The 57,671-nt window shown below is 74.7% G+C and carries 28 protein-coding genes and 3 pseudogenes (1 of these 31 cut by a window edge); 10 read left to right on the forward strand and 21 right to left on the reverse strand.

Annotation, left to right across the window (positions count from 1 at the left end):
• Nucleotides 1-247 precede the first annotated feature (247 nt).
• Entirely contained in the window at nt 248-2,494 is a 2,247-nt protein-coding gene (locus AC230_RS07210; RefSeq protein WP_049715209.1) for a terpene synthase family protein, read from the forward strand.
• A gap of 87 nt (nt 2,495-2,581) precedes the next feature.
• Here the strand turns inward: AC230_RS07210 and AC230_RS07215 are convergent, their stop codons facing one another.
• Nucleotides 2,582-5,845 carry an ATP-binding protein gene (locus AC230_RS07215; protein ID WP_049715210.1) on the reverse strand — a complete coding sequence of 1,088 codons (3,264 nt, stop codon included), beginning with the start codon at nt 5,843-5,845 and terminating at the stop codon, nt 2,582-2,584.
• Between the two features lie 153 nt (nt 5,846-5,998).
• On the opposite strand from AC230_RS07215, the gene AC230_RS07220 reads away from it, so the two are divergent.
• Complete coding sequence (locus AC230_RS07220) at nt 5,999-7,228, forward strand: MFS transporter (protein WP_049715211.1); 1,230 nt, start codon at nt 5,999-6,001, stop codon at nt 7,226-7,228.
• Between the two features lie 65 nt (nt 7,229-7,293).
• On the opposite strand, the gene AC230_RS07225 is transcribed toward AC230_RS07220, so the two are convergent.
• From AC230_RS07225 to AC230_RS07265, 10 genes and pseudogenes are all read right to left on the reverse strand, one after another.
• Complete coding sequence (locus AC230_RS07225) at nt 7,294-8,931, reverse strand: ABC-F family ATP-binding cassette domain-containing protein (protein WP_049715212.1); 1,638 nt, start codon at nt 8,929-8,931, stop codon at nt 7,294-7,296.
• A gap of 271 nt (nt 8,932-9,202) precedes the next feature.
• Nucleotides 9,203-9,403 carry a hypothetical protein gene (locus AC230_RS07230; RefSeq protein ID WP_241833122.1) on the reverse strand — a complete coding sequence of 67 codons (201 nt, stop codon included), beginning with the start codon at nt 9,401-9,403 and terminating at the stop codon, nt 9,203-9,205.
• A 151-nt stretch (nt 9,404-9,554) separates the two neighbouring features.
• Nucleotides 9,555-10,256, reverse strand: a complete 702-nt coding sequence (locus AC230_RS07235; protein ID WP_049715214.1) for a class I SAM-dependent methyltransferase — start codon at nt 10,254-10,256, stop codon at nt 9,555-9,557.
• Nucleotides 10,257-10,313: 57 nt separating this feature from the next.
• A complete protein-coding gene (locus AC230_RS07240) occupies nt 10,314-16,973 on the reverse strand; it encodes a type I polyketide synthase (protein WP_053161065.1) in 6,660 nt (2,219 codons plus the stop codon).
• A 59-nt stretch (nt 16,974-17,032) separates the two neighbouring features.
• Nucleotides 17,033-23,494, reverse strand: a pseudogene (locus AC230_RS07245) (type I polyketide synthase); the annotation flags it as partial.
• A 133-nt stretch (nt 23,495-23,627) separates the two neighbouring features.
• Nucleotides 23,628-24,851: a cytochrome P450 gene (locus AC230_RS07250; protein ID WP_049715216.1), complete on the reverse strand. Its 1,224-nt coding sequence runs from the start codon at nt 24,849-24,851 to the stop codon at nt 23,628-23,630.
• A gap of 104 nt (nt 24,852-24,955) precedes the next feature.
• Entirely contained in the window at nt 24,956-27,043 is a 2,088-nt protein-coding gene (gene pabB, locus AC230_RS07255; protein ID WP_049715217.1) for an aminodeoxychorismate synthase component I, read from the reverse strand.
• A gap of 35 nt (nt 27,044-27,078) precedes the next feature.
• Nucleotides 27,079-28,293 carry a type I polyketide synthase gene (locus tag AC230_RS34790; RefSeq protein ID WP_479683261.1) on the reverse strand — a complete coding sequence of 405 codons (1,215 nt, stop codon included), beginning with the start codon at nt 28,291-28,293 and terminating at the stop codon, nt 27,079-27,081.
• A 75-nt stretch (nt 28,294-28,368) separates the two neighbouring features.
• A pseudogene (locus AC230_RS07260) lies at nt 28,369-32,835 on the reverse strand (type I polyketide synthase); the annotation flags it as partial.
• 36 nt (nt 32,836-32,871) lie between these two features.
• Nucleotides 32,872-33,876, reverse strand: coding sequence for a 4-aminobenzoate N-oxygenase (locus tag AC230_RS07265; RefSeq protein WP_049715218.1), 1,005 nt, complete (start codon nt 33,874-33,876; stop codon nt 32,872-32,874).
• 314 nt (nt 33,877-34,190) lie between these two features.
• Between AC230_RS07265 and AC230_RS07270 the strand changes: the two genes are divergently transcribed.
• Nucleotides 34,191-35,708, forward strand: coding sequence for an AMP-binding protein (locus tag AC230_RS07270; RefSeq protein ID WP_049715219.1), 1,518 nt, complete (start codon nt 34,191-34,193; stop codon nt 35,706-35,708).
• A gap of 60 nt (nt 35,709-35,768) precedes the next feature.
• On the opposite strand, the gene AC230_RS07275 is transcribed toward AC230_RS07270, so the two are convergent.
• Nucleotides 35,769-36,584, reverse strand: coding sequence for an AfsR/SARP family transcriptional regulator (locus AC230_RS07275; RefSeq protein WP_198535467.1), 816 nt, complete (start codon nt 36,582-36,584; stop codon nt 35,769-35,771).
• An 809-nt stretch (nt 36,585-37,393) separates the two neighbouring features.
• Between AC230_RS07275 and AC230_RS07280 the strand changes: the two genes are divergently transcribed.
• Nucleotides 37,394-39,262, forward strand: coding sequence for a CASTOR/POLLUX-related putative ion channel (locus AC230_RS07280; protein WP_241833123.1), 1,869 nt, complete (start codon nt 37,394-37,396; stop codon nt 39,260-39,262).
• A 558-nt stretch (nt 39,263-39,820) separates the two neighbouring features.
• Here the strand turns inward: AC230_RS07280 and AC230_RS33500 are convergent.
• Nucleotides 39,821-40,366, reverse strand: a pseudogene (locus tag AC230_RS33500) (TerD family protein); the annotation flags it as partial.
• A gap of 276 nt (nt 40,367-40,642) precedes the next feature.
• Between AC230_RS33500 and AC230_RS34470 the strand changes: the two are divergent.
• Genes AC230_RS34470 through AC230_RS32925 form a run of 4 tightly spaced genes read left to right on the forward strand, consistent with a single transcriptional unit; the run spans nt 40,643 to nt 45,548 of the window.
• Nucleotides 40,643-40,816 (forward strand): hypothetical protein, encoded by a 174-nt coding sequence (locus AC230_RS34470; RefSeq protein WP_338399783.1) that lies wholly within the window; start codon nt 40,643-40,645, stop codon nt 40,814-40,816.
• Nucleotides 40,817-40,828: 12 nt separating this feature from the next.
• Entirely contained in the window at nt 40,829-42,013 is a 1,185-nt protein-coding gene (locus AC230_RS07290; protein WP_338399784.1) for a pyridoxal phosphate-dependent decarboxylase family protein, read from the forward strand.
• Nucleotides 42,010-42,738, forward strand: coding sequence for a hypothetical protein (locus AC230_RS32920; protein WP_049715223.1), 729 nt, complete (start codon nt 42,010-42,012; stop codon nt 42,736-42,738). Before AC230_RS07290 ends, AC230_RS32920 begins: the two co-directional genes overlap by 4 nt.
• A complete protein-coding gene (locus AC230_RS32925; protein WP_053161069.1) occupies nt 42,723-45,548 on the forward strand; it encodes a pyridoxal-dependent decarboxylase in 2,826 nt (941 codons plus the stop codon). The genes AC230_RS32920 and AC230_RS32925 overlap by 16 nt, the downstream gene beginning before the upstream one ends.
• Here AC230_RS32925 and AC230_RS07305 read toward each other — a convergent pair.
• Nucleotides 45,517-46,050: a hypothetical protein gene (locus AC230_RS07305; protein WP_049715224.1), complete on the reverse strand. Its 534-nt coding sequence runs from the start codon at nt 46,048-46,050 to the stop codon at nt 45,517-45,519. The genes AC230_RS32925 and AC230_RS07305 overlap by 32 nt on opposite strands.
• Nucleotides 46,051-46,256: 206 nt before the next feature.
• Here AC230_RS07305 and AC230_RS07310 point away from each other — a divergent pair, with 206 nt between their 5' ends.
• Nucleotides 46,257-47,372, forward strand: coding sequence for a serine/threonine protein kinase (locus AC230_RS07310; protein WP_049715225.1), 1,116 nt, complete (start codon nt 46,257-46,259; stop codon nt 47,370-47,372).
• Nucleotides 47,373-47,379: 7 nt separating this feature from the next.
• On the opposite strand, the gene AC230_RS07315 is transcribed toward AC230_RS07310, so the two are convergent.
• The 4 genes from AC230_RS07315 to ppk2 form a co-directional block, all read right to left on the reverse strand.
• Nucleotides 47,380-47,757, reverse strand: a complete 378-nt coding sequence (locus tag AC230_RS07315; RefSeq protein WP_049715226.1) for a hypothetical protein — start codon at nt 47,755-47,757, stop codon at nt 47,380-47,382.
• A 111-nt stretch (nt 47,758-47,868) separates the two neighbouring features.
• A complete protein-coding gene (locus AC230_RS07320) occupies nt 47,869-49,590 on the reverse strand; it encodes an acyl-CoA dehydrogenase family protein (RefSeq protein ID WP_049715227.1) in 1,722 nt (573 codons plus the stop codon).
• Nucleotides 49,591-49,635: 45 nt separating this feature from the next.
• A complete protein-coding gene (locus AC230_RS07325; RefSeq protein ID WP_049715228.1) occupies nt 49,636-50,184 on the reverse strand; it encodes a PadR family transcriptional regulator in 549 nt (182 codons plus the stop codon).
• A 62-nt stretch (nt 50,185-50,246) separates the two neighbouring features.
• On the reverse strand, nt 50,247-51,059 hold the full coding sequence (gene ppk2, locus AC230_RS07330; protein ID WP_049715229.1) for a polyphosphate kinase 2: 813 nt from the start codon (nt 51,057-51,059) through the stop codon (nt 50,247-50,249).
• A 163-nt stretch (nt 51,060-51,222) separates the two neighbouring features.
• On the opposite strand from ppk2, the gene AC230_RS07335 reads away from it, so the two are divergent.
• Nucleotides 51,223-54,828 carry a hydantoinase B/oxoprolinase family protein gene (locus AC230_RS07335; protein WP_049715230.1) on the forward strand — a complete coding sequence of 1,202 codons (3,606 nt, stop codon included), beginning with the start codon at nt 51,223-51,225 and terminating at the stop codon, nt 54,826-54,828.
• A gap of 583 nt (nt 54,829-55,411) precedes the next feature.
• Here the strand turns inward: AC230_RS07335 and AC230_RS07340 are convergent.
• The 3 genes in view from AC230_RS07340 to AC230_RS07350 are tightly spaced (each overlapping or abutting the next) and all read right to left on the reverse strand, a layout consistent with a single transcriptional unit that may run on beyond the window.
• Complete coding sequence (locus AC230_RS07340) at nt 55,412-56,113, reverse strand: hypothetical protein (protein WP_049715231.1); 702 nt, start codon at nt 56,111-56,113, stop codon at nt 55,412-55,414.
• The gene (locus AC230_RS07345) at nt 56,110-56,811 is read right to left on the reverse strand and encodes a hypothetical protein (RefSeq protein WP_049715232.1); all 702 of its coding nucleotides are present in this window, start codon (nt 56,809-56,811) and stop codon (nt 56,110-56,112) included. Before AC230_RS07345 ends, AC230_RS07340 begins: the two co-directional genes overlap by 4 nt.
• On the reverse strand, nt 56,808-57,671 hold the 3' portion of the coding sequence (locus AC230_RS07350) for an FAD-dependent oxidoreductase (protein ID WP_157868533.1). The gene runs 621 nt beyond the window's last position; 864 of the gene's 1,485 nt are visible here — the last part of the coding sequence; its start codon lies off the right edge, out of view — the gene reads right to left on this strand; it ends in the stop codon at nt 56,808-56,810. Before AC230_RS07350 ends, AC230_RS07345 begins: the two co-directional genes overlap by 4 nt.

Below are 57,671 nucleotides of genomic sequence, written 5' to 3' on the forward strand. Positions count from 1 at the left end.
GCAAAACTTACGCCCCGGGCAGGGCTGGGAACACCGCATATCAGGCCAGTTGAGCTCCCCGCACGGCCCGCCGGCCGGCACCCCTGGAGGCCACGGGAGATCCTTAATCGAACCACCCGCCACTTTCATCATATTGAGCGGACAATCGACACCCCGGCCTCCGTACGGACGCCCGGCCGTCCTAGCGTGGGACCGGCCGCGGCAGCCGCGGCCGGTCAGCGACCCCGGCACCGGCGAAGGGCCCGCGATGGCGAACCCTTTCGAACTCCCCCGCTTCTACACGCCGTACCCGGCACGCCTCAACCCCCATCTGGAGCGGGCCCGGGCGCACTCCAAGGCGTGGGCCCGGGAGATGGGGATGCTCGAGGGCTCGGGCGTCTGGGAGGAGAGCGACCTCGACTCCCACGACTACGCGCTGCTGTGCGCGTACACCCATCCCGAGGCTTCGGCCGAGGAGTTGGAGCTCGTCACCGACTGGTACGTCTGGGTGTTCTTCTTCGACGACCACTTCCTGGAGGTCTTCAAGCGCACCGGGGACACCGCCGGCGCCAGGGCCTACCTCGACCGGCTCCCGGCCTTCATGCCCGTCGGTCCGGCCGGCCCGCCGCCCGAGCCGGCCAACCAGGTCGAGGCGGGCCTGGCGGACCTGTGGGCGCGCACGGTCCCGGGCACGTCGGTGCAGTGGCGGCGGCGGTTCGAGGAGAGCACCCGGCACCTGCTGGAGGAGTCCCTGTGGGAGCTGGCCAACATCAACGAGGGCCGTGTCGCCAACCCCGTCGAGTACATCGAGATGCGGCGCAAGGTCGGCGGCGCGCCCTGGTCCGCGAATCTGGTGGAGCACGCCGTCCGGGCCGAGGTCCCCGCCGCGGTCGCGGCGACCCGCCCGATGCGGGTCCTGAGGGACACCTTCGCCGACGGGGTGCACCTGCGCAACGACCTGTTCTCGTACCAGCGGGAGACCCGGGACGAGGGCGAACTCGCCAACGCCGTCCTGGTGCTGGAACGCTTCCTCCGCTGCACCACCCAGGAGGCGGCCGACCGCGTCAACGACCTGCTCACCTCACGCCTGCAGCAGTTCGAGCACACGGCGCTCACCGAGCTCGGCCCGCTCTTCGAGGAGCACGCCCTGGACCCGAAGGCCCGCGCGGGCGTCCTCGCCTACGTCCGGGGGCTACAGGACTGGCAGGCCGGCGGCCACGAGTGGCACATGCGCTCCAGCCGCTACATGAACGGCGCCGGGGAGCCCGGCTCCCCCGCGGCGACCGTATCCAGCGGCCCCCTGGGGCTGGGCACTTCGGCCGCGCGGATCGTGCCGTCGCTGGCGGCCACGCTCCCCGCGCGGATGCGGAGCTTCCGTCATGTGCCGTTCCAGGTGACGGGCCCCCTGCCGCTGCCCGGATTCCGCATGCCGTACACGGCGCGGCTCAACCCGCATCTGGAGCGGTCCCGCGAGACCGTCCTCGCCTGGTGCCGGCGCATGGGGATGCTGGAGCCGGTCCCCGGCGTCCCCGACTCGGGCCACTGGACCGCCGGGAAGCTGCGGGACTACGACTTCCCCCTGTGCGCCGCCGGCCTCCACCCCGAGGGCTCCCCCGAAGCCCTCGATCTGGCCTCGGACTGGCTCGCCTGGGGGACGTACGGCGACGACCACTACCCGGCCGCCTTCGGCCGGACCCCCGGCGGCACGGCCGCGGCCAGGCTCCGCAACGAACGCCTCGCTTCCTTCATTCCCCTGGACCTCGCCGCCATGCCGCGGCCGCTGTACGTCATGGAACGCGGCCTTGCCGACCTCTGGGCCCGTACCGTGGCCCCGATGCCCGTCCCCGCCCGGCGCGAACTCCGCGCCGCCGTCCTGACGATGCTGACGGCCTGGCTGTGGGAGCTGGACAACGAGCGGCAGCACCGCGTCCCGGAACCGGTCGACTACATCGAGATGCGGCGCAAGACCTTCGGCTCGGACCTGACGATGACCCTCAGCCGCTTCGGCCACAGCCTGCCCGCCGCCCTCGCCCGCAGCCGCCCCGTCCAGGCCATGGAGAACGCGGCGGCCGACTACGCCTGCCTGACCAACGACCTCCACTCCTACCAGAAGGAGATCCAGTTCCAGGGCGAGCTCCACAACGCCGTCCTCGTCGTGGAGAACTTCTTCGACTGCGACCGCATGACGGCGCGCGACATCGTCGCCGACCTCATGAACTCCCGCATGCGCGAGTTCGAACACGCCCTCTCCACCCAACTCCCCGTTCTCTTCATGGAGTTCGGGCTTGACCCCACCGCGCGCGCAGCGGTGGAGCGCTACGCCGAGGATCTCAAGAACTGGATGTCGGGCATCCTGGTGTGGCACCGCGACTGCCGGAGATACCGTGAGGCCGACCTGCTGCGGCACCACGGCGCACCGCCCACGCCCCGGCCGGTGGGCACACCCGGCGGGCTGGGTACCTCGGCCGCACGCCTGGTGCCGGCGCTGCGCGGCCCCGGGGCGGCGGCCGTCTGACCAGGCGGTCGCCGCCGGTCGCCAGGCGAAGGGGTGGCGCCGCGGTGCACCGGACGTGCGGTGAACCGCCCGGGCCAGGGGGGCGCTTCACGACGGACTGCCCGGGCCGGCTAGCGCGTCCTCGACGGTCAGCCGCGCGCCGCCGGCGAACGCCTCCCCGAACGCGGCATCGCCCAGGACCGTTCGGGCCGCCGAGGCGATACGGTCCACGTCGCCGCGCTCGGCGGGAGGCAACGGGGCGCCGACGCCGCGGCGGGCCGCGTCCGCGGCGCCGAGGAGGAGGGCCGCGGACGTGGCGCCGGGCTTGTCGTCGCACAGGGCGGCGACACCGGCCAGGCCCTCCAGGGACAGGGCGAGAGCGCGCGGTTCGGCCAGGGAGCGGGCGACGTCGAGGCCGCGCAGGTGGTGGCGGGCGGCCTCGACGGCGTCGCCGCGGAGCTCCGCGAGGAAGCCGAGTTCGGCGAGGAGCAGGTGATCGCCGGCTGGGGAGGAGACGTCGGCGTAGCGCTCGCGGATCGTCGTCAGGTGGGCTTCCGCGGCGTCGAGGTCGCCGGAGCGGCGGGCGCCGAGGGCGAGGCCCATCTCGGCGTGGATCTCGCCGTATCTGTAGCCCTGTTCGGCCGCGCGGCGGCGGGCCTGCCGGTGCAGGTCACGGGCCCGGTCCGGGTCGCCGGCGAGGAGCGCGAGGCGGCCGAGGCCGGAGAGGCGTGCCGCGATCTCCGTTTCCAGGCCGAGTTCGCGCGCCATGCGCAACCCGTCGTGCTGACGGCGCTCGGCTTCGTCGTAGGCGCCCTTGATCTCGGCGAGCGCCGCGAGCGGTTCCACCGTCCGGAGTTCGCCCCAGTGGTCGCCCAGTTCGTGGAAGAGCGCGGCGCTGCGCCGTCCGTCGCGGCCGGTGGCGGCGAGGTCGCCGCGGACCAGGGCGAGCATCGCCCGCAGACCGAGCGCGGCTGCCGTGCCCCAGCGGTCGTCCTCCGCGGCGAACAGGGCCAGGGCACGGGAGTTCAGCTCCGCGCTCTCGGCCGTCACGCCGGCGCTGAACAGGCCGTACGCGCACAGCCACAGGGCGCGGGCGCTGCCGGACGCGCCGGTGGCCGGGGCGGATCCGGCTGTGCGGTCGCCGGTGAGCAGTGCGAAGGCCCTGTGCAGAAGGCGCAGTTCGGGCACATCCTCGGCGGGGCGGGACGCCAGGACGGCTTCGAGGCCGCGGCGCGCCTCGGTCAGGCGGCCGCGCAGGAGCCACCACCAGGACAGGGCGGTGGCGAGCCGTACGGCTTCGCCGGTCCGGCCCTCGGCGCAGCGGCGTATCGCCGTGTCGAGGGCGGCGCGCAGGTTGGCGGCGTCGGTGTCGAGGCGGGCGAGCCAGGTCCGTTGGTCCGCGCCGCGCAGTCCTGGGGCGGCGCGTTCGGCCAGGGCCAGGTAGTGGCGCAGGTGGCGGCCGGTGACGGCGTCGAGGTCGGGCGTCTCGCGCAGCCGCTCCGCCGCGTAGGCGGCGATGGATTCCAGCAGCCGGTAGCGGGGGCCGCCGGGCGTGGTCACGACCGTGACGAGGGAGCGGTCGACGAGCCGTGTCACGAGGTCGAGCACGGCGTCCCGGCCGACGTCGTCGCCCGCGCACACCGCTTCGGCGGCGTCCAGGTCGCAGCCGTCGCCGAAGACGGCGAGGCGGCGGAGGACGGTTCGTTCGGGCGCGCCGAGCAGTTCCCAGCTCCAGTCGATGACCGCGCGCAGGGTCTGCTGGCGGGCGGGGGCGTCGCGCCGGCCCGCCGTCAGGACCGCGAAGCGGTCGCCGAGGCGGGCGGCCAACTCCCGTAGGCCCAGGGCGCGGACGCGGGTCGCGGCGAGTTCGAGGGCGAGCGGGAGTCCGTCGAGCCGGCGGCAGATCTCTCTGACGGCGTCGCGGTCGGCGGGGGCGCAGGTCCGGAGATCGGGCGCGAAGCCGGGGGCGGAGGCGGCGGCGCGTTCCGCGAACAGCCGGACGGCGTCGTCGGTTTCCAGGGGGCCGACGGGGACGACCGCCTCGCCGGTCAGGGCGAGGGGTTCCTGGCTGGTGGCCAGGATACGCAGGCCGGGCGCGGCGCCCAGCAGCAGCCCGGCGAGTTCGGCGGCGGCGTCGACGACGTGTTCGCAGTTGTCGAGGACGAGCAGGGCGCGGCGGTCGCGCAGGGCGGCGACCAGGCGGTGGACGGGGGAAGGGGCGGTGCCGGTGCCGGTGCCCGTGCCCGTGCCCGTGCCCGCGCCGGGGAGCATCGAGGGGGCGGCGTCCCGCAGGCCGAGGGCGTCGGCGACCACCTGGGCCAGGTCGGCGGCGCGGCCCGGGCGGACGCAGGTGAACTCCACGAGCCGGACGCCGTCGGGCACGTCGCGCGCGTACGGGCCGCTCCGCGCGGCGGCGGCCGCGGCCAGGGCCAGCCGGGTCTTGCCGACTCCGCCGGGTCCGGTGAGCGTGACCAGCCGCGCGGTGGCGAGCAGGCGGGAGAGCCGGTCCAGGTCGGCGTCGCGCCCGATGAGGGGGGTGAGGGGTGCGGGGAGGTACGAGCCTGGTCCCGGGCCGGCGTCCCGGCCCCACGGCACCGAGGTGTGCGGGGAGCCGGCGGCGGCCTGCGGTGCCGCCGGGGTCAACGAGGGGTCCTGCCGGAGCATCGCGCGGTGCAACGCGGCCGCCTCCGGCCCGGGTTCGACCCCGAGTTCCTCGACGAGCCGCGTACGGAGGTCGTTGTACGCGGCGAGGGCCTCGCTCTGCCGCCCCTCCGCGTACAACGCCCGCATGTGGAGGACCCGCAGGCGTTCGCGCAGCGGATGACGGGTGGTCAGACCGGCGAGTTCGGCGGCGAGCATCGTGTGGTCCCCCGCCTCCAGGCGGGCCTCCGCCTGGTCCTCCGTCACGGACAGGCGCTGCTCGGCGAGGCACTGGGCCGTGCTCCGCGCGAACTCCGCGTCCGCGAAGTCGGCGTAGGCCGGGCCCCGCCACAGGCCGAGGGCCTCGGTCAGGAGTGCGGCGCGCGCCCGTGGGTCGTCCGCCCGGCGCGCCCGGGCCGCGAGCGCAGCGAACCGGACGGCGTCCACCTCGTCGCCGTCGAGGAGTTCCAGCCGGTAGCCGGGTGGCCGGCGCACCACCCGGTCGCGGCCGAGGACGCGGCGCAGTTGGGAGACCTTGGCCTGGAGGGCGCCCGCCGGACTGCTCGGCGGCCGGCCGGCCCACAGGTCGTCGATGAGGCGGTCGGCGGGGACCGGTGCTCCCCCGTGGACGAGCAGATCGGCGAGCAGCGCCCGCACCTTGGCCTCGGGGACGGTGAGGGCCTTCCCTTCGTCGTCCCACACCGTCAACGGCCCGAGCACCCCAAAACGCATGCGGATCACTGTAGGCGAGCCCCGGACCCGGACCCGAAGCGCGTCCGAAGCCGGCCCGAAGGTTTCCCGAAGCGTGGTGGCGCACTGTGGTTTCCGCCGGAGGAGGCACAGCCCCCGCAGTGCGCAACCGACCCATGAACCGGAGCACACCACATGAGCACCACGTCCGAAGCCGCGGCCCGAACGGCCACCCCCGATGCCGAGGAGCGGCGGAAGGGGATCCCGCTCCTCGCCCTCCTCGCCCTCGCCACCGCCGTGTTCCTCACCAGTCTCACCGAGACGCTGCCCGCCGGACTGCTTCCCGCGATGAGCGGGGCCCTCGGCGTGAGCGAATCGGCCGCCGGCCAGACGGTGACGGTGTACGCCGTCGGTACCGCGCTGACGGCCATACCGCTCACCGCGGCCACCTCGGGCCGGCGGCGCAAGCCATTGCTGATGACCGCCATGGGCGGATTCGCCCTCGCCAACACCGTCACCGCCCTGTCGTCGGCGTACGCCCTGACCATGGCGGCCCGCTTCGTCGCCGGCGTCGCGGCCGGACTCGCCTGGGCCCTGCTCGCCGGATACGCGCGCCGCCTCGCGCCGGCCCGCCTCCAGGGCAAGGCCATCGCCATCGCCATGGCCGGGATCCCCCTCGCGCTCTCCCTCGGCGTGCCCGCCGGCACGTTCCTCGGCAAGGCGGCCGGGTGGCGCACGCCCTTCCTCACCATGACGGCCCTGACCGTGCTGCTCCTGCTGTGGATCGCCGCGGCCGTGCCCGACCAGCCCGGCCAGGAGGCCGGCGAGCGGTCGAAGATGCTGCGTGCCCTGCGGGTTCCCGGTGTGAGGCCCGTCCTGTCCGTCACCTTCGTCTTCGTCCTCGCCCACACCGTCCTGTACGCGTACATCGCGGCCTTCCTCGACGGCCTGGGCATGAGCGGCAGCACCGACCTGGTGCTCCTCGTCTTCGGCGCCGCCTCCTTGCTCGGCCTCTGGATCGTCGGCGCCCTGATCCACCGCCGGCTGCGTGCCCTCATCATCGTCAGCACCCTGCTCGTGGCGGCGGCCGCCGCGGTGCTGGCCCTGCTCGCCGGCCGCCCGGCCTTCGTCCACACCGCGGCCGTGCTGTGGGGCCTCGGCTGGGGCGGCGTCCCCACCCTCCTCCAGACCGCGGCCGGCGACGCGGCCGGCGAACAGGCCGACGCGGCCCAGGCCATGCTCGTCACCCTGTGGAACGCCGCCATGGCCGGGGGCGGGGTCGTCGGCGGAATCCTGCTGAAGGCCGCGGGCAGCGGCTCGTTCCCCTGGAGTGTCCTGCTTCTTCTCCTGCCGGCGTTCGGAGTCGTGGTGTCGGCGCGCCGGCACGGCTTTCCCGCGAAGCGGCGGGAGGTGCGCGTGCCGTGACACCTCATGCCTGTGATGCCGCAGTCCTTGCATGACCGCGCGGGAAGGCGCGATCAGGATTCACGTCACCGTGCCGACGGGTGGCCGCCCTCCGTCAGTTCGCCGTCGGCCACCCGCAGCCACCGTTCGACGCCGATCCGCTCCAGGAAGCGCTCGTCATGGCTGACCACCACGAACGCTCCGCGGTAGCTCGCGAGGGCGCTCTCCAGTCGGTCGACGCCGACGAGGTCGAGGTTGTTCGTGGGCTCGTCCAACAGGAGGAGCTGGGGGGACGGTTCGGCGCACAGGACGCAGGCGAGGGTGGCGCGGAGGCGTTCGCCGCCGGAGAGTGCGCGTACGGGGAGATGGGCGTGGGGGCCGCGGAAGAGGAAGCGGGCGAGGAGTTTCATGCGCTCGGCCTCCGGGCGGTGCGGGGCGAAGACCGCGAAGTTCTCGGCCACGGTGCGGTCGGGGTCGAGCAGGTCCAGGCGCTGGGAGAGGGAGGCGATGCGGCCGTCGGCCCGCTCGACGGTGCCGTCGTCGGGGGCGAGTTCGCCGCCGAGGAGCCGCAGCAGGGTGGTCTTTCCCGCGCCGTTGGGGCCGGTGAGCGCGATGCGCTCGGGGCCGCGGATCGTGAGGCCGACGCCGTCCCCCGCGAACAGGTCCCGCCCGCCGCGGCGGATCCGCAGCCGTTCGGCCACGACGAGGGTGCGGCCGGCGGGGACGTCGGTGCCGGGCAGTTCCAGGACGAGCCGCTGTTCGTCGCGCAGGGCGCGGCCCGCTTCGTCGAGCCGGGCCTGGGCCTCGTGGAGGCGGGTGGCGTGCATCTGGCCCGCGCGGCCGGCGGATTCCTGGGCGCCGCGCTTCATGGCGCCCGCGACGATGCGCGGCAGGCCGGCGTTCTTGAGGTTGCGGGCGGCGTTGCCCGCGCGGCGCTCGGCCCGTTCGCGGGCCTGCTGCATCTCGCGCTTCTCCCGCCTCACCTCCTGCTCGGCGTTGCGCACGTTCTTCTCGGCGGCCTCCCGCTCGGCCCGAACGACCTCCTCGTAGTGCGTGAAGTCCCCTCCGTGGAGCCGCAGTTCGCCCCGGTCGAGCTCGGCGATGCGCTCCATGCGGTCCAGCAGGGCCCGGTCGTGACTGACGAGCAGCAGGCTGCCGTTCCACTCGGAGAGCACATCGTAGAGCCGGTGGCGGGCTTCGAGGTCGAGGTTGTTGGTCGGCTCGTCCAGCAGCAGGACGTCGGGACGCCTGAGGAGTTGCGCCGCGAGGCCGAGGCCGACGATCTGGCCGCCGCTGAGGGTGCCCAGCGTCCGGTCGAGGGCGAGGTGGCCGAGGCCGAGGCGGTCGAGCTGGGCGCGGGTGCGCTCCTCGATGTCCCAGTCGTCGCCGATGACCGTGAAGTGCTCCTCGCTCACGTCCCCGGACTCGACGGCGTCGATGGCGCGGATCACCGCGTCGACACCCAGCACCTCCGCCACGGTGGGCTCACCGGTCAGGGCGAGGGTCTGCGGCAGGTAGCCGATCGTGCCGTTCACCGTCAACGACCCGTACGTGGGCGCCAGTTCACCGGCGATGAGCTTGAGCAGGGTGCTCTTGCCGGAGCCGTTGGGCGCCACCAGGCCCGTACGGCCCGTGCCGACGGTGAAGGACAGCCCGTCGAAGACGGGGGTGTCGTCGGGCCAGGAGAAGGACAGCCGGGAGCAGATGACGGAAGCGTCGGACATGGGGATGACCTCGTGAGGAGGGCAGGCCGCGCACCGGGAAGGGCGCCGCCGCCGGGCAGGAAAAGGGGACGTCGGGACCACCACGACGGCGGCCGCCGCGAAGGGCGCGCTGCCGGTGGCCGGTCAGCTCCGGTTCTCACCCGGAGATGTCGTCGTCACCCACCATGTCCGGACTCCTCGACGAAGGATCACTGCCGCCGTCACCGTACCAGCCTCCGCGCGGAGGCCCGCAAGCCGTTTTCCGGAGCCGCGGGCCCCGCGCCGGGCGGGGTCAGGTGTAGATGACCCAGCGGCCGTTGTACTCCCCGCCGAGGCAGATGGATCCGGTCGGGCTCACCGCGGAGTGCGTCACCTGGCCGCCGCCCGCGACGCACTGCCTGGCGCTGACGTACGGGGCGGCTTCCGCGGAAGCCGCCCCGGCGACGCCGAACAGCGCACCCGCCCCCAGCACCAGGACACTCAGAGAACTCATCACGTACCGCATGCCAACCCCCTTGACCGAAGGGCGAGATGCCCCGTGGTGCGATGGTCGGGCATGCGGAGGGCGATGTGAACGCCTCTCCCCTGTTTTTTGACATTCCGTCCCCCGAGTGGGGTAGGGAGCACCCTGCCGGAGGGGCGGTTCAGGCCGCGGTCCAGGCCCGCCAGATGCCCACGCAGCCGCGCGAGGTGAGCTGGAAGCGCGGGAAGTGCTCGGCGAGCTGGTCGCGGAGGTCGTCGTAGGAGTCCTCCTGGTTGTGGAAGTCGCCGCGCTTGTTGAGGTAGTTCATGGTCCAGCGGCCGCGGGCGCTGACGGGGACGCCGGAGGAGAGGACGGTGGCGCCGAAGACGGTGCCGCCGGGGCGGACGACGGCGGCGGCGTGCTTGAGGGCGATGCCCTTCTCCTTGATGCTGCCGGGGACGCAGTGGAGGAGGTAGCTCATGCCGACCGAGTCGTAGGTCCGCTCGGGGAGCGGGAGGGGCTCCAGGACGTTGGCGCGGACCGTGGTGACGTCGTAGCGGTCGAGGCGCTGGGCCGTGTGGGCCAGGGAGTTGGGGTTGAGGTCGACCAGGGTGATCTTCGGGTCGGCCACCGGGAAGGTCGCGTGGTCGAGGAGGTAGCCCGTGCCGACGCCGATCTCGACGTGGTTGGCGCCCAGGCAGGTGTCGTACATCTGCCGGGAGACGGCGGGCGAGCAGTGCCAGGCGAAGGGGGCGGTGCCCCGGAAGACCGCGAAGTCGTAGATGCTGAGGAACGACTTCGTGTAGCCGGCCTGACCCTCGACGACCTTCTCGTCGAGGGCCGGGTCGGTCGTGCTCGGGGTGCTGGCGGTGGTGGTGGTCATGGTGTTCCTGTCGTGTCGGGACGTCGTCGTTCCTCGGCGGATGCCTCGGCGGATGCCTCAGCGGAGGCCGTCGAGCCAGGTGTGCACCGCCCGGAGGGCGGACGCGCCGTGCTCGCGGATGATCGAGAAGTGGGTGCCGGCGGTGCCGGCGGCGGTGTGCGGGAGGGGCCACTGGGGGCGCCAGTCGGCCGGGGCTCCGGGGAAGGGGGGTTCCAGGGCGCGCACGAGAAGGGTGGGGGCCGTGAGGGGCTCCGGGGTCCAGGTGCGGAAGAGGTGGGCGTAGTGGGCCATGGCCGTCATGTAGGCGTCGTCATGGGTGCCTTCGGCCCACAGGACCTCCTCGCGGGCGCCGTCGATGTGGGCGTGGAGGCGCGGGAGCATCGGGCTGTCCGGGCGGTGGCTGTCCAGGAGGACGACGGCGGCGGGAGGCGTGCCGCGTTCCTGGAGGACGGCCGCGGTGGCGTGGGCGATCCAGCCGCCCGCCGAGTAGCCGACCAGGACGGCCGGCTGTCCCGCGGCGCACTCCTCGACGCTGTCGGCCTGGAGGCGGGCCAGCGCCCCGACGGTGGCGGGGAGCGGTTCCCGCCAGGTGAAGCCGGGGGCCGGCAGGACCCAGATGTCGCGTTCGCCGGCGGAGGCGGCGGCGAGGCGGGCGTACTGGTGGGCGCCCGAGCCGCCGGCGAACGTCGGGAAGCAGATCAGTTTCGCGCCGTCGGCGGCGCCCCGGGCGACGCGGACGTGGGGGACGCGGTGCCGCTCCTCGGGCGTGTCGAAGGTGGGGCGGAAGCGGGCCAGGCGCAGGACGAGTTCCTGGAGCTCGTCCGTCCGGCCCGTCCCGGCGGCGTGGGCGAACAGGGGGGCCAGGGTGGACGGCTGGGTTTCGGCGGGGGCCTCGGTGTCCGCGGGGGTCCACTGTCCGGCCAGGTGCCGGGCCAGGTCCGTGACGGTCGGGTGCTGGAAGACCAGGGCCGGGGGCAGGCGCAGGCCCAGGTCCGCTCCGAGGCGGTTGCGCAGGTCCACCGCGGTCAGTGAGTCGAAGCCCAGCTCGGGGAGCGGGGTTTCGTCGTCGAGGGAGCCGGCGTCGCCGAGCCTGAGGACGGTGGCGACGAGTTCGCGGACGCGGCCGGCGATGATCTCCGGGCGTTCGTCCTCGGACGCGGCGGCCAGCTTCTCGCGGAACTCCCGGCCCCGGTCCGCGGCCGCCGGGCGGCCGCCGTCCTCGGACCGGGCGGTGACCCCGGCCGGCTCCGGCCAGTAGCGCTCGTGCTGGAAGGCGTAGGTGGGCAGTTCCACCAGGCGGGCGCCGGCGTCGGTGAGCATCCGGTCCCAGTCCACGGTGACGCCGGCGACATGCAGGCGGGCCAGCGAGGCGAAGAGGGTTTCCACGTCGTCCGTCGGCAGCCCGGCGGCCTCCTGCCCGGCGGCCGCCGGGCCGATGCGCAGGACGTCGCGCACCCCTTCGGGGGCGAGCCGGTGCGGGCCGTCCTCCTCTTCCGTCCGGGCCCAGTGCTCCGGGGAGCGCAGCTCGTCGAGGGTGGCGGGACGGCCCGTCCGGCCGGAGACGAGGGGGATCGCCGGCGGGTGGACGGTGCGGCCGGCGACGGTGGCGTCCGGGTCGGCCACCAGGGCGACCGCGTCCGCCAGGGACAGCGCGCCCGCGCAGTGCGCGGCGGCCGGCCCGCCGGTGCCGCGGCCGTGGACGAGGGCCGGGGTGATCCCCCAGTGCTCCAGCAGGCGGAACAGCGCCACGCTCTCGGTGAACCGCGCGGCCCGCCGGAGGACGGGGTCGTCGCCCGGCTCCAGGATCTCCGCCGCCGGCCGGCCGAGGTGCGCGGCGAACGCGGTGGCGATCTCGTGCACGGCCTCGGCGAAGGCCGGCACGCGGGGGTACAGCTCAGCTCCGGGGCCGGTCCCGTGGAGCTCGCCGGAGAACAGGAACGCGACCGTGCCGCGCGAACGGGCCGTGCCCCGTACGAGGTTCGGCGCCTCGCCGCCCTCCGCCAGCCGGGACAGGGCCTCCAGGGCCGCGTCCCGGTCGTGGCCGAGGACGACGGCGCGGTGGTCGAGGCCGGCCCGGGTGGCCGCCAACGAGCGGGCCACGTCGGCGGGTTCGAGGTCCGGGCGCTCGTCCACGTGGTGGCGCAGGCGGCCGGCCTGGTCGCGCAGGGCCTGTTCGGTGCGGCCGGAGAGGATCCAGGGGACGAGGGGCAACGCGGCGGCGGGGGCGGGCGGTTCGGCCGGCTCCTCCCCCGGTGCCTGTTCGAGGACGACGTGCGCGTTGGTGCCGCTGATGCCGAAGGCGGAGACGGCGGCGCGGCGGGCGCGTCCGCTGTCGGGCCACGGGCGGGCCTCGGTCAGCAGCTCGACGCCGCCGGACGACCAGTCGACGTGCGGTGTGGGGTCGTCGGCGTGGAGGGTGGGCGGCAGGACGCCCTCGCGCAGGGCCATGACCATCTTGATGACGCCGCCGACGCCGGCCGCGGCGGCGGTGTGGCCGATGTTGGACTTCAGCGAGCCGACCCACAGGGGCGCGTGGGCCGGGCGGTCCTGGCCGTAGGTGGCGAGGAGGGCCTCGGCCTCGATGGGGTCGCCGAGGGTGGTGCCGGTGCCGTGGGCCTCGACGGCGTCCACCTCGGAGGGGGTGAGCCGCGCGTTGGCCAGCGCGGCGCGGATGACGCGGCGCTGGGCGGTGCCGTTGGGGGCGGAGAGGCCGTTGCTGGCGCCGTCCTGGTTGGTGGCGGTGCCGCGGACGAGGGCGAGGACGGGGTGGCCGTGGCGGCGGGCCTCGGAGAGGGGTTCGATCAGGAGGGCGCCGACGCCCTCGCCCCAGCCGGTGCCGTCGGCGGAGGCGGCGAACGCCTTGCAGCGCCCGTCGGGGGCGAGCCCGCCGGCCTGGCTGAACTCCACGAACGCGCCGGGGGTCGAGAGGATCGTGGCCCCGGCCACCAGGGCGGCCGTGCAGTCGCCCTGCCGCAGGGCCTGGACGGCGAGGTGGAGGGCGACGAGCGACGAGGAGCAGGCGGTGTCGACGGTGACGGCCGGGCCTTCCAGGCCGAAGGTGTAGGCGATGCGGCCGGAGGCGACGCTCGTGGAGGTGCCGGTCATCAGGTGGCCGGCGCCGTCCTCCTCGGGGGCGGTCTTCATCAGCGGCAGGTAGTCCTGGCCGGCGATGCCGACGAACACGCCGGTGCGGCTGCCGCGTACGGCGTCGGGGGACATCCGGGCGCGTTCGAAGACCTCCCAGGCCACTTCGAGGAGGTGGCGCTGCTGGGGGTCCATGGCCAGGGCCTCGCGCGGGCTGATGCCGAAGAGGAGGGGGTCGAACTGGTCGGCGTCGCGCAGGAATCCGCCGCGGTTGACGTAGGTGCGTCCCGGCCTGCCCGGTTCGGGGTCGTAGAGGCCGTCGACGTCCCAGCCGCGGTTGCGGGGCATGGAGGAGACGGCGTCGCGTCCGGAGGCGACCAGGTCCCAGAGCTGCTCGGGGGAGGCGACGTCGCCGGCGTAGCGGCAGCCCATGGCGACGATGGCGATCGGCTCGCCGGCGGCGGGGGCCGGGTGCGTCTCCTCCGCCGGGCGGTCGTCGGTGCCGGCGAGGTGGGACAGCAGGTGGGCGGAGAGCTTCTCGGGGGTGGGGTGGTCGAAGGCGGCGGCCGGGGAGAGGCGGACGCCGGTGGCGGTGTCGAGGCGGTTGCGCAGCTCCATGGCCGTCATCGAGACGAACCCGAGGTCGGTGAAGGGCTTGGTGGCGTCGACGTCCGCCGCGGAGGCCAGGTTCAGGACGGTGGCGGCGTGTTCGCAGACCGTCTCCAGTGCCAGGCGCCGGCGTTCGGCCTCCGGGAGGGCGGCGAGGTGCCGGCGGAACGCGGCGGCGGGGGTCTCGGGCTCCGCCTCCCCCACCGCGGCGGTGGTCTCCTTCGGGGCGGCGGGGGGCGCGGCGTCCAGCCAGTAGCGGCGGCGCTGGAAGGCGTGGGTGGGGAGGTCCACGACGCGGCGGCGCGGGCCGAAGCGGTCCGTCCAGTCGACCGGGACGCCGCGGACGTGGGCCTCGGCGAGGGACGTCAGGAAGCGCGGGAGGCCGCCCTCGCCGCGGCGGAGGGAGGCGAGGACGACGCCGTCGGTGGCGGTGTCGTCGAGCACCTCCTCGACGGAGACGGCGATGACCGGGTGCGGGCTCATCTCGATGTACGTCCGGTGTCCGGCGGCGACGAGGCCGCGGACGGCGGGGTCGAAGTGGACGGTCTGCCTCAGGTTGCGGTACCAGTACGCGGGGTCGAGGCCGGCGGTGTCGATCCGCTCGCCGGTGACGGTCGAGAAGAACGGGATCCGGGCCGTGCGGGGTTCGATCCCGGCGAGCAGCGGGGCGAGTTCGGCCTCCAGGGATGCGACGTGGGCCGAGTGGGAGGCGTAGTCGACGGCGACGCGGAGGGCGCGGACGCCCTCGTCCTCGGCGGCGGCCAGCAGTTCGTCCAGCGCCTCGGGTTCGCCCGAGACGACCACGGACGAGGGGCTGTTGACGGCGGCGACGGACAGGCGCTCGCCCCACCGGGCGAGGCGTTCGCGGGCCTTGTCGGCGGGCAGGGCGAGGAAGGCCATGCCGCCGCGGCCGGAGAGGCGCTTGGCGACGAGGCGGGAGCGCAACGCGACGATCTGGGCGCCGTGTTCGAGGGAGAGGGCGCCCGCGACGACGGCGGCGGCGATCTCGCCCTGGGAGTGGCCGACGACGGCGCCGGGTTCGACGCCGTGGGCGCGCCACAGGGCGGCGAGCGAGACCATCATGGCCCACAGCGCGGGCTGGACGACGTCGACGCGGTCCAGGGAGGCGGCGTCGTCGGCGCCGCAGACGACGTCCACGAGGGAGAAGTCGGCGTGGGGTTCGACGGCGGCGGCGCAGCGGTGGAGCGTGTCGCGGAAGACCGGTGCGTCGCGGTACAACGCGGCGGCCATTCCGGCCCATTGGGATCCCTGGCCGGGGAAGACGAACACGGGCTTGCCGCCGGCGTCGGCGGCGACGCCCTCCACCAGGCCGGGGGCGCCACGGCCCTCGGCGAGGGCGGTGAGGCCGGTGAGGTAGTCGTCGCGGTGGGAGCCGAGGACGACGGCGCGGTGGTCGAAGAGGGTGCGCGAGGCGAGGAGGGAGTGGCCGACGTCGGGCGGGGAGAGTTCGGGGTGGTCGAAGACGTGGTCGCGCAGGCGGGCGGCCTGTTCGCGCAGGCCCTGCGGGGTGCGGGCGGAGACGAGCCAGGGCCACGGCGCCCGGGCGGGGGCCGGTTCGTCCGCCGTGGCGGTCGCGTCGCCGGGCTGTCGGGCGGCGGCGTCCTCGGCCGTGGCGGGCGCCTCGTCCGCCTGCTCCAGGATCAGGTGGGCGTTGGTGCCGCTGATGCCGAACGACGAGACGCCGGCCCGGCGCGGGCGGCCGGTGCCCGGCCAGTCGCGGGCCTCGGTGAGCAGTTCGACCGCGCCGGAGGACCAGTCGACGTGCGGTGTGGGGTCGTCGGCGTGGAGGGTGGGCGGCAGGACGCCCTTGCGCAGGGCCATGACCATCTTGATGACGCCGCCGACGCCCGCGGCGGCCTGCGTGTGGCCGACGTTGGACTTGAGGGAGCCCAGCCACAGGGGTTCGCCGTCGGCGCGTTCCTGGCCGTAGGTGGCCAGGAGGGCCTGGGCTTCGATGGGGTCGCCGAGGGAGGTGCCGGTGCCGTGGGCCTCGACGGCGTCCACGTCGGCGGGGGTGAGCCGCGCGTTGGCCAGCGCGGCGCGGATGACGCGCTGCTGGGAGGGGCCGTTGGGGGCGGTCAGGCCGTTGGAGGCGCCGTCCTGGTTGACGGCGGAGCCGCGGACGAGGGCGAGGACCGGGTGGCCGTTCCTCCGGGCGTCCGACAGCTTCTCCAGCAGCACCATGCCGACGCCCTCGCCCCAGCCGGTGCCGTCGGCCCGCGCGGAGAACGCCTTGCAGCGGCCGTCGGCGGCCATGCCGCGCTGGCGGCTGAACTCGACGAACATGCCGGGCGTGGCCATGACGGCGGCGCCGCCGGCGAGGGCCATGGTGCACTCGCCGGCGCGCAGGGCCTGGACGGCCTGGTGCAGGGCGACGAGGGACGCGGAGCAGCCGGTGTCGACGGTGACGGCGGGGCCTTCGAGGCCGAAGGTGTAGGCGAGGCGGCCGGAGAGGACACAGGCGAGGAAGCCGGTGGAGTAGCCCTCCAGGTTCTCCCGGGACTCGCGGACGAGGTAGGCGTACTCCTGGCTGCTGGTGCCGACGAAGACGCCGGTGCGGCTGCCGCGCAGGGAGGACGGGGTGATGCCGGCGCGTTCGAGCGTCTCCCAGGTGACCTCCAGCAGCAGGCGCTGCTGGGGGTCGAGGGCGAGGGCCTCGCGGGGGCTGACCCCGAACAGGCCGGCGTCGAAGGAGGCGACGTCGTCGAGGAAGCCGCCCTCGCGGGCGTAGGTGGTGCCGGGCCGGTCGGGGTCGGGGTCGTAGAGGCCGTCCAGGGCCCAGCCGCGGTCGCCGGGGAAGGGCGTGACCGCGTCCTGGCCGGTGACGACGAGGCGCCACAGGTCCTCCGGGGAGCGGACGTGTCCCGGGAAGCGGCAGCCCATCGCCACCACCGCGACCGGTTCCGCGGCGGCGTCCTCGAGCTCCTTGAGGCGGCCGCGCGTCTCGTGGAGGTCGGCGGTCACCTTCTTGAGGAAGTAGCGGATCTTGTCGTCCGTTGCCATCAGAGTCCACCTCGTGTCGAAGTCACCGTTGTCTCCTCGCGTCCCTGGTGCGGCCCGGGTCAGGAGATGCCGAGTTCGTTGCTGATGAAGTCGATGACTTCGTCGTCGGTCGCGTGGTCGAGTTCGTCGGCGACGCCGGTCGCGCCGCCGTGGCCGTCCGCCGTCCCGGCCCACTGCTCGGCGAGGGCGCGCAGCCGGGCGGCCACGCGTTCGCGTCCGTCGTCGTCGAGCGCGGTGCGGCCGAGGGCGGCGGCCCAGTCGTCGAGGCGGGCGAGGAGGGGGTCGGCCGGGGAGCCCAGGCCGGCCAGGAGGGCGGTGCCGATGTGGTCGGTGAGGGCGGCGGGGGTGGGGTGGTCGAAGACGAGGGTGGCGGGCAGGGTCAGGCCGGTGGCGGCGCCCAGGCGGTTGCGCAGTTCCACGGCGGTGAGGGAGTCGAACCCGAGGTCCTTGAAGGCGCGTTGGGGGTCGATGCCGTCGGGTGCGCCGTGTCCGAGGACGACGGCGACCTGCCCGCGCACCAGGTCGAGGACCGCCTCGGCGCGCTCCTCGGGGGCGAGCGCCGCCAGGCGGCCGCGCAGCGCGTCGGCGGCCGGGGGCGGTGCGGCCTCCGCGGCGGGGACGTGGACGAGACCGCGCAGCGGGGCCGGGAGGGTGCCGCTCTCGGCGGTGCGGCGCAGGGCCGTGGTGTCGAGCCGTACGGGCAGCCAGACGGGGCGGTCGGCGGCGAGCGCGGTGTCGAAGAGGGCGAGGCCGTCCTCGGTGGTCAGGCCGGTGATGCCGGAGCGCCGCATCCGGTCGAGGTCGGTGCGGGAGAGGTCGGCGGCCATGCCGCCGGTGCCGGCCCACATGCCCCAGGCCAGGGAGGTGGCGGGCAGGCCCCGGTCGCGGCGGTGGGCGGCGAGGGCGTCGAGGAAGGCGTTGGCGGCCGCGTAGTTGGCCTGGGCGGCGGTGCCGAGGGTGCCGGCGACGGAGGAGCAGACGGCGAAGGCGGCGAGGTCCCGGTCGCGGGTGAGGTCGTGGAGGTGCCAGGCGCCGTCGGCCTTGGGGCGGAAGACGGTGTCGAGGCGCTCGGGTGTCATGTCCTCCAGGAGGCCGTCGTCGACCACGCCCACGGTGTGGATCACGGCGGTGAGCGGATGTTCGTCCGGCACCGAGGCGAGCAGTGCGGCGACGGCGGTGCGGTCGGCGCAGTCGCAGGAGACGGCCCGGACCGTCCGCGCGCCCGACTCCCGCAGTTCGGCGGTGAGTTCGGCCATGCCCTCGGCGTCGGGCCCGCGGCGGCTGGCGAGCAGCAGGTGCCGTACGCCGCGGGTGCGGACCAGGTGCCGGACCAGGTGGGCGGCGACTCCGCCGGAGGCGCCGGTGACGAGGACGGTCCCGTCGGGGTTCCAGGCGGGCGGCACGGTCAGGACGATCTTGCCGATGTGGCGGGCCTGGGCGAAGTGGCGGAACGCCTCGGGCGCCTGCCGCACGTCCCAGGTCGTCACGGGGACGAGGGCGAGCCGTCCGTCCCCGAAGAGGGCGAGGAGGTCGGCGAACATCCCGGCGATGCGCCCGGCTCCGGCGTCCATGAGGTCGAACGCCCGGTAGGCGACGCCCTCGTGGGCGGCCGCGACCTCGTCGGCGTCCCGGATGTCGGTCTTGCCCATCTCGACGAACCGGCCGCCCGGGCGCACGAGGCGCAGCGAGGCGTCGGCCATCTCCCCCGCGAGGGAGTTGAGGACGACGTCGACGCCCCGGCCGCCGGTCGCGGCGGCGAAGCGCTCCTCGAACTCGCCGGTGCGCGAGGACGCGAGGTGGTCGTCGTCCACGCCCAGGGCGCGGACGGCGTCCCACTTGGCCGGTCCGGCCGTGGCGAAGACCTCGGCCCCCAGGTGCCGGGCGAGCTGGACGGCGGCCATGCCGACGCCGCCGGCCGCCGCGTGCACCAGGACGCGGTCCCCCGCCCGGACGCCGGCGAGGTCCACCAGGCCGTAGTAGGCGGTCAGGAAGGTGACGGGCACGGACGCGGCCTGCGGGAAGGACCAGCCCTCGGGGATGCGGGCGATCAGGCGGTGGTCCACGACGGCGACGGGGCCGAGGCAGCCGTCCGCGAGCCCGAACACGCGGTCGCCGGGGGCGAACCCGTCGACGTCCGGGGCCACTTCGGTGACCACGCCGGCGATCTCGCCGCCCAGCGCCCGCCGGTCGGGCACCATGCCCAGGGCCATGACGACGTCGCGGAAGTTGAGCCCGGCGGCGCGCACCGCGACGCGGACCCGGCCGGGGGCCAGTGCGGCGGCCGCCTCGGGGTAGGGGGTGAGGGCCAGGTCGTCGACCGTGCCCCCGCCGGTCAGCGTCAGGTGCCAGGCGTCGGTCCCGGGCGGCGGGACGAGGCTGCCGGCGGGGACGCCGCGGGCGAGCCGCGGGACGAGCACCTCCCCGTGCCGCAGGGCGAGTTGGGGTTCGTCGCCGGCGCCGCCCAGGACGCCGGGGAGGGCGGCGGCCGACGCGGCGTCGCCGTCGAGGTCGGCCAGGAGGAGGCGGCCGGGGTGCTCGGTCTGCGCGGAGCGGACCAGGCCCCAGACGGCGGCGGCGGACAGGTCGCCGACCGGTTCGCCGTCGGTGGTGCTCATGGCGCCGCGCGTCACCACCGCGAGGCGGGAGCCGGCCCAGCGCCCGTCGGCGAGCCAGTCCTGGAGGGTCGCCAGGGCGCGGGAGGCGAGGGAACGGGCGGCCGCGGCCCGGTCGTCGTCGCCGGCGTCGCCACCGGCCGCCGCGGCGGCACCGCACGGCAGGATCACCAGCTCCGGCGCCGGCTCCCCCGCCTCCGTCGCCGCCGCCAGCGCGGCGAGGTCCGCGAAGGACGGGAGCGCCGCCTCCGCGGCCAGGGCGGCGTCGCCCAGGACGACGCAGTGCGCGGGCGCCGGGGTGATGCCGGCCGGCGTCCAGTCGAGGCGGAAGAGCGTGTCGTGGGTGCGGGAGGCCCGCAGCTGACCGGCGGAGACCGGGCGGCTGACCAGCGTGCCGACCGACGCGACGGGCGTGCCCCGCTCGTCCCACAGGGCGAGGGAGACGGCGTCCGTCCCGGCGGGGGCCAGGCGGGCGCGCAGCACGGGCGCGCCCGGGCCGTGGAGGGCGACGTCGTGCCAGGAGAAGGGGATCCGCACCTGGGACGGGTCGTCGGCCGCGGCGTCGCGCAGCAGGGCCGTGTGGAGGGCGGCGTCGAGGAGGGCGGGGTGGACGCCGTAGCGGTCGGCGCCGGGGCGGGCGCCCTCGGGGAGGGCGATCTCCGCGAACACCTCCTCGCCGAGCCGCCAGGCGCGCGTCAGCCCGCGGAACGCGGGGCCGTAGGCGAAGCCCCCGGCCTCCAGGCGCTCGTAGAAGCCGTCCAGCGGGACGGGTTCGGCGCCGGAGGGCGGCCATGCCGTGCCGGCGGCCGGCGCGGCGGCGGTCTCCGGGGCGAGGGTGCCGCGGGCGTGGCAGGTCCAGGGCTCGTCCGGCCCGGCGCCCTCGGGCCGCGAGTGGACGGCGAGCCGGCGGTGTCCGCGCCCGTCCGCCGGGCCGACGCGGACCTGGAGGTGGACGGCGCCGTCCTCGGGCACGGCGAGCGGGGCCTCCTGGGTCAGTTCGGCCAGGGTCCGGCAGCCGGTCTCGGCACCGGCGCGGAGGGCCGTCTCCACGACGGCGGTGCCCGGGAGGAGCGCCGAGCCGAGGACGACGTGGTCGGCCAGCCACGGCTCGGTGCGCGGGCCGAGCCGTCCGCTGAGGGCGAGGCCCCCGTCGTCGGCGAGTTCGAGGGAGGCGCCGAGCAGCGGGTGGGAGAGCCCGGCGAGGCCCGTGGCGCTCATGTCGGCGGACGGCCCGGCCGCCGTCCAGGGGTAGCGGCGGCGCTGGAAGGCGTAGGTGGGCAGGCCGACGCGGCGGGCGCCGGTGCCGTCGAAGAAGCGGTCCCAGTCGACGCGGACGCCGTGGGCGTACGCCGTGGCGACCGCCGCGAGGGCGGCGTCGGGCTCGGGGCGGCCGCCGCGCGAGACGGCGGCCGACACGGCGCCGGCGGCGGCCGGTTCGCCGGCGAGGCAGTCCTGGGCCATGGCGGTGAGGACGCCGGAGGGCCCGACCTCCAGGAAGGTGTGCGCGCCCTCGGCCACGAGCCGGCGCACGCCGTCGTGGAAGCGGACGGCCTCGCGGGCGTGGCGCACCCAGTAGTCCGGGGAGCACAGGTCCCCGGCGGCGGCGATGTCGCCGGTGAGGTTGGAGACGACGGGGATGCGGGGCGGGTGGAAGGTCAGCTTCTCGGCGATCCGGCCGAACTCCTTGAGCATGCCGTCCATGTGCGGGGAGTGGAAGGCGTGGCTGACGCGCAGCCGCTTGGTCTTGCGGCCCTGCCCGCGCCAGTGCGCGGCGCACTCCAGGACGGCGGTCTCGTCGCCGGAGACCACGACGGACTCGGGGCCGTTGACGGCCGCGACGGACAGCAGGTGCGCGCGCCCGGCGATCCAGGGCCGGATCTCCTCCTCGGTCGCGCGGACCGACACCATGGCCCCGGCGCCCGGGAGTTCCTGCATCAGGCGGCCGCGGGCGGCGACGAGGGCGCACGCGTCCTCGGCCGGCAGGACGCCGGCGACGTGCGCGGCGGTCAGTTCGCCGATGGAGTGGCCGAGCAGGAGGTCGGGGACGAGGCCCCAGTGGGTGAGGAGGTGGTGGAGGGCCACCTCGTGGGCGAAGAGGGCGGCCTGGGTCCAGGCGGTCTGTTCCAGCAGGGCGGCCTCGGGCGTGCCCTCGTCCGCGAACAGGACGTCCTTGAGGGGCCGTTCGAGGTGCCGGTCCAGGAGGCCGCACATCTCGTCGAGTTTCTCCGCGAAGACGGGGAACGCCTCGGCCAGCTCCCGTCCCATGCCGGGGCGTTGGCTGCCCTGTCCGGAGAAGAGGAACGCCAGGCGGCCCTCGGCGGCGGTTCCGGTGACGACGCCGGGGGCGGGCCGGTCCTGGGCCAGTGCCGTGAGGCCCGCGATCAGGCCGTCGCGGTCGCGGGCCCACACCACGGCCCGCCGGTCGAGGGCGGCGCGGGAGGTGGCCAGTGACCGGCCGATGTCGACCGGGCGGGGCCCGGGGCGGTCCTGGACCTCGTCCAGCAGCCGTCGGGCCTGGGCGCGCAGGGCCTGCTCGCCGCGGGCGGAGAGCACCCACGGGATCCGCGCGGGGGCCGGGCCCGCGGGCTCCGGCTCCACCACGTCGCCGTCGGGGGCCTGTTCGACGACGAGGTGGGCGTTGGTGCCGCTGATGCCGAAGGAGGAGACGCCGGCGCGGCGGGGGCGGCCGGTGTCGGGCCAGTCGCGGTTGGCGGTCAGCAGGCGGACGCCGCCGGACTCCCAGTCGACGTGCGCGGAGGGCTCGTCGGCGTGCAGGGTCATCGGGAGGACGCCGTGGCGCACCGCCATGACCATCTTGATGAGTCCGGCGACGCCGGCGGCGCCCTGGGTGTGGCCGAGGTTGGACTTGACGGACCCCAGCCACAGGGGCCGGTCCGCGGGGCGGTTCCCGCCGTAGGCGGCGAGCAGCGCCTGGGCCTCGACGGGGTCGCCGAGGGAGGTGCCGGTGCCGTGCGCCTCGACGGCGTCGACGTCGTCGGGCGTCAGTCCGGAGGCGGTCAACGCCTGCTGGATGACGCGCTGTTGGGCGGGGCCGTTGGGGGCGGTGAGCCCGTTGGAGGCGCCGTCCTGGTTGACGGCGGAGCCGCGGATGACGGCGAGGACCGGGTGGCCGTTCCTTTGGGCGTCCGACAGCTTCTCCAGCAGGACGAGGCCGACGCCCTCGCCGAAGCCGGTCCCGTCCGCGGCGGCGGCGAACGCCTTGCACCGGCCGTCGGGGGCGAGCCCGCGCTGCCGGCTGAACTCGGTGAAGACGCCCGGCGTGGTCATCACGGTGGACCCGCCGGCCAGCGCCATGGAGCACTCGCCGCGCCGCAGGGCCTGCACGGCCTGGTGCACGGCGACGAGGGACGCCGAGCAGGCGGTGTCGACGGTGACGGCGGGGCCTTCGAGGCCGAACGCGTAGGCCAGGCGCCCGGACAGCACGCTGGCGGCGTTGCCGGTCATGTGGTAGCCCTCGGCGCCCTCGGCCGGGCCGACGCCGCTGCCGCCGGCGACGAAGAGGGAGCCGACGAAGACGCCGACGGGCCGGCCGGCCAGCGACTCGGGGTCCGTCCCGGCCCGTTCGAAGGTCTCCCAGGCGGTCTCCAGCAGCAGCCGCTGCTGGGGGTCCATCGCGGTGGCCTCGCGCGGGCTGATCCCGAAGAGGTCGGCGTCGAACTCGGCGGCGCCGTCCACGAATCCGCCTTCGAGGGCGTAGGTGCGGCCGGGCCGGTCGGGGTCCGGGTCGAAGAGGCCGTCCAGGTCCCAGCCGCGGTCGGCCGGGAAGGGGGCGATGGCGTCGGTCCCGTCGGTCACCAGCCGCCACAGGTCCTCCGGCGAGGCGACCCCTCCGGGGTAGCGGCAGCCCATCGACACCACGGCGACGGGCTCCTGGTCCGCGGCCTCCGCGGTGCGCAGGCGCTCCCGGGTCTCCAACAGCTCGGCGGTGAGGCGCTTGAGGTAGTCGAGCGTCTTGGCGTCGTTGGTCATGTCGAACGTGCTGCCCTTCGCAGGAGTTTCCGGACCTCGGGGGCGGGGGACGTCAGGCCGCGCCGAAGCGCAGCGGCAGGGTGTCCGGGCCGGCGACGCCGAGTTCGTGCCGCCAGGTGATGTCGCCGGTGATCTGCGGCGGGTCGAGCCGGGTGGCCAACGCGGCGACGGCCTCGGTGAGTTCGAGGCGGGCGAGCGCGGTGCCCAGGCAGAAGTGCGGGCCGCCGCCGAAGGCGATGGAGGGGGCCTCGCGCTTGACGGTGATGTCGAAGGTGTCGGGGTCGGCGAAGACCGAGGGGTCGCGGTGCGCGGCGTGGGCGCACATGAAGACCGGGGTTCCGGTGGGGATGCGGACGCCGTTGACCTCGAAGTCCTCGGCGGCGGTGCGGGTGGCCGTGACGGGCAGGGTGGGGCTCCAGCGCAGCACCTCCTCGACGGCCTGGGGGGCGAGCCCGGGGTTCTCCTTGAGCTTCATCCACTGGTCGGGGTGCTGGGCGAAGTCGTACATGGCGAGGGCGAGCTGGTGGTTGGTGGTCTCGTAGCCGGCGACGAGGACGGTGGCGACGAGGGTGCGCAGCTCGTAGTCGTCGAGGACGCCGTCGTGGAAGGCGCGGACGATGTCGGAGGTGAGGTCGTCGCCGGGGTCGGCCTTGCGCTTCTCGATGGCCGCCACCAGGTAGTCGAACATGCGACCGAGGCCCTGTTCGACCTTGACGAGGACGTCCCGGTCGCTGGAGAGGGCCAGGCCGAGGTTGGTCTCGACGGACAGGCGGCCGACGGTGTCGTAATCCTCCAGCGGGAAGCCCAGGAGCTGGCACATGACGAGGGCGGGCAGCGGGTGGGCGAAGTGCTTGACGAAGTCGAACTCGCCGTCGGGGAGTTCGTCGACGAGCCGCTCGACGGTGGAGCGGACGAAGGGCTGGACGGCGGTGATGCGGCGGGGGGTGAAGGGGTGGGTGGCCAGGCCGCGCAGGCGGCGGTGGTCGGCGCCGTCCAGGCTCTGCAGGAAGTCGACCATGAAGTCGCGCACCGGGCCCTCGGGGGTGCCGACCATGTCCACGAGGCCGCGGAAGCCGGAGATCAGCCGCTTGTCGCGGGCGAGCTGGTCGGCCTCCTCGTAGCGCAGGACGAGCAGGGCCAGCGGGGTGCGGGCGATCCAGGACTTCTCGCGGGCCTCGGCCACGGCCGGCGAGTCCCAGGAGAACGACGGGTCGGTGAAGTCCAGGAACGGCAGGTCCGCCCAGGACGGATCGGTGGGTGCGGTGGGGGTCGACATGGTGGGTCCTTCCGTTGGCGTACGGGCGCGCTGCCGCCCCGCATTGTGTGCGACGGATCTTGATGCGATCTTGAAGCCCGTGCCGGACGGGCGGAGGGGCCGCGCTACGGGGCCGCGTCGCCCCCTTCCAGCAGTGCGTGGGCCCGCACCAGGGCGTGGCCCTTGAGCAGCACCTCGTCGAACTCCTCGTCCGGGTCGGAGTCGAGGACGATGGCGCCGCCGGTGCCGATCACCGTGCCCGCGCCGGAGCTGACGGCGGTGCGGATGACGATGTTGAGGTCCGCGCCGCCGGAGAGCCCGAAGTAGCCGATGGTGCCGGAGTAGATGCCGCGCGCCTCCTGCTCCAGGCGGTCGATGATGGCCATCGTCCGCAGCTTGGGGGCGCCCGTCATCGAGCCGCCGGGGAAGCAGGCGCGGACGCAGCCGACCGGGTCCACGTCGTGCCGCAGCCGGCCGCGGACGGTGGTGACGAGCTGGTGCACCGTCGCGTAGGTCTCGGTCACCATGTAGGCGGGGACGTCGACGGAGCCGACCTCGCAGACCCGGCCGAGGTCGTTGCGGAGCAGGTCGACGATCATCAGGTTCTCGGCGCGGGTCTTGGCCGAGGCGGCCAGGGAGGCGCGCAGGGCCTCGTCGGCGGCGGGGTCCGCGCCGCGGGGCGCGGTCCCCTTGATCGGCCGGCTCTCGACGACGCCGTCGCGGTCGACGCGCAGGAACCGCTCCGGGGAGGAGCAGACGACGCTGACGCCGTCGTGGCGCAGGAAGGCGCCGTAGGGCGCGGGGTTGAGGCGGCGCAGCAGGAGGTGGTAGGCGAGGGGGTCCTTCAGCTCGGGGAGCCGGATGCGGTTGGTGAGGCAGATCTCGTAGCTCTCGCCGCTGTGGAGTTCGTCGAGGCAGTCCTTGATGTCGCCCACGTACCGGCCGCGGTCGCGGGCGATGTCGACGCTCTCGGAGGGTGCGGTGGCGGCCGGGACGGGTGTGGTTCCGGCCGCGGGTGCGGGCAGGGAGCGGGCGCGGCGGGCGGTGTCGGCCGTCCAGGAGCGGGCGGCGTCGCGTTCGCCGTCGCCGGTGCCGCAGAGGGCGACGACGTAGGTGGTGTTCTCCAGGTGGTCGACGGCGACGAGGCGGTCGGCGAACGTCCAGACGGCGTCGGGGGTTTCGGCCCGGTGGACGTTCGGGCTGCCGCACTCGGCCTTGAGTTCGTAGCCGAAGTAGCCGACGTAGCCGCCGTTGAGGTCGAAGGGCAGCTCCGGGGTGCTCAGCCGGCGGTCGCGCAGCCGCTGTTGGAGGACCTCGAAGATCGTGCCGTCCTCAGTGCGTTCGCCGGCCGCGTCGCGGACCCGTACGGCGTTCTCCCCGGTGCGGTAGGTCAGGGTCTCGGCGCGGGGGCCGGAGTCGTCGCCGAGGAAGGAGAAGCGGGCGGGGCCGACGCCGGGGGCGCTGCTGTCGAGCCAGAAGGCGGTGGGGCTCTCGGCGTACAGCTCGGTGAACAGCGCGGCGGTGTCCACGGCCCGCTCGACGACCTCGACGACGGCGCCCAGCTCCGCGCCCTCGGCGGGGGCCTCCGCCAACGGGCGGGCCCAGCGGGCCCGTTCGCGTGGCGCAGTGGCGTAGGTGACACCGACGAGCCGGGCGAAGTTCTGGAGGAGCTGGGCGCCCCACTCGCTGGCGATGGACTCGGGGTGGAACTGCACGCCCCAGCGCGGCAGGGTGCGGTGGCGCAGCGCCATGAGGGTGCCGTCCTCGGCCCAGGCGGTGGCCTCCAGCTCGTCCGGGAGGGGTTCGCCGGCCTTGAGCGAGTGGTAGCGGACGGCGGTGAAGTGCTGGGGCAGTCCGTCGAACAGGTCGCGGCCGGTGTGGCGGACGCGGGCCAGGTGGCCGTGGCGGGGCGTGCCCTCGGTGACCTCGGCGCCGTGGTGGTGGGCGATGGCCTGGTGGCCCAGGCACACGCCGAGGATCGGGGTGTCCCGCCAGCGGTCGAGGACTTCCTGGCAGAAGCCGAGGTCGGCCGGGTGCTGGGGGCGGCCGGGGCCGGGCGAGATGACGACGCAGTCGAACATCGCCGGGTCGAGCCCGGGCCACGACGGGTCGTCGTTGACGAGGACGGTGGGTTCCTTGCCGTAGACCTCGGCGAGGAGCTGGAAGAGGTTGTAGGTGTACGAGTCGTAGTTGTCGATCAACAGCACACGCATCGGGGAGCCTCCCTGTCGGGTACGAGCGGGGTCGGCTATTTGCCGAGCTGGTCGTCGAGGAGGTCGAAGACCTCTTCCAGGGAGGCCGCGGAACGCAGCTGTTCCATGGCACCGTCGTCCCCGCCCGGCGCCGCGGGGGGCGCGGCGGGCGCCTCCGTGGCGGCGGGTGCCGCCGGCGCGTCCGGTACGAGGCGGGTGCGCAGGTACCGGCCGAGGGCCGACGGGGTGGGGTGGTCGAAGACCAGCGTGGCCGGCAGGCGCAGTCCCGTGGCGCTGTTGAGCCGGTTGCGCAGTTGCAGGGCGCGCAGCGAGTCGAATCCGATGTCGGTGAAGGTGCGGCGTTCGCCGACGGTGCGCGGGTCGTCGTAGCCGAGGACGGAGGCGACGTGGGTGCGGACCAGCGTCAGCAGCTGGGCGTCCTGTTCGGCCTCCGGCAGGCGGGCGAGCCGGTCGGCGAGCGCGTCGTCCGCGGCGGGCGCGGCCTCGGCGCGGGCGGCGGCGCGCCGGGCGGGGGCGGTGCGGGCGAGGCCGCGCAGCACGGGCGGGACGTCGTCGGCTCCGGAGAGGGACGCCGTGTCCAGGTGGAGCGGGAAGACGACGGGGTCGTCCCCGGCGCGGGCGAGGTCGAACAGGGCGAGTGCCTGGTCGCCGGCGAGCGGCCGGACGCCGGAGCGGGCCATGCGGCGCAGGTCGGCCTCGTCCAGGTCGCCGGTCAGGGCGGAGCGTTCGGCCCACAGGCCCCAGCCGAGGGCGAGGCCGGGGGATCCGGCGGCGCGCCGCCGCTCGGTGAGGGCGTCGACGAAGGCGTTGGCGGCCGCGTAGCCGCCCTGGCCCGCGGTGCCGAGGACGCCGGCGAGCGAGGAGAAGGCCACGAGCGGCACGCCGGTTCCGGCGGTGAGCTCGTGCAGGTGCCAGGCGGCGTCGGCCTTGGGCCGCAGGACGCGGTCGGCGCGCTCGGGGGTGAGCGAGGTGAGCAGGCCGTCGTCCAGGACGCCGGCGAGGTGCACGACGGCCGTCAGCGGGTGCTCGCCGGGCAGGCCGGCGAGCACGTCCTCGAGGACGGCGCGGTCGGCGGCGTCCCCGGCCACGATGTGCAACTCGGCGCCGTGGCCGCGGAGTTCGTCCAGGAAGTCGGCGACGCCCTCGCCGGTGGCCCCGGAGCGGGAGACCGTCACGAGGCGGCGGACGCCGTGGGCGGTGACGAGGTGGCGGATCACGAGACGGCCCAGGACGCCGAGTCCGCCGGTCACCAGGACGGTGCCGTCGGTGCGCCAGGCGGCGGCCGCGCGGTCGCCGGCGGGCGCGACACGGGCCAGGCGCGGGACGAGCAGGTGCCCGTCGCGGACGGCGATCTGGGCCTCGCCGCCGTCGAGGGCGGCGGTGAGGGCCGCCGTGGACGCGTCCCGTCCGTCGACGTCCACGAGGGTGACGCGGTCGGGGTTCTCGGACTGGGCGGACCGCACCAGGCCCCACACGGCGGCGAGGACGGGGTCGGGCACCTCCCCGGCGGCGGTGGCGACGGCGCCGCGGGTGAGCACCACCAGCCGTGCCGCGGCGAGCCGTTCGTCGGCCAGCCACTCCTGGAGGCCGGCCAGGACGCGGTGGACGGCGCGGTGCGCGGCGGCGGCGAGGTCGCCGTCCCCGTCGTCGGCGGGGGGCTGGGCGAGGACGACGACGTCGGGCACGCCCGCGTCCAGGACTCCGCGCAGGGCGGCGAGGTCGGTGTGCCGGTCGTAGCCGGTCTCCGGCGCGCCGGTGCCGATCCAGGCGCGGCGCGCGGCCGCGTCGGTGCCGCGGGGGCGGGGCGCGGGGGCGGGCTGCCATTCCAGGCGCAGCAGCGAGGTGCCGGCCGAGGCGGCGGCGCGGTGGAGGGCCTCGGCGGTGACCGGGCGCATGCCGAGGGAGGCGACGGTGGCGACCGGGCGTCCGTCGGTGTCGGTGGCGGTGAGGGACAGGGAGTCGGGGCCGGTGAGGCGGATGCGGGCGCGCAGCCGGGACGCGCCGGTGGCGTGCAGGGCGACGCCGCTCCAGGAGAACGGCAGGCGGGTGACGGCGTCGTCGGCGCCGGCGCCGGGCGGGCCGGCGAGGGCGGCGGCGTGCAGGGCGGCGTCGAAGAGGGCGGGGTGGAGCCCGTAGCCGGCCGGGTCGCCGGCGGTCTCGGGGAGCCGGACCTCGACGTGGAGGTCGTCGTCGTGGCGCCAGCAGCGGGCGAGGCCCTGGAAGGCGGGGCCGTAGTGGAGTCCGCCCTCGGCCAGGCGGCCGTAGCAGTCGTCGAGTTCGACCTCCTGGGCGCCGGACGGGGGCCAGGGCTGCGGGAGTTCGTCGCCGTGGTGGGTGTCGCGGGCGAGGGCGCCCTCGGCGTGGAGGGTCCACGGCGCGTCGGCGGGGGCGTCGCCGGGGCGGGCGTGGACGGTGAGGGTGCGCCGTCCGGTGCTGTCGGGGGCGCCGAGGGCGGCCTGGAGGCGGACGGTGCCCTGCTCGGGGAGGATCAGCGGGGCGTGGAGGACGAGTTCGTCCAGGAGTGCGCAGCCGGTGCGGGCGCCGGCGTGGAGGGCGAGTTCGACGAGGGCGGTGCCGGGGACGACGAGGACGTCGGAGACGCCGTGGTCGGTGAGCCAGGGGTGGCTGCGGGCCGAGAGGGTGCCGGTGAACAGGGTGCCGCCGTCCGGCAGGTCGAGGGCCGCCCCGAGCAGGGGGTGGTCGACGCCGTCGAGTCCGGCCGACGCCAGGTCCGCCTCGGGGGCGGCGGCCTCCTCCAGCCAGTAGCGGCGGCGCTGGAAGGCGTAGGTCGGCAGGTCGACGAGGCGCGGCGCGGTGTGGTCGAAGGCGCGGGCCCAGTCGACGGCGACGCCGTGGACGTGGGCCTCGCCGAGCGCGGTGAGCAGCCGCGCGGTGCCGCCCTCGTTGCGCCGCAGGGAGTCGAAGGTCAGGACGCCGTCGGCGCCGACGGCGTCGGCGGTCTCCTGGACGGCGACGGTGAGGACGGGGTGCGGGCTGGTCTCGACGAAGCCGGTGTATCCGTCCTCGATGAGCCGCCGGACCGTGCGGTCGAACTGGACGGTCTCGCGGAGGTTGGTGACCCAGTACGCGGTGTCCAGGGCGGTGGTGTCGAGGGGTTCGCCGGTGACGGTGGAGTAGAACGGCACGCTCGCGGGCCGGGGTTCGATGCCCGCGAGCGTCTCCAGGAGGGTCTCGCGGATCTCGTCCACCTGGGCCGAGTGCGAGGCGTAGTCCACGGGGATGCGCTTGGCGCGCACGCCGTCCGCGGTGAAGGCCTCGATGGCCGCGTCGAGCGCGGCCGGGTCGCCGGAGATCACCACGGAGCGTGCGCCGTTGACGGCGGCGATCGACACCGCGCCGTCCCGGCGGGCGAGTTCGGCCCGGACGCGGTCGGCGGGGGCGGCGACGGAGACCATGCCGCCGCGGCCGGACAGCACGCGCAGGGCCCGGCTGCGGACGGCCACGATGCGGGCCGCGTCGTCCAGCGAGAGGGCGCCGGCGACGTGGGCGGCGGCGATCTCGCCCTGGGAGTGGCCGACGACGGCGGCGGGCTCCACGCCGAAGGACCGCCACAGCGCGGCGAGGGAGACCATCACGGCGAACAGCGCGGGCTGCACGACGTCGACGCGCTCCAGGGTCGGCGCGCCGCTCTTGCCGCGCAGGACCTTCGTCAACGACCAGTCCGTGTACGGTTCGAGGGCCTTCTCGCAGGCCTCGATGGACTCGCGGAAGACCGGTGAGGTGCTCATCAGCTCGGCCGCCATGCCGGGCCACTGGGAGCCCTGGCCGGGGAAGACGAAGGCGAGGCGGTCGCGGTGGGCGGCGACGCCGACGGCGGCCTGCTCGGGCTGCTCGCCGTCGGCGAGGGCGGCCAGGCGGGCCATGGCCTCGGCGCGGTCGGCGGCCACGACGACGGCCCGGTCCGGGAGGGCGGCCCGGGAGGTGGCGAGCGAGAACGCGGCGTCGGCGGCGGGGAGTTCGGGGCGGCCGGCCAGGAAGGCGTGGAGGCGGGCGGCCTGGGCCCGCAGGCCCGCCGGGCCGCGGCCGGAGACGAGCCAGGGCAGCGGGCGGTCCTCGCCCCGGCCGGCCGGGGCCTCGGGCTCGGGGTCGGCCTGTTCGAGGATGACGTGGGCGTTGGTGCCGCCGACGCCGAAGGAGGAGACGCCCGCGCGGCGCGGCCGGCCGGCCTCGGGCCAGGGCCGGGCCTCGGTGAGCAGCTCCACCGCGCCGGAGGTCCAGTCGACGACCGGGGTGGGCTCGGTGATGTGGAGGCTGCGCGGGAGGACGCCCTTCCGCATCGCCATGACCATCTTGATGACGCCGGAGACGCCGGCCGCGGCCTGGGTGTGGCCGATGTTGGACTTCAGCGAGCCCAGCCACAGCGGCCGGCCGGCGGGCCGGTCCTGGCCGTAGGTGGCGAGCAGGGCCTGGGCCTCGATGGGGTCGCCGAGGCGGGTGCCGGCGCCGTGGGCGTCGACGGCGTCGACGTCCGCCGGGGACAGTCCGGCGCTCGCCAGCGCCTGGCGGATGACCTGCTGCTGGGCGGGGCCGTTGGGGGCGGTCAGCCCGTTGGAGGCGCCGTCCTGGTTGACGGCCGAGCCGCGCAGCACGGCCAGCACGCGGTGCCCGTTGCGCCGCGCGTCGGACAGGCGCTCCAGGACGAGGACGCCCACGCCCTCGGACCAGCTGCTGCCGGCCGCGTCGGCGGAGAAGGAGCGGGCCCGTCCGTCGGGGGCCAGGCCGCGCTGGCGGCTGAACTCGATGTAGCCCCAGGGCGTGGACATCACCGTGGCGCCGCCGGCCACGGCCAGCGAGCACTCGCCCTTGCGCAGCGACTCGGCGGCCAGGTGCATGGCCACCAGGGAGGACGAGCAGGCGGTGTCGACCGTGACGGCGGGGCCCTCGAAGCCGAAGGTGTAGGCGAGGCGGCCGGAGGCGACGCTGGGCATGCTGCCGACGACGCGGTAACCCTCCGCCGCCGGGGGGACGTTGCGGATGCGGGCGCCGTACTCGCTGTACATGAGGCCGACGAACACGCCGGTGCTGCTGCCGCGCAGGGCGGTGGGGTCGAGCCGGGCGCCCTCGATGGCCTCCCAGGTGGTCTCCAGCAGGAGCCGGTGCTGGGGGTCGATGGTGACGGCCTCGCCGGGGCTGATGGCGAAGAAGTCGGCGTCGAAGTCGGGGGCGTCGTAGAGGAATCCGGCGTGCCGGGTGACGGTGGTGCCGATGCGGTCGGGGTCCGGGTCGTGTTCGACGTCCCAGCCGCGGTCGGTGGGGAACTCGGAGATGGCGTCCGTCTCGGTGCGCACCAGCTCCCACAGGTCCTCGGGGGACGTCACGCCGCCGGGCAGGCGGCAGCCCATGCCGACGATGGCGACGGGCTCGTCGGCCGCCGCGGCGGTGCCGGCGGCCGGGCCGGCCGCCGTGGTCCCGCCGTGCAGCAGGCCGTCGAGGTGCGCGGCGAGGGCGCGGGGGGTGGGGTAGTCGAAGACGACGGTCGCCGGGAGGGCGAGGCCGGTCGCCTCGGACAGCAGCTCCCGCAGCCGGGCGGCGGCGCGTCCGCGCACCCCCTGTTCGCCGAAGGCGCGTCCGGCGTCGAGGGCCGGGGCCTTCCCGTCGGTGGCGGTGGCGGCGCGGGTGCGGATCAGGTCCAGCAGCAGACGGTGCCGCTCCGCCTGCGGAGCGGCCACCAGCCGCTCGCGGAGCGGCCGGCCGCCTCCCTCGTGCAACTCCATCATCGCTTCCTTCCTGGCAGGGTGGGGCGGCCGGTCGTCGTGTCGGGCACCGCGCACGGCTGGTCTCTCACGTGGGCTTCGGAGAAAGGGGCGTTACCGCACCGGCGACCACTCGGGCCGCTCGGGGAAGTCGAAGTCGACGGCGTCGTCGAGCCCGAGCTGTTCGACCATCTTGCGGGCTCCGGAGAAGTCGCGGACGAGCCGCTTGCCGCCGGTCGTGGCCCGCAGGTCGCCGACGATCTCCTCGGCGCCGCGGACGCCGGCGGCGTTCAGCTCCATCAGCAGGGCGGACAGGTCCTGTTCGGCGAACGCCTCCAGGGCCAGCGGCAGGCAGCGCACCAGGGCACGCCGTTGCTGCTCGTTCATGCGGGCGTACAGCTCGCGGACGACCTCCACGACGACGGAGCCGTGCGCGGTCTCGTCACGCAGGTGCAGGGTGGTGATCAGGGCGTGCATGGGCTGGATCGAGGTGTCCCGGGCGAGCAGCGCCAGCAGGGCGTTGATGCAGGTCTCGGCCACCGCGCCCCACACGAGGACGGCGATGTCGCGCTCCCACTTCTCCGGCATGCCGGCCAGGACCCGGCGCAGCCGCCGGTAGGTGACGAGCTCGGGCTGGGGCGGACGTTCGCTGATCCTGCGCAGCTCGCGGGTGCGGTCGATGGCGAGCATGTGCATGTAGGTGTGGAAGCTCTCGTCCACGACGGCCTGTTGGACGCTCTTGCGGATGAGCGGGTCGTCGCTGCCGGGGAAGACCCCGTGCATGACGAGGTCGAAGGCGGGCTCGGCGATGAGCTGTTCGGTGGCGATGACGCGCTCGTTGTAGCCGATCCACATGCCGGTGAGCACTCTCCGGCGCTGTTCGGGTTCGGCCGCGAGGAACAGGGGGTGCTCGGCGAACGGCACGATCTCCAGCGGGTAGTCGGGCACGCCGGCGTCGTAGTCGGCCCACTCGTCCAGGATGTCGGCCTTGTTGACCACCGCGGCCCGGCGCGGCCAGGCGCGCACCAGGCGGCCCAGGGTGGCGCTGCCGATGCCGTCCTCCTCGACCCATCCGCGGGCCGCCCAGGTGGTCGCCAGGTGCGGCTGCTCGTTGCCCATCGTCTCTCCCGACCTCGTCGCCGTGCGCACCGCGGGACCTGGGGAACCGGCCCGTCGCCGGTGTCCGAGCACGGCTCGGCCAAGGAGCGGCCCGCGGTGTCGTCGCATCGTCGCCGACCGCTCTTGATGGTTTCTTGGAGACAACTTGGCGCCGCGGGACCGAGGCTTTCTGGATGCGGACCGCAAGTGCCACTATGGGCGTCTCAGGCGACGGCGCGGGCCCTGGGCGACCGCAGCGTCCGCCGCGCACGGGGCCCTTGACCGCCCCCGGTTCCCTCGCCCCCTCTCCATGGACTCCCTCCGGAGGACCCCTCATGCTCGTTCCGCTCACCACGGCCGACTTCCTCGACCGCGCCGGGGCAACGGCCGCCGCCCGCCCGTCACTTGTCGACGAACCGCACCAGCCGGCCGCCGCGCTGCCGCCGGCCACCTACGGCGGGACGCTGCGGCGCGTACGGGCGTGGCAGGCCGGCCTCGACGCGCTGGGGATCGGGGAGGGCGAACGGGTCGCCGTCGTCAGCCCCAACTCGGCGCGGCTGCTGGAGCTGCTGTACGCGGTGACGGCGAGCGGACGCGTCTGCGTGCCGGTCAACTACCGCCTGGCGCCGGAGGAGATCTCGTACATCCTGCGGCAGTGCGACGCCTCGGTGGTCTTCGTCGACCCGGACGTCGAGGCGGTCCTGGGCTCCGTCGACGTGCCGAAGCGGTTCGTGCTGGGCGAGCAGACCGAGACGGAGGTCATGCGGTCCGACGTCGCCCCGCGGCCCTGGTCGCGTCCGGACGAGAACGCGGTCGCGACCCTCAACTACACCTCCGGCACCTCCGCCCGTCCCAAGGGCGTCGCGCTGACGCACCGCAGCATCTGGCTCAACGCGATGACCTTCGGCGTCCACGCCCGGATCTGGGAGGGGGACGTCTACCTCCACACCCTGCCGACCTTCCACTGCAACGGCTGGGGCGTGCCCTTCCTGCTCGCCGGGCTCGGCGCCAAGCAGGTCGTCGTCCGCCGGATCGACGGGGCCGAGATCCTGCGCCGGGTCCAGGAGCACGGCGTCACGCTGGCGTTCGGCGCCCCCGCGGTGTGGGACGCGGTGCTGAAGGCCGCCCGCGACTGGTCCGGGGAGATCCCCGGCCGGGGCCGCGTGCGCGTGGTGTGCGCGGGCGCGCCGGTGAGCGAGCGGCTGGTCTCGCGCGTGGAGAACGAGCTGGGCTGGGAGTTCCTCCAGGTCTACGGCCTGACCGAGACGACGCTGCTGACCTTCAACCGCCGCCTGCCGGGCGACACGGGCGACGCGGGGCTGACGCGGGCCGGCGCTCCCGCCCTGGGCGTGCGGCTGCGGAGCGGGCCGCGCGGCGAGGTGCTGGCGCGCTCCAACATGGTGCTGGACGGCTACTGGCGGGACGAGCGGGCGGACGCGGCCGCGCTGGAGGACGGCTGGTTCCGCACCGGCGACGTGGGGTCCTTCGACGGGGAGGGGCACCTCTCCCTCTTCGACCGCGTCAAGGACGTCATCGTCACCGGCGGCGAGAGCGTGTCCTCGGTGGAGGTCGAGGACTGCCTCCTCGGCCATCCCGCGGTCGCCGAGGCGGCCGTCATCGGGGTGCCGGACGAGCGGTGGGGCGAGACCGTCAAGGCGCTCGTCGTGCCCGCGGACGGGGCCCGCCCCACCGCGGACGAGATCATCTCCTACTGCAAACAGCAGCTGGCCCGGTACAAGGCGCCCACGTCCGTGGACTTCCGGGACGCCCTGCCCCGGACCAGCAACGGAAAGGTCCAGAAGGGCCGGCTCAGGGAGCCCTACTGGGCCGGTCACGACCGGCGGATCCACTAGCACGGCACGGAGGCCGCCGAGGGCTCGCCGGGGGGCGGTTGCAGCGTCCCCCGGCAGCCGTCACCGCGCCGCCACGCAGGCCCGTCCGACGGACTCGTCCCGCAGGATCCGGGCGAACAGCGACCGCAGTTCGCGGCCCGGGTCCACCCCCAGCTCCTGTGCGAGCGCCCGCCGGATGCGGTTGTACACCGCGACCGCCTCCGCCTGCCGGTCCACCTCGCACAGGGCCACCATCAGCAGCCAGCCGAGCCGTTCGCGGGTGGGAAACCTCGCGCTCAGCGCGCCCAGTTCGGCGATGGCGGTGACATAGTCGTGGCCCCAGGCCAGTTCGGCCTCCCACAGGGCCTCCAGCGTCGCCAGGCGCAGCTCCTCCAGGCGCGCCGCCTCGCACACGGCCGGTTCGTAGTCGCCGAGTTCGGCGTACGGCGCACCGCGCCACAGGTCCAGGCAGGTGCGCAGGACCCGGCTGGCCTCCGGGTAGCGGCCCTCCCGCAGCAGCTGCCGTCCCTCCCTGAGCAGGTCCTCGAAGCGGCGGGCGTCCACCCGGTCCGCCTCGACGGCCAGGACGTAGCCCTGCGGCTCGCGGCGCAGGATGCGGTTGCGCCCCCAGGGCGGGCAGTCCGGTTCCAGCTGGCGGCGCAGGTGGGAGACGTAGCTGTGGAGGCTGGCGACCGCGTTGCCGGGCGGGCCCGCCGGCCATATCGCCTCCGTGAGCCGCTCCGCCCCGACCACCTGCCCCGGCGCCAGCAACAGGGCCGACAGCACCGCGCGTTGACGGGCCGGACCCAGCGGGAGGGGACCGTCGGTGGACGACACCGCCACCGGCCCGAGGACGTTGAAGGATAAGTTGGCCGGTAGGTTCACAACGGCATTCACCAGGGATACGCCTCTCTCACGAGACTGACGGGAAAATGACCACGGGTTCATGGCCCGTGACGGACAGTGGCACCTTTGCCGACGGACACGGTTCTCCCCCGGGCGGGCGGCGCAATGCTCCCCGCCTGTGTGATCTTCGCCATGCGGAGCGGGAGCGTCCAGGACTCCATGACGCCGCGGACGGATTCCGGTGATTCATGGTCGGTCCTCCAGGCGCCGCGCTCCTTTCGCGTCCACCGTCGCGCGCCGGCGTACGGGCTACACCGCCACGGGCCCACCGATGATGTCAATCGACGGGCCCTCCGGCGTGACGTCGTCGTGAACGACGCGTTGCGCGGCCGATACGTTGCATATGGGCCATTTGTAGATCACGGCGGGATGCTTGCACGCCACCCACGGCCCGTCCAACCGGGCGAAAGCGACTGGCGAGATCCGAATCGGCGCACATCGCCCGGCGCAAGCCAGGTCCCTCACAATGGGGACGTTCGGCGGGTTTGACGGCCGGATCCCGACGATGACCTCGTCCTACCCGCGGGTACGAAGGGTGACGCGCCCTTCCACGGCGCAGCCGGACGCCGGACAAGCCCGTATGTTTCGGCCAATTGTCGGGCCCCAGAGGCACCGTCGAGATCAGGCAAAGTGGCGTGATGTCATCGCTTCACTGGCCGTAACCGGACACGCTCCGGCGCCCGTTGACCGGCCTGCTCCGCCACCGTCCGTACGGGACCTGCACAGTTGCGTAACCTGGCAACCCTTTCCCTTGGACGACGACGTGGACGACGACGTGGACGACGACCGGAGTGATGCGCGTGAACTGGCGGGAACGGCTGCGGTACTGGTTCGACAGCACCATGGACCGCGGCACGCCGGCCCTCATCGGCTGGCTGGCCCTGGCGTCGGTGGTGCTCATCGCCACCACGGCGACCGCCGTGACGCTGTTCACCGACTCCGACACCGAGGCCAACGGCGGCTGGCCGGGCGTCGCCTGGATGAGCCTGCTGCGCACCCTCGACCCGGGCACCATGGGCGGCGACACCGGCGGCCCGGTCTTCCTCGGGCTGATGCTGACGGTGACGATCGGCGGGATCTTCATCGTCAGCGCGCTCATCGGTGTCCTGACCACCGGCCTGGACCAGCGCATCCAGCGGCTGCGCAAGGGCCGTTCACGCGTCCTGGAGCGCGGGCACACCGTCGTGCTGGGCTGGTCGGACCAGATCTTCACCGTCATCGCGGAACTCGTCGAGGCCAACCAGAGCGAGCGCCGCTCGTGCGTGGTCGTCCTGGCCGACCACGACAAGGTCGACATGGAGGAGCAGATCCGGGCGCGGGTGCCCGGGACCGGCCGCACCCAGGTGATCTGCCGCTCCGGCAACCCCCTCAAACAGGCGGACCTGGAGCTCGCCAGCCCCGACACGGCCAAGGCCGTCATGGTCCTGCCGTCCTTCGGCGAGGAACGCGACACCGCCGTCATCAAGGTCCTGCTGGTGCTCAACAACCGCCCCTGGTCCGGCCCCCGGCCCCCCGTCGTGGCCGCCGTGCAGGACTCCCCCAACCTGGCCGCCGCCCGCCTCGCCGCCGGCGAGGGCGGACTGGTCGTCGACGCCGAGGACCTCGCCGTGCGCCTCGTCGTCCAGTCCCACCGCCAGTCCGGCCTGTCCGCCGTCTGGAACGAGCTGCTCAGCTTCTTCGGCAACGAGATCTACCTGCGCCGCGAGCCGGCCCTCGCCGGCCTCTCCTACGGCGAGGTCCTGCACCGCTACCGCCGCGGCGTCCCGATCGGGATCCGCGACGAGACCGGCCGCATCCAGGTCAACCCGCCCATGGACACCGTCGTCACCGCCCGGGACGAGGTCATCCTCATCGCCGAGGACGACGTCCTCGTGGAACTCGCCGACGCCCCGCCGCCCGTGACCGAGGCGGCCGTCGTCCTCGCCCCCGCCCACCGCTCCGCCCCCGACCGCACCCTGATGATCGGCTGGAACTCCCGGGCCCCGAAGATCATCGAGCTGCTGGACGACTTCGTCCGGCCCGGCTCCACCCTCGACATCGCCGCGCCCCGCCGCCCCGTCACGCACCGCGACCGGCCCCCGCGCCACCTCGTCCTCGGCCACAAGCGCTGCTCTCCCACCAGCAGGCCGTCGCTGGAGGCTCTGGAGCCCGGCGGCTACCAGCGCGTCCTCGTCCTGTCCGACGAGACCGTCGACGCCGAACAGGCCGACAACCGCACCCTGTTGACCCTCCTCCACCTGCGCGACATCGAGGTGCGCCTCGGCGACCCCTACTCGATCGTCTCGGAGATGAACAACGACAGCAACCGGGAGGTCGCCCAGGTCACCAAGGCCGACGACTTCATCGTCAGCAACCGGCTCATCAGCCTGCTGCTCACCCAACTCGCCGAGAACAAGGACCTCTACGGCGTCCTCACCGCGCTCTTCGACCCCGAGGGATCCGAGATCCACCTCAAGCCCGCGCCGCACTACCTGCGCCCGGGCCTCACCGCCGACTTCACGACCGTGATCGAGGCGGCCCGCCGGCGCGGGGAGACCGCCATCGGCTACCGCCTCGGCGGCGAACGCGACACCCCGCCCGGCTACGGCGTCCACCTCAACCCGTCCCGGACGGCGCCCCTCGCCCTCGGCGACGGCGACCACGTCATCGTCGTCGCGGAAGGCCAATGACGCGCCCGCGCCCGGCCGTTCGCCCCCGCGGGGCGACGGCCGGGCACGACGTGCCGTGCGTCAGTCGTCGAACGCCTCGTTGAGCAGCGCGCCACCGACCAGACCCGCCGCGCCCGCCGCGGCCACCCCGCCCCAGCCGGGCCCCTGGCGCCGGGGCTGCGGGTCCGGGTAGCCCTGGCCCTGCTGCGGCTGCGCGACCACGGGCTGCCCCTGCACGGGCTGGGCGTAGAACGGCGGCACCGTCGTCTGCACCCGCTGCGCACAGCCGCCGCACGCCTGGACCGGGCGCGGCGCGCCCCACTGCGGCGAGTACGTCACCGTCATCGCGCCCGGCCCGTGCCCGGGGTCGAAGAAGCAGGGCACGGGCGGCGCGGCCGCGACGGCGGGCGGCTGCGGCATGACGACGGTGGGCGTCGGCGCGGGAGCCGCCGGGGTGGCGGGCGGGGCCGACGGCACCGGGGCCGCGGGCGCCGCGAACTCCGGGGCCGCCGCGGCCTTCCGCATGTCCTGGGGTGCGGGTGCGGGCGCGGCCGGCGCCGTGCCGGGCGTCTCGCGCAGGACGTCGACACCGTAGTCGGTGGCGATGCCCGCGAGCCCGGAGGCGTAACCCTGGCCCACGGCACGGAACTTCCACTCCGCGCCGTGCCGGTACAGCTCGCCGAAGACGAGCGCCGTCTCGCCGCCGAGACCGTCGGGCGCGAGGTCGTAGCGGGCGATCTCCCGGCCGTCCGCCTGGTTCAGGACGCGGACGAACGCCGCGCGCACCTGCCCGAAGCTCTGGCGCCGCTGCTCCGCCTCGTACAGCGAGACGGGGAAGACGACCTTCTCCACGTCGGCGGGGACGGCGGCGAGGTTCACCTGGATCCGCTCGCCGTCGCCGCCGCTGCCCTCGTGGCGGACCGAACCGTCCGGGCTGGTGAGGTTGTTGAAGAACACGAAGTGCCGGTCGGACAGCACCTTCCCGGACCCGCCGCACAGCAACGCGCTGGCGTCCAGGTCGTATCCGGCCCCCGCCTGCCAGCCCAGCTGGACCGTGACCGCGGTCAGACCGGGCACCTGCCGGCTCAGCGAGACGTTGCCGCCCTTGGTCAGGGGCACACCCATCGACTTCCTCCGCTACTGCTCCGTCCGCGGCCGCGCCGCGCTCCCGTGCCATTTTATTGCTTGCGCAATACCGGAACCCTACTGACCTCCCGGCGGCCGGAGCGCGCGGGCCCGCCCGCCCGGGCGGCCGGACGGGCCCGGGGCGTGTGCACCGGCCGCATCGGCGCCCCGGCCCGGAACGTCCCCTTCGGGTGAGGGGCAGCCGATCCCGGGACGCGCCGGTGCCTCCCGGCTACGGTTGACCGGTCGGGCGGGCCGTGGCGCCGGGGGGCGGGCATGGAGCTGAAACGCTGGCTGGAGCGCGGAGTCGACGCCTTCGAGGCGTGGGCGGCTTCGTACGAGGAGTACGCGGCCCATCCGGCCACGGCGGTCGACGAAGGGGCCTGCGCCGCCGCGTTCGACGAGCTGCTGTCCCGGCTGCACGGCAGCTACCCCTTCTTCCACCCCTGATACGCGGGGCAGATGCTCAAGCCCCCGCACCCGGCCGCCGTCGCCGGATACCTCGCCGCGATGCTCGTCAACCCCAACAACCATGCCCTGGACGGCGGTCCCGCCACCTCCGCGATGGAGGAGGAGGTGGTCGGTCAACTCGCTGCCATGGCCGGGCTGGAGGAGCCACTGGGGCATCTCACCAGCAGCGGCACGACGGCCAACCTGGAGGCTCTCTTCGTGGCCCGGGAGAGCCGTCCCGGCCGTTCCGTCGCCGTCAGCGCCGAAGGCCACTACACCCACGCCCGGATGTGCCACCTCCTGGGCGTCCGGGTGCACCGCGTGCCGGTGGACGACCGGGGGCGGATGGACGTCACCGCGCTGGAGGCGCTGCTGGCCACGGGTGACGTGGGAACGGTGGTCGCCACCACCGGGACCACCGCGCTGGGCGCCGTCGATCCCGTGCACCGCATCGTCCCGCTGGCGCGGCGCTTCGGCGCCCGCGTCCACGTGGACGCCGCGTACGGCGGCTTCTTCGTGCTCCTCGCCGACGACCCGCTCCTGGAGCGGGACACGGGCCGGGCGCTGCGGGCCGTCGCGGACTGCGACTCCGTGGTGATCGACCCGCACAAGCACGGCCTCCAACCCTACGGCTGCGGCGCGGTGTTGTTCGCGGACCCCGGCACGGCCCGGTTCTTCCGCCACGACTCCCCCTACACCTATTTCACCTCGGACCGGCCGCACCTGGGCGAGATCAGCCTGGAATGCTCCCGCTCGGGAGCGGCCGCGGCCGCCCTGTGGCTGACCCTGCGGCTCCTGCCGCTCACCCGGCGGGGCCTGGGCGGCGTGCTCGCCGCCGGGCGCGGAGCCGCCCTGCGCTGGGCCGAACTCCTCGGCACCTCCGGGGCATTGGAGCTCTACCAGCCCCCCGAGCTGGACATCGTGACGTACTACCCGCGCACGGAGCCCGCCGCCCTCTCCCGCGTCGACGCGGCGTCGCAGGAGGTCATGCGACAGGGGATGGAGGACGGCAAGAACCCGGTCTTCCTCAGCGTGACCCGCGTCGGCGCCGACGCGTTCACCGGCCGCCACCCTGCCGTCGTCCCGGACCTCGGCGACGCCCGCGTCCTGCGCAGCGCCCTGATGAAGCCGGAGAGCGAACCGTACGTGGAGGTCCTGCACGACCGCGTGGAGCGGCTCGCCGAGGCGGCCCGGTGACCGTCCACGACGCCGCGTACGACCGGTACTTCGGACTGCTCAGGTCACCGGGGCCGGTCCGCACCGCGCCCGTGGTCGCGGCCGTGACCGCCGACCTGCCGCACACCGGCCTCGCGGAGGACGAGCGTACCGCCCTCGCCGCAGGGATGGGCCTCGCCGCCCGTGCGGTGGCCGCCCGCCCCGGCGCGTCGTTCGGCACGGAGCCCGTCGGCGGCCTCCCGGGGCCGCTGCGCCGCTGGAAGCTCGGGCACCAGGCGTTCCACCTGCTGCTCACGGCCATGAACGCGGGCCTGGACGACGCCCTGGCCGCCGCGCGGGCCGCGGCCTGGCCCGCGCTCCTCCACGACCTGGAGGGGCTGCGCCGGCTGTACGACGCCGCCACCGCCGCCATGGAGTACGCCGCGGACCTCCCCGCCGCCGTCTACCGGGACGAGGTCCGGCCCACCATGACGCCTCCCCATATGCCTCCGGGGTTCTCCGGGGCGTTCAACCGGGACCATCGCCTCATGGTCCGTCGCCTGCGCGCCCTCGAACGCGCCGTACGGGCCCTTCCCCCGGACGTCCCGGCCCTCGCGGCGGTCCACCCGGGAGCGGCCGCCCTGCGGGGCGCCCAGCTCCGCAACCGCCGTCATCACGCGCGGATCTGCCGGCGGTGCGTACCGGGCGGCGCGTCGCTGCGGCAACTCCACTTCGCGCGGGAGGATCCGGCGTGCGACACCGGCTGAGCGACCACCCGCACAGCATCGCCACGCCGGCCGTCGACGAGATCGAGGGCATCGACCTCCGGACCGGTCTGCGGCTCCTGGACGGCCTGCTGGACGAGGCCGTGTGGCTGGACCACTGCCCGTTCGTCAGCGCGTCGTTCGGCCCGGCACCGCCCTGGCTCCGCCATGAGCCCGTCTCCGCCTGGCACCCCGTGCCCGCACCAACGCCCGGAGCGCCACGGGGAGTTCCGGGCCCGCGGCGCGTCTGCGTCTCGTTCGCGCCCGAGCACGGCACGAACGTCCACGACTGGGCCCGTGCCCACGGCTATCTGCTGCTCGCCCCGGAGCCCGGGGTCACCGCCCGGGCGGCGGACAAGATCCGGGTGCTGGAGCTGTTCTCGGCGGCGGGCGTGCCCGCCCCGCCCTCCGTGGTCGTCCCGGCGGCCGGGCGGGCCCCGGCGCGGGCGTACTGGAACGACCGGTGGCCCGGGGCCGTGGTCCAGCGCCGGCACAACAACCTCATCGGCCGGGGCACCGTCCCCGTCAACTCCCCCGCCGAGTTGGAGCGTTGCCTCGCCGCCTGGCCGAACGAGCCCCTGCGGCTGAGCCGCCGGGCCGCCGGGATCTCCCTGACCGTCAGCGCCTGCGCCGGGCCGGACCGGACCGTCGTCTCGGCCGTCTCCCACCAACTGGTGGGGCTGCCGGAGCTCGCCGCCTCCTGGGGCCAGCACTGCGGCAACCAGCTCGTGGGCCCCGGCGACCTGCCGGAAGGGCTGTACGCTCAGGCGCGCGACGCGGCCCGCCGCGTGGGCGAGGTGCTGCGCGGCCTCGGTTTCCGGGGCGTCTTCGGCCTGGACCTCGTCGAGGACGGCGGACGGCTCCTCGCCGTCGAGGTCAACCCCCGCTTCCAGACGGTCGTCTCGCTCGTCCAGGCCGCCGAGCGTGCCGCGGGGCTGCTGCCGTCCCTCGGGCTGCACGTCCTCTCCTTCCTCCTGCCCGCGCTGCCCCCGTCCGTGTCCCGGGCGCTGCCGCCCGGCCACCGCCGGCCGAGCCAGTTGGTCGTCCACGCCGCCGAGGACACCACGGTGCGCGCGCTCCCGCCGGCCGGGCGCTACCGCCACGACGGCCGGACGGCGAACGGCCCGCTGCCCGCGCCTCCCGACCTCGCCGGGCTGGGCGACGACGAGGCCCTGTGGTGGGTCATCGCCCGCCCGGGTCCGGTCACCGCCGGCCAGGAGCTCGCCCTGCTCCAGTTCGCGCACCCCGTCGCCGGCCTCGAACCCCGGCCCCGCCTCCCCCTCGGCGCGCGGGTCTGGACGGCCGCCTTCCGCGACCGGACCGCGACCGGGCCCGAGGAGCCGGCGCCGCCGCTGCTCCGGCTGGCCGAGGAGCCCATGCGCGCGGCGGGCCGGCACGCGATCGACCTCGTCGTCGCCCGGTTCACCGGCGTGCGCGACCGCCCGCCCCTCCGCGTGCCCCCGCCCGAGGCCCTGCGGGCCGTCCTGGACGAGCCGCTGCCCGAGGACGGCACCGACGACCTGTGCGCCGTCCTCGACCGTGTCACCCGGGACGCCCTCGCCGAGGCGACCCGGCTCGACCACCCGCGCAGCTTCGCCTTCACCCCCGCCACCGGGAACTTCCCCGCCGTGCTCGCCGACGCCCTGGCCGCCGCCCACCTGTCGGTGCCGGGAGCGTGGCTCGTCGGGGCCGGGCCCACCCAGCTCGAACTCACCACTCTGGACTGGCTCAAGGCGCTGCTCGGGCTCCCGGAGGGGGCCGGCGGCCTGTTCGTCAGCGGCGGCTCCGCGGCCAACCTCACCGCCCTGGCCGTCGCCCGCGACCGGTTGCTCGGCGACGACCGGACCGGTGCCCGCCTCTACTGCTCCACCCAGGCCCATCCCTCGGTCGCCCGCGCGGCCCACCTCGTCGGCCTCACCCGCGACCAGCTCTCCGTCGTACCGGCCGACGACGCCCTCCGGCTGGACGCGGCGGACCTCGCCCGGCGCGTCCCCGCCGACCGGGCCGCCGGCCTGCGGCCGTTCGCCGTGGTCGGCACCCTGGGCACCACCGGGACCGGCGCCGTCGATCCCCTCGACGCCCTGGCGGACCTCTGCGCGCGGGAAGGGCTCTGGTTCCATATCGACGGCGCCCACGGCGCGGCGGCCGCCGCCACCGAGCGCGGCCACGGGCTGCGTCCTGCGCTGTGCCGCGCCGACTCCCTCACCGTCGATCCGCACAAGTGGCTCTTCCAGCCGTACGAGACCGGGTGCGTGCTGCTGCGCCGCCCGGAACTGTTGCGCGCCACCTTCGACTTGACCCGCCACGCCCTGGACAGCGACTACCTCGGCCCCACCGCGCCCCGGGGAGCCGAGGTGAACCTCTCCGACCACGGCCCCCAACAGAGCCGGGGACTCCGGGCCTTGAAGCTGTGGCTGTCGCTGAAGACCTTCGGCGCGCGGGCCTTCCGGCAGGCCATCGACCACGGCATGGACCTGGCGGAGCACGCGGCCGCCCTGATCGCCGCCCACCCGGAGCTGCGGCTGGTCACCCCGCCCGGCCTCGCCGTCCTCACCTTCCGCTACCACCCGGCGGACGTGCCGCCCGGCTGGGACGCCGACCGCGCGCAGGAGTTCATCAGCCGGGCGGTCTGCACGGAGGGCGAAGCCCTGCTGCTCACCACCCGGGTGCGGGGAGCCACGGTGCTCCGGATGTGCACCGTCAATCCCGCCAGCACCCGGGAAGATGTCGCCCATGTCCTCGGCCAGGTGGCCCGCCACGGCCGCCGGTCGCTCGCGGAGGTCAGGGAATCAGCAGCGCCGAAGGGCCCGTGATGCTCGGCACCCCACCGGCCGTGGCACAGGCGGGGACGTCGAGGGTGAGCTGGACGCCGGGAGAGGCGACCGCCCTCCCCCGGAACTTCCCCGACACCACCGTTCCCATGACCAACACCACGGCCTGCCCCGCGACTTGCGTCACATTCCCCAGCGGGTAGACCACGACGCTCCTCTCGCCGGTGCTCCAGGTGACGGTCTCCACCGTGGTGGCGTCGGAGGTGAAGCAGCCGTTCGTCCCGCCGCCGTGGATCACGGAACGCGCCGAGGTGAGGCCGGGGACGGTGGACGTGCAGCGGTAGGCGCCCGTCCCGCCGATCCGTGTCTTCCTGGGCAGGACACTCAACCCGGGCGCGAAATCAATGGTGTTCATCCCCAGGCAGTTCACCGTCGCTCTCTCCTCCCGCTCCCCCGCCGACGCCCCCGTGGCTCCCGCCATCATCAGCCCCACGGCCACGGCGACGCTCCCCCACCTCCGCGCCCACACCCTCAATCGCTGCACGCTCCACCCTCCTCGGTCACCCCGGCCCGGCGCCGGCAACGGCATCCTTCCGGACGCCCGGGCCTTCGGCGGCCCAATGGCGCCTGTTCCCGCACGAGTTGGTGCACGGGCGGGCGGAGGGGGCGTACGGGACCTGCCCGCCGCCCCTCCCCGGACCCGGCCGCCCGGGTCCACACTGGGCAGCCACACGGCCCCCGGGAGGATCGGTGAAGGTCAGTTCCTGGAACGAGTGGGACCCGCTCAAGCACGTCATCGTCGGCCGGGCGGACGGCACCATGGTGCAGGCGCCCGAGCCGGCCGTGTTCCGCGACTGGCCGCGGGAGGGCTTCCCCCGCGGCACGTACGGGCCCCTGCCCGCGGACATGACGGACGCGGCCAACGCCCAGTTGGACGCCTTCGCCCGCGTCCTCGAAGGCCGGGGCATCCGGGTCGACCGGCCCCGGCCGCTGGACTTCGGCCGGCCGGTCGCCACCCCCGAGTGGACGCAGCCGAGCATGTTCGGCGCCATGCCGGTCCGGGACGTCCTGGTGACGATCGGCAACGAACTGCTGGAGGCGACGATGTCCTTCCGCAGCCGCTGGTTCGAGTACCTGGCCCACCGGCCGCTGATCGAGTCGTACTTCCGCGCCGACCCCGCCATGCGCTGGGAGGCCGCCCCCAAACCCCGGCTGACGGACGCCTCCTACCACGAGGGTTTCTGGGACGCCTACGACGCGCTGCCGCCCGAGGAGCGGGTCGCGCGCGCCGTACGCGGCGAGCTGCTCCTGACGGAGGCCGAGCCGCTCTTCGACGCCGCCGACATCGCCCGCTGCGGCAAGGACCTGTTCGTGCAGCGGTCGCTGGCCACGAACCGGGCGGGGATCCGCTGGCTGCGGCAGCACCTGCCCCAACACCGGGTTCACGAGGTGGTGTTCGGCAACGCGCACCCGATGCACATCGACGCCACCTGGGTGCCGCTGCGTCCCGGGCTCGTCCTGCACTGTGCCGAACGCCCCGCCGAGGCAGAGTTGTTGGACCACTTCAAGGCCAACGACTGGCAGGTCGTCCAGGCCGCCGAACCCCGGCGGGCGGCCGCGCCGCCGCTGTCCGCCTGCAGCCGCTGGCTCTCGATGAACGTCCTGGTCCTGGACCCCGGGACGGTCTGCGTGGAGGCGAGCGAGACCGCCCAGATCGAACAACTGGGCGCGCTCGGCTTCGAGGTCGTCCCGGTCCCGTTCTGGGACGTGGCCCCCTTCGGCGGCGGACTGCACTGCGCCACACTCGACATCCACCGCGAAGGGGGCATGGAGGACTGGTTCCCCCGGCGCACCGGCAGCTTCTGACGTCCCGTCAGTGACCGTGCTCGATGTCCTCGGTGGTGCAGGTCGACTCGGCGAACACGCCGCCGTTGGGGTTGCCGCAGTTGTTGCTGTGGCCCGTCGCGTTCCAGGAGGCGACGTTGGACGCCGGCCCGCCGGTGACGCGCTCGCCGCCCGGCCGTTCACCGCCCCGGTGGACGTGCCGGGCCCCGCACGCCGACTTCACGCCGACGCCGGCGATGGGGGCCCCGCACTGGTTGGCGTGTCCCGTGCTGCTACTGCTGCCGACCACCGACAGGACACTGCCCACGATCTCCTCGCCTCCGCTCGCCGAGGCCGCGCTCGCGCCGCCGCAGACGGTGATCGCCGACAGTGCCAGCGCGGCCAGGACCCTGGAGCCACGAATCATGAACGACCGACCTCTTCCCGGTCGTGCGCCCCTCCGGGCGCGGACCGCCCGCGCGGTCCGCTTGCACTAACCTCCGACGATCGGAAAGGACACGCCGCTCTCCCGCGCCTCCTACGGCGCCATCTCGTACGCCCCCGACAGCGCCTCCACCCGCTCCCACACGCGCGCCGAGCGGGCCGCGTCGACGACCGGGCGGCGCACCGCGCCCAGCGCCCAGGACTGCTGCTCCTCGGTGGCCGAGTCCTTGCCGTGCAGTTCGACGGCGTGGGCGGAGAAGTCGCGGACGAGCACGGCGAACAGCTCGTCGAGCACGTCGTCGTCCGTCCCCGTCAGGGCGGCCTGTTCCAGGATCAGCTGCCCGTGCACGACGAGGGCGAACAGCTGCCCGACGGCCAGCAGCAGGTCGAGGTCGCGGCTCTGCTCCTCGTCGGGGGCGGCCGTGGTGACGAACCGGCAGAGGGCGTCGGCCTGTTCGCGGAAGCGGGCGACGTTCGCCAGGTGGGCATGGCCGTCGTAGGCGGGGCGCCAGTCGTGGAAGCGCACCGAGCCCAGGCCGCGGGCCGGGCCCTGCCGGAAGAGGAACGCGTCGTCGGCCGCGTCGAGCCGCGTCGGCACGGGCGGGTGGTCGACGGGGGCCAGCAGGTGGTTGCCCATGAACTTCAGGATGAGCGCGAGGTTGACGTGGACCGTGCCCTCCAGCTTCGGCAGGCCGCGGATCTCGCTCCCGGCCTGGGCGAAGTAGGTGTCCTTCTCGAAGCCCTTGGCCGCGATAACGTCCCACAGGAGGTCGATGACCTTCTCGCCCTCGGTGGTCACCTTCATCTTCGTCATGGGGTTGAAGAGCAGGTAACGGCGGTCGTCGGGGCCGGCGGTGCGGAAGTAGTCGACGGCGCGGTCGCTGAAGAGCTTCATGCCGACGAGGCGGACGTAGGCGTCGGTCAGCTCGCGCCGCACGTGCGGGAAGGCGGTGACCGGGCGGCCGTAGAGGATCCGGTTGTGGGCGTGGGTGACGGCCTCGTACATCGCGTGCTCGCAGATGCCGATGGAGGCGGTGCACAGGTTGAACTTGCCGACGTTGACGGTGTTGAGGGCGGCGTCGAAGGCGGCGCGTCCGGTGTGCAGGACGTCCTCTGCGCGGACCGGGTAGTCGGCCAGCCGGAACTCGCTGACGTACTTGGAGGAGTCGACCACGTTCTTCACCAGGTGGTACGCCTCGTGGCGGCTGTCGGCGGCGAAGAAGACGTAGCCGTCGGGGCCCTCGACGTCGGTGCGGCGGCCGAAGACGGAGACGAGGCCGGCGGCGTTGCCGTTGCCGATGTAGTACTTGGAGCCGGTGGCCCGGAAGCCGCCGGCGCCGTCGGGCTCCAGCAGCATGTCGGTCGAGTAGATGTCGGCGCCGTGGGTCTTCTCCGACAGGCCGAAGGCGAACACCTCGCCCTCGTCGAGGAGTCGGGCGGCGCGGGCGCGGGCGGCGGCGTTGTCGCTCTGCCAGACCGGGCCGAGGCCGAGGATGGTGACCTGCCAGGCGTACCAGTAGTCGAGGCCGTAGAAGCCGAATATCTCGTTGAGGGCGGCGATGCGGGCGGTGTCCCAGCGCTTGTCCGGGTGGCCGGAGGCGGCGGAGGCCGGGGTGAGGAAGGTCGCGAACAGCCCTTCCTTCGCGGAGAATTCGAGGAAGTCCGCCAGCCAGGCACGGGAGCGGTAGTCCTCGACCAGCCTGCGCTTTCCGCGGCTCTCGAACCAGTCGACGGTGGCGCGCAGCAGCCTGCGGGTCTCGGGGTCAAAGTGCGCCGGGTCGTAGGTGCGCGGGTTGAAGAGCAGCGGGTCGGCCATGGTGGACCGCCTTTCCGGTACGGGGTGGGAGGCGAAGAAGGGCGTTCAGCTGATCCGGTGGAGGGTGGCGAGGACGTCGTCCAGCCAGGCGAGCGTCATGCGCTCGTACGCGATGCCGCCGCGCAGCACCACGTGCTGCAGCTCCCCCATGGCGTCCTGCCGTCCGGGGGCGCCGGGCCCGGTGAAGTCGCGTTCCTCGCCGGCGAGGTAGTGCGCCAGCCGTGCGGCGTGCACCTGGCGGTAGCGCTCGACCTCGCGCAGGAGGGCGGTCCGGTCGCCGAAGGCCGCCCCGCGGATCTTGACGGCGAGGTCGTGCCGGACGCTCTCGGGCTCGATCGGCTCGTGCAGCCAGGCCGAGAGCGCGGCCCGTCCGGCCTCCGACACCGCATAGTGCCGCTTGTCCGGCCGGCCCCGCTGGGCGACCTCGCGCGCGGTGACCCACCCCTCCCGCTCCATCCTCTTGAGGACGCGGTAGATCTGCTGGTGGGTGGCGGTCCAGAAGTAGCCGATGGACCGGTCGAACCGCCGGGCGAGCTCGTAGCCGGAGCCCGGCTTCTCCAGCAGGGAGACGAGGATCGCGTGGTCGAGCGCCATGCGACGGATCCTCTATGCAACTCGTTTCATAGGCAAGGGTGCCCAGGGCGGTGAGACGCGGCTCACTCGGCGAGCCCGGCGGCGTGGTCCGGCACGTACCTCTGGGTGTCCCGGGGCGGCCGCCGGTAGCCCGTGGACGGCGGGCGGGGCGGGAGTTCGAGGGCGGGCCGCGGCGGCTCGTGGTACGGGACCGTCGAGAGCAGGTGGGCGATCATGTTGATGCGGGCGGCCCGCTTGTCGTCGCTCTCCACGACGTACCAGGGCGCCTCGGGCGTGTCGGTGAGCGCGAACATCTCGTCCTTGGCCCGGGAGTACGCCTCCCAGCGGGTGAGGGACTCCAGGTCCGTCGCCGACAGCTTCCAGCGCCGCACCGGATCCTCCAGCCGTTTGCGGAAGCGCCGTTCCTGGACCTCGTCGCTGACCGAGAACCAGTACTTGCGCAGCAGGACGCCGTCCTCGACCAGGAGCCGTTCGAAGACGGGGCACTGGCGCAGGAACCGGGCGTGCTCCTCCGGCGTGCAGTAGCCCATGACGTGCTCGACGCCGGCGCGGTTGTACCAGCTGCGGTCGAAGAGGACGATCTCGCCGGCGGCCGGGAGGTGCTCCACGTAGCGCTGGAAGTACCACTGGGTGCGCTCCCGTTCGGTCGGGACCGGCAGGGCGACGGTCCGTGCCGCGCGCGGGTTCAGCCGCTCGGTCACCCGCTTGATCACCCCGCCCTTGCCGGCCGCGTCCCGCCCCTCGAAGACCACGACGAGCCGCGCGCCCTCGGCGCGAGCCCACTCCTGGAGCTTGACCAGCTCGGTCTGGAGGCGCCGCAGCTCCTTCTCGTAGACCCGCCGCGGCGGGCGGCGCGGCCCGCTGTCCTCGGTCACCGGCGTCTCCTCCCGTACGGTCCCGACGCTACGCGGCCGGGCCGTCCGCGCCACCGCCCCGGGCCCGAACGGCGCAACGCCCCCTCCCGAGGCCCGCCGGTGCGCCGCGCGCGGCCCCGTCCGGGCCAAGCTGAGGACGCACCGACGGCGGGAAGGGGACGGCATGGCGCGCGGCTGGCAGTTCTGGGTGGACCGGGGCGGGACCTTCACCGACATCGTCGCCCGGCGCCCGGACGGCCGCCTGCTGACCCACAAGCTGCTCTCCGAGGACCCCGCGCGCTACGAGGACGCCGCCGTCGAGGGCATCCGCAGGCTGCTCGGCCTGCGCGAGGGCGGGGAACCGCCGCCCGGCGCGGTCGAGACGGTGCGCATGGGCACGACGGTCGCCACCAACGCCCTGCTGGAGCGCCGGGGCGAACGCACCGCCCTGGTGATCACCCGCGGGTTCCGCGACGCCCTGCGCATCGCCTACCAGGACCGGCCGCGGCTCTTCGACCGGGAGATCGTCCTGCCGGAGGTGCTGTACGAGCGGGTGGTGGAGGTGTCCGAGCGGGTCACGGCCGACGGCGAGGTCCTGTGCCCGCCCGACCTCGACCGCCTCGCCGGAGACCTGCGGCGCGCCCACGACGAGGGCGTGCGGGCCGTCGCGGTGGTGTGCCTGCACAGCCCGCTGCACCCGGCGCACGAGGAGGCGGTCGGGGAGCTGGCCCGGCGCACCGGCTTCCCGCAGGTGTCGCTGTCGAGCGAGGCCGGCCGGCTGCTGAAGCTGGTGCCGCGGGGCGACACGGCCGTCGTGGACGCCTACCTCTCCCCCGTGCTGCGCCGCTACGTGGGGCGGGTGGCGGACCGGCTGCCGGGGGTGCGGCTGATGTTCATGCAGTCCAACGGGGGGCTGGCCGAGGCCGGTCACTTCCGCGGCAAGGACGCCGTCCTGTCCGGTCCGGCGGGCGGCATCGTCGGCATGGCCCGCATGGCGCGCCTCGCGGGTTTCGAGAAGGTGGTGGGCTTCGACATGGGCGGCACCTCGACGGACGTGTCGCACTTCGCGGGCGCCTTCGAGCGGGTGGTGACCTCCCGGGTGGCCGGGGTCCGGCTGCAGGCGCCCATGCTCGACATCCACACCGTCGCCGCGGGCGGCGGTTCCGTCCTGCACTTCGACGGGGGCCGCTACCGCGTGGGCCCCGACTCGGCGGGGGCCCGGCCCGGCCCCGCCTGCTACCGCGGCGGCGGCCCGCTGACCGTCACGGACGCGAACGTGATGCTCGGCCGCATCCAACCGGGCTTCTTTCCCCGGGTGTTCGGGCCGCGGGGGGACGAGCCCCTGGACGGCGGCATCGTCCGCCGCCGTTTCGCGGAGCTGGCCGACGAGATCCGCGCCCGCACCGGCGACCGGCGCTCCCCCGAGGAGGTCGCCGAGGGGTTCCTGCGGGTGGCCGTGGCGAACATGGCGGCGGCGGTGAAGCGGATCTCCGTGCAGAAGGGCCGTGACGTCACCGAGTACGCGCTGGCCACCTTCGGCGGCGCGGGCGGCCAGCACGCCTGCGCCGTCGCGGACCTGCTGGGCGTCCGCACCGTCCTCGTACCGCCCATGGCGGGGGTGCTGTCCGCGCTGGGCATCGGCCTGGCCGACACCACGACCCTGCGGGAGCGGCCGGTGGAACTCCCCCTGGACGGGGGGAACATGGACCATGTCCATTCCGTGGCACGGGAGTTGGAGGACGAGGCCCGTTCCGTGCTCCGCGACGAGGACGTGCCGGACGAGCGCGTGCGGGTCGCCCACCGCGCCCGGCTGCGCTACGACGGCACGGACACCGCCGTGACCGTGGCGCTGGGCGGAGAGCGGGCCATGCGGGAGGAGTTCGAGGCGACGCACCGGGCGATGTACTCGTTCCTCCTCGAACGGCCCGTCGTGGTCGAGGCGTTGTCGGTCGAGGCCACCGGCCTCACCGAGCAGCCGGACCTCGGCCCGCCCGCCGTGGCCGACGCCCCGGCCGGGCCCGCCACCGCCCGGCTCCACACCGAGGGCGCGTGGCGGGACGTCCCGCTGCGGGAGCGCGGGCACCTGCGCCCCGGCACGGAGGTGCGAGGACCGGCGGTCATCACCGAGGCCGACGCGACGACGGTGGTGGAGCCCGGCTGGCGGGCCCGCGTGACGGACGCCGGGCACCTGCTGGTCGAGCGCGCGGCGCCGCCGCCGGGGGCGGACGTGGGAACCCGGGCCGACCCGGTCATGCTGGAGATCTTCAACAGCCTGTTCGTGTCGGTCGCCGAGCAGATGGGGGCCCGGCTGGCGGCGACCGCCCAGTCGGTGAACATCAAGGAACGGCTGGACTTCTCCTGCGCGTTGTTCGACCCCGAGGGCGGCCTCGTCGCCAACGCCCCGCACATCCCCGTCCACTTGGGCTCGATGGGGACCGCCGTCCGAGAGGTCGTCCGCCGCCGGGCGGGCACGATGCGGCCCGGCGAGTCGTACGCCGTCAACGACCCCTACCACGGCGGCACCCACCTGCCCGACGTCACCGTCGTCACCCCCGTCTTCGACGAGCGGGACGGGGCCGGGGATCCGGAGATCCTGTTCTTCGTCGCCTCCCGGGGCCACCACGCGGAGATCGGCGGGCTGACGCCCGGCTCCATGCCGGCCGGCAGCCGCGCGATCGAGGAGGAGGGCGTGCTCTTCGACAACTGGCTGCTGGTCGAGGACGGCCGGTTCCGCGAGGCGGAGACCCGCCGGCTGCTGACCTCGGCCCCGTACCCGTCCCGGGCCCCGGACACCAACCTGGCCGACCTGCGGGCCCAGATCGCCGCCAACCGCAAGGGCGTCGACGAAGTCGCGGCGATGATCGGGCACTTCGGCCTCGACGTCGTCCAGGCGTACATGCGCCACGTCCAGGACAACGCCGAGGAGGCCGTCCGCCGCGCCGTCGGCCGCCTCTCCGACGGCGCGTACCGCTACGAGACCGACTCCGGCGCGGTGATCGCCGTCCGCGTGCGGGTGGACCGCGCCCGGCGGTCGGCCGTCATCGACTTCACCGGCACCTCCCCGCAGTCGGCGACGAACCTCAACGCGCCCACGGCCGTGGTGTACGCGGCGGTGCTCTACGTCTTCCGCACGCTCATCGACGAGGACATCCCCCTCAACGACGGCTGCCTGCGCCCCCTGGACATCGTCGTGCCCCCCGGCTCGATGCTCGCGCCGCGCCACCCCGCGGCCGTCGTCGCCGGCAACGTCGAGACCTCCCAGGCCGTCGTCGGCGCGCTCTACGCCGCGCTCGGCGCCCAGGCGGAGGGCAGCGGCACGATGAACAACGTCACCTTCGGCAACGAACGCCACCAGTACTACGAGACCGTCGCCTCCGGCGCCGGCGCCGGCCCGGACTTCGACGGCGCCTCCGCCGTGCAGACCCACATGACCAACTCCCGGCTCACCGACCCGGAGGTACTGGAGTTGCGACTGCCCGTCGTGGTCGAGGAGTTCGCCGTCCGCCCCGGCAGCGGCGGCGCCGGCCGCCGGCGCGGCGGCGACGGCACCGTACGCCGGCTGCTCTTCCGCGAGCCGATGACGGTGAGCACCCTCTCCGGCCACCGGCGCGTCCCGCCCTACGGCATGGCGGGCGGCCGTCCGGGCGCCCTGGGGTCGAACCGCGTGGAGCGCGCCGACGGCGGCACCACGCCGCTGGCGGGCTGCGACTCGGCCGACGTGGCGCCCGGTGACGTCCTGGTCGTGGAGACCCCCGGCGGGGGCGGGTACGGCGAGCCCGCCGACGGCTGACCGCCGCCCCATCGCGAACCTGCGCGCCCACGCCGGCGGGTCGACGAGCTCCGGCCGTCTCCTGGCCCGCGTCTCGGCCACCAGGCGGGTCGGCGTCGTGATCCCCGGCGGCAGCACCCGGCTCTCCACCTACGCCGGCACCCGCGCCAGCAGGAACATACGCACCCCCGGCTGCGTGGTGCACGGGGTGCCGGCCGGTCGAGCGGTCCTACGGCGTCGCCGTCGCCTCCGGGGCAGGTGGCGCGTCTCGCGACACCACGCACAGGCACAGGCATGTGCATACGTCCCTCCGCACCGGATCTTCTTCTGCCGGAGGTGGTGCGGCGCGCTGCCGACCCCTTTCAAGATGGCGACGGGCTGCCCTTCGCCCTCCCCGTCTCCCGGGCGATGCCCTGGCCGGGGCCGACGTCTCGCCGCGGGGCCGGGCGACGTGTGCGTCGAGGTCCGGGACGACGGGAGGGCTGTGCAACAGGCCGTGGGCCCCTGCGTGTCCTCGCTGATCCGCTGGGTGAGGCCGCCCGCCTCCACGGTGGGGACATGACCTGCACCGGCCAGTGCGCGCCCAAGTGGTCCTACGAGCCGGTCATGGCCGACCGATACGGAGAAGTGCGGTGCCGACCGCGACCATCCAGAGGGAGAACAGCGACCAGGGCACCATCGTCGCGAGGGCGCCGGGTGCCAGCTGCCCGGCTCCGGCCAGGATGACGAGGGTGCCGAGGGCACAGAGAGCGGCGATCGCGAAGGTCCACCAGGCGGCCCACGCCGGGAAGGCACGGGTCTGGAGGAACGCGGTCGCGGACGCGACGAGCAAGAAGGCCGCGTAGAGCTGGGCGAAGAGGTAAATCATCCAGGAGTTCTCGTAGGTGTAGTGGACGAGCGCGTCGGTGGAGGGGTGGCCGGTGGTCCCCGCGAAGGCATCGACCAGCCAAGGCGGGTTGGAGAGCTGCATGCTCACGGAGGTGGCGACGGCCGCGGGCGTCATGACCCGGAGGGCGATGGTCCGGCGGCCGTATGCCTCAAGGTAGGCGGTGAGGCCGGTGATCAGCCAGATCAGCAGCATGAGACCAGTGCCTGCGGCGAAGACCTGGAGGATGACGCCGGTGCGGTGCGCGGCGAACCACGCGGAGATCTCCGCACCACGGTCGCCCCAGGTCGGGTAGATCCCCGGGAAGTGATCGGCGACGAAGAAGAGCGCCAGGAGCATCAGGGGGAGGGCCAGGACGCCGGCCCAGCCGGAGTGCCGGATCTGCCGGGCCTGGTCAGGGGTCAGGGAGGGAGGTGTCATGTCCCCTCATCCCCCGACCTGGACCCGGCGGGGAGCCGGAGCATGGCGAGGCCGAGCACGGCCGTCCACAGGTAGAACAGTCCGAACAGGGCGAGGCTGGGGCCTTCGCCCGGAGCGAACCAGCCCCGGTCGACGAAGAGGAAGAAGACGTGCGGTAGGCCCAGGGCCGCGGTGGCGAAGCTGTAGGCAGCGGTCCAGCGGGGCAGCGCCCGGGTTCTGCGGATGGCCATTCCGGTGCAGAAGGCGGTGAGGGAGACGAAGGGCTGGGCCGGCAGCCAGACGAACAGCGATGCCTCGAAGGAAAACCTGATCAGGGAGTCGTCGAAGGTGTGGTGGTACCCGGCTCCGGCGGAGGCCATCACCCACAGGACCGTCGCCAGGGTGTGGAGGACGACGACCACGGTCATGGCCGGAGTGATGGCCAGGAGAGACACCGTGGGGCGTCCGGCCCTGCGGAGCACGGCGGTCAGGCCGGCGATGAAGAACAGGGTCAGCGGATAAGCGAAGAAGCCGACGTAGCACTGGGCCAGATAGAGACCGGAGTTCCTGGCGAAGTAGTCGACGATCCGGTCGGTGGAGGAACCCCAGTTGGGGAACAGGTGCGGAAAGTCGTGGCTGGCCAGAACCGACAGGACGAGGGCGGGAAAGGCGATGACGCCGGCCAGACCGGCCCAGCGGACTTCCTGACGCGTGGTCATGTCTCCTCCGAAGTAGGGGTGTTCGCGGGGACGGTCTCCGGCCGGGCCCGCCGGGGGTCCCTGCGGAGGCACGGGGCAGGGGCCAGGGCACGGGCGAGGTGCCGGGGGCGGACAAGGGTGGCGGGACCGGCGAGCATGTTGGCGACGCGGACGAAGTCCTCGAACATGCGCGGGTCGTGCGGGATGCGCTCCTGCCATCGCCGCAGATACCAGCATGCGGCCCGGACTGTCGCGGGCGACGGCTCACCGGTGGGCCAGCCGCGGTCCGTGAGGGTGGCCATGGCCCAGGGCCAGGCGGTGATCCGGGCGAGCCGGTGCTGGAAGCGCCGGGCGAACCCGGTCAGGTCGTGTCCCCGGTGCCGGACGAGCAGGTCACGGAGGGCGCGGGCCTCGACCGCGGCCACCGTCATGCCCTGGGCGTAGACGGGGTTGAAGACACAGGCCGCGTCGCCGAGTACGAGCAGGCCGTCGGGCCAGGGCGAGAGCCGGTGGTAGTACGTGCGGCGGTTGGCGGTGCGGGCGTAGCGGACGGCCGATGAGTGCGGCTCCAGGATGGCGAGGACGGTGGCCAGGTCGCTGTGCAGGGACCTGGCGAAGGCGTGGAAGCCGTCGTCGTCGGTGGGCGGGTGGTCGTCGGCGGCTCCTTGCAGGGTGACCAGGAGCTGGTGGTCCTCGATGTGCAGGGCGAAGCAGCCCCGTGTGTGGCCGGGGGGCTGCGGCGGCTCGAAGAGGGCCCGCCAGGAAGCCGCGGGGACGCGGCCGGTGCGGTAGCGGCGGGAGGCGTAGCCGACGCGGGCGTCCACCGTTGTCCCGGCCACGCGCGGGAGCCCGAGAGCGACCAGCCAGTCGGGCAGATGGGA

The sequence above is a fragment of the Streptomyces caatingaensis genome, from assembly GCF_001187435.1.
GTDB classification, from domain to species: domain Bacteria; phylum Actinomycetota; class Actinomycetes; order Streptomycetales; family Streptomycetaceae; genus Streptomyces; species Streptomyces caatingaensis.

Coding starts and splice junctions, on each gene's coding strand:
- AC230_RS07315 (WP_049715226.1), bottom strand. CDS start 47,757: ATGATTCGTGGCTCCAGGGTCCTGGCCGCGCTGGCACTGTCGGCGATC.
- AC230_RS07215 (WP_049715210.1), bottom strand. CDS start 5,845: ATGCGTTTTGGGGTGCTCGGGCCGTTGACGGTGTGGGACGACGAAGGG.
- AC230_RS07325 (WP_049715228.1), bottom strand. CDS start 50,184: ATGGCGCTCGACCACGCGATCCTCGTCTCCCTGCTGGAGAAGCCGGGC.
- pabB (WP_049715217.1), bottom strand. CDS start 27,043: ATGCGTGTGCTGTTGATCGACAACTACGACTCGTACACCTACAACCTC.
- AC230_RS07250 (WP_049715216.1), bottom strand. CDS start 24,851: ATGTCGACCCCCACCGCACCCACCGATCCGTCCTGGGCGGACCTGCCG.
- AC230_RS07320 (WP_049715227.1), bottom strand. CDS start 49,590: ATGGCCGACCCGCTGCTCTTCAACCCGCGCACCTACGACCCGGCGCAC.
- AC230_RS07270 (WP_049715219.1), top strand. CDS start 34,191: ATGCTCGTTCCGCTCACCACGGCCGACTTCCTCGACCGCGCCGGGGCA.
- AC230_RS07335 (WP_049715230.1), top strand. CDS start 51,223: ATGGCGCGCGGCTGGCAGTTCTGGGTGGACCGGGGCGGGACCTTCACC.
- AC230_RS07220 (WP_049715211.1), top strand. CDS start 5,999: ATGAGCACCACGTCCGAAGCCGCGGCCCGAACGGCCACCCCCGATGCC.
- AC230_RS07240 (WP_053161065.1), bottom strand. CDS start 16,973: ATGGCAACGGACGACAAGATCCGCTACTTCCTCAAGAAGGTGACCGCC.
- AC230_RS07235 (WP_049715214.1), bottom strand. CDS start 10,256: ATGACCACCACCACCGCCAGCACCCCGAGCACGACCGACCCGGCCCTC.
- AC230_RS07265 (WP_049715218.1), bottom strand. CDS start 33,876: ATGGGCAACGAGCAGCCGCACCTGGCGACCACCTGGGCGGCCCGCGGA.
- AC230_RS07345 (WP_049715232.1), bottom strand. CDS start 56,811: ATGACCACGCGTCAGGAAGTCCGCTGGGCCGGTCTGGCCGGCGTCATC.
- AC230_RS07340 (WP_049715231.1), bottom strand. CDS start 56,113: ATGACACCTCCCTCCCTGACCCCTGACCAGGCCCGGCAGATCCGGCAC.
- AC230_RS07230 (WP_241833122.1), bottom strand. CDS start 9,403: ATGAGTTCTCTGAGTGTCCTGGTGCTGGGGGCGGGTGCGCTGTTCGGC.
- AC230_RS07210 (WP_049715209.1), top strand. CDS start 248: ATGGCGAACCCTTTCGAACTCCCCCGCTTCTACACGCCGTACCCGGCA.
- AC230_RS07225 (WP_049715212.1), bottom strand. CDS start 8,931: ATGTCCGACGCTTCCGTCATCTGCTCCCGGCTGTCCTTCTCCTGGCCC.
- AC230_RS34470 (WP_338399783.1), top strand. CDS start 40,643: ATGGAGCTGAAACGCTGGCTGGAGCGCGGAGTCGACGCCTTCGAGGCG.
- AC230_RS07290 (WP_338399784.1), top strand. CDS start 40,829: ATGCTCAAGCCCCCGCACCCGGCCGCCGTCGCCGGATACCTCGCCGCG.